This is a genomic window from Streptomyces sp. LS-MS-L19 (assembly GCF_058382285.1).
Map to the genome: position 1 here is coordinate 9,786,552 of NZ_JBYCLL010000001.1, position 56,323 is coordinate 9,842,874.

Here is a 56,323-nt window from a genome sequence, read left to right on the forward strand (position 1 = left end):
GCGTCAGGGAAAAGATGAAAGTCCAGCCACTGATCCGGTGGACGGCACGCCGTGAATGAGACGGGCTCGCGACTGATCACCGCAGCTCGGTAACGGTCCTCGTAGGTGGGATCGTCCAGCCAGCGCAACGACTGCCACGGCAGGGTGCCCAGCAGCCGGCCGGCCTCGCAGCCCAGCAGGTCACAGGCTCCGGAACTGAGGTAGGTGAACTGACCCTCGAGGTTCAGCGCGCAGCTTCCGCCGGGCAGACGCTCCGCGAAGTCGGCCGCGGCCGTCGCCGGGGCCCCGGGCCGGCGCTCGACGGGAACGACACGGGGCGGGCCGTCGCCGGAGAGGGATTTTCCGTGCGCGACGGCTTCCTCCAGTAGCCGGGCCAGACGCCGGCAACTCGCCGTGATGTGGCCTCGCTCCCGTCCGGTCATGTACGGCGGCCGAGTGGCCGGCCACATGAGCAGCAGTGCTCCCCAACGCCGGGCGCCGGTCACTGGGGCGGCGAGCAGGGCCAGCGGGTAGGGAAGCACCACCGCGGTGCGCGGATAGGCGCGGACCATCTCTTCCTGGCTGCCCACCCATACCAAACGGTCTTCACGCACCGCGACGGCCACCGGCGCTGGAGCGGCCATCGGTGTCCTGGCCCATGGTGCGGCGAATTCGGCCGGAGCCCCGCACAGCACATCCAGACGCAGCAGCCGTTCATCCGGTGTGAGCAGGTACAGAGCGCCGATGGACGCGCCGGTTCGGCGCACCGTCTCCGCGAACACGGCATCCAGATCGTCGTCGCCGACGGCGGCCAGATCACCCGCGCTGCTCACGAAGCACCTCCAGCACCCCGGGAGAATTCAGGAACGGCCAGCCGGTCCGGTGGGCCCCCGGATGTGCATCGCCCGTGCCGAGCTTGCCCTTAATAAGACGCTACGCTCCAGAAAAGCCCTAGGCCCAGCAGGTGCCCAAGCGGACCTCGATTCAACTGCGGGGGAGGGGCCCGCCGAGCCGCAAGCATCCAGTCCAACTCGGCCGCCGGATGACTTCGTGCCGACCGACCTTCGCAACAGGGCTTGGGGTGGTGCAGCGTCCGACGCCCTCGTCCAACCGGGTCACGGGCGGTACGCCTTGTCAGCCCGCACCCTGTCAGGTCTCCTGCGGGGCCGCCCGCGCCCCAGCCGGGGCACCGATCGCCTCCAGGACCGGCTTGAACTGCGGGGAATCCCCCCGCTGACCGGCTGTGACCACGATGGACAGCGACTTCTGCCCCTGATCGAGGACGAACCGTTGCTGACCATCGGTGGCTCGGGGAGCTCGGCGGCGTGACCGTCCCAGCTGTCGCCGAATCTTTCCCAGGCGCTTCTCACACCGGCCGGTGGCGGTACTGGCCTGTGTGAGGAGCTTCCGGTCAGGCGAGGTTCTTGGTGAAGAACTCGTCGAGCTTGCCGAAGGGGATGCGGTCCTTGCGGTCGAAGAGGTCGACGTGGTCCGCGCCGGGGACGACCAGGAGGTCGATGGTGTCGGACGACATCTTGTGGACGTCCTCGGAGTAGCAGGGGAAGCCGATCCCGGTATGCAGCACCCTGCAGGCACTGCCGATCCGGCACCGGTCGCGGACCGAGCGCCTTCATCCGGCCACGGCGGAAGCTACGGCTCGAGCAGCTCCCACGACTGTTCATTTAGCAGAGCGCGTGAGTAGCTCTTCAGCGTTCATCTCCGGTTCGCTCGGTAGGAAGTAGGCATGCGGAAAAGCGATGCAACCAGAAAGCGCAGGGCACCCGCACCACAAACCTCATAGAGTCGGCCGTCTCACTGGACTTGAAATCTTCCGGCAGCCCCTGGACTTCGGGCCCAGTTGCGACGGGCCTTGGTTCTCGTGCGGGTGTCGAACGGGGCTCCGGCGAATACTCCCGTCGGAGTAACGTCGCATCGCGTGTCTCCCGAGGGATGAAGACCGCAGTATGACGAAACGGAATGGAATCGGGCCTAGCGTTGGGGCTATGCCGGAACTTGATAGTCCACTGCGGAGGTTGGGGGTGGCCGCCAGGGCGCTGGCGGCGGCGTTCCCTGTCGCCGCATGCGGGGTCACACGCCGACAACAGTGCGGGGCCCCAGCGGCCGGCCCGCACAGCCCGCACGCGGACGGTCGGCAGCTCCACCACAGCCGCTGCGCACCGGCGAGCGGTTCCTCGACCTGAGCGCTGCCGCGGTGCGCGAGCAGGACGCGAAGACCGCCTAAAGCATTTCGCGTACGGATGCCGTACGGATACCTCACCACACAAACACCTGAAGAGAGGCACTAACATGAAGCCCATGGGACGCCGCGGCTTTCTCGCCGCCAGCACGGCACTTGGTATTGGTGCCGGCCTGTCCACGCACGCCATTCTCTCGGAAACGAGCGAGAACGAGACTCCGGACAAGACTTCGGACATTTTACGGCGGGACCAGGACCTGCCCTTCATCGGCACGGAGGAGACCTTTTCGACTCCCACGTTGTTGAAGCTGAACTCCATCAATGAGGATCACATAGCATTCCTGGAGGAAACTGGTCTTGCGGATCTAGGCCAACGCCGCATCGGTGATATGGATGCGGGGGGACTCAACGTTCAAATCCTCTCTGCTCATACACCCTCTGTGCAAAATGTCCCTGGACAGAGGGGCATCGACCTTGCCTATCGTCTTAACCGGCAACTTGTAGAGGGGCCAATCGCCAAATATCCGGACCGTTTCAAGGCTTTCGCCACCTTGCCCTTGCAGAGCCCGGAGGCGGCGGCGGACGAACTGGAGCGCTCGGTTCGGGAAGATGGCTTCTTGGGCGCACTGACCAACGGGCACATCGCGAAGAAGTATCTCGATCATCCCGATTTCGAGCCTGTGCTGGCACGTGCCGTTGATCTCGATGTGCCGATCTACCTGCATCCCGGCTATCCGGCTGACGAGGTCTTCAAGATCTACTACAGCACTACACGGTCCAAATACACGGAAGAGTACCAGGACTACATTTTCAGTGGGTCTGGATATGGCTGGCACCAGGAGGTGCTGATCCAATGCATTCGAATGATCACGTACGGGGTTTTCGACAGATTCCCCAAACTGAAAATCATCATCGGTCACATGGGTGAAGGTCTTCCCTTCTACTACGAGCGGATCGTCAATGACATGGGCGAGCCGACCAAAGACTCGCTCGAGAAGCCCATCGGGCAATACTTCCAGGACAACTTCTGGGTCACGACAAGCGCATTCCCCCAGACCGAACTGCTCGATCTCCTGCTGAAATACATAAGCGTGGATCGAGTGATGTTCGCAACCGACTACCCGTTCGCGGACATAAAGGAGCAGACCGACTGGTTCCGCGGAGTCGATTTGCCACGCGAAGACAAGGAAAAGATCGCATTCCGAAATGCAGAGAAACTGTTCAGAATGAAAGTGCCCGCGAAGTGATACGCCGGCGTCGGCCGGAGTGAAAGAATGCTTGCTGTAAGGCGAGCGTACGGCCGAAGTATGCGTTGCGCGGCTGCCCCATGACGCGGTCTCATACAGGCTGTTCTACCAACGGCTAACCCGGATCTTTCGCGCGGGTGAGGGCCTCGCCTCGCGCCGCGGCGTTGGCGGCTCGCTGACCTCCTTTTTTGTGTTCGGGGTAGGCGGGTTTGCCCCTTGTCGACTGGGGTGCCGCCGGGTTCCACGTGTCCGGTGGTGGTGCTTGTTGGTAGGGACGGTTTCGGGCTGGTCAGGTCGGTGCGGGCAGGGTGGTCAGGCGCTGGTGGGCGGTGAGGGCCAGGTTGGCCCAGGGGGCGTGTGCGGCCAGTCGTAGGTGGATGCGTCGGGCGTGGTGGGCGATGCGTCCGGCGATGGTGAACAGCCGTAGCCGCAGGCGTTTGGGTTCCCAGCGGCGAGCGGGATGGTCGTGCAGGGCGAGCATCTGCATCCACGCGGTCAGTTCGAGGGCGAGTGCGACGATCGCGACCCAGATCTGGTTGTGGGCGAATCCGTGTAGGGGCAGGTTCGACAGTCCGGTGGCTTTGGCGGCGCGGATACGATCCTCGGCGCGGGCGCGGCGGCGGTGCCGTAGTTCGAGGTCGGCCAGTTGGCCGCGGCCGGTGTTGGTGGCGAACGCAGTCAGGCGGTTGCCGTCGGCGTCGGTGAACCGCAGTTGCGCACCGGGATGCGGCCGTTCCTTGCGCACGATGACCCGCATGCCGGGTGGCCAGCCGGCGAGGTCCAGCACACCGGTGGCCTCGGCCACCCAATAGCCGAGTCGCGGGGTGTGCGCTCGTCGTCGTAAGCCGGGGTCCACGCCTGGTCGGGGATCTGGGCGATGCGCTGCACCGCGTCATCGGGCAGGGTGAACCCGAGCGAGTAGCCCAGTCTCCGTGCGTGCAGCCAATCCACGAACTCGTGGGTGCCGCCACCGGAGTCGGCGCGGATCAGCACCTTGCGGCCGATCCGGCCTCCCTTGCCGGTGAACGGCAATTGCCGCAACGCATCCCGCGCCACGCTGATGTGATCTGCCGCCGTGTTCGAGCCGGCGTTAACCCGGTCGCAGCAGGATGGATAGGGGTTCCCCGGTGCCCTCGGCACCGTGATCGACAAACGCGCACAGCGGGTGGAAGCCGTAGCCCCGCTTGAACGTCGGCGCCGCCTTCTCCTTGTCCGAATGCGCGGTCACCAACGTCGCGTCCACATCGACGATCACCGGATGATCGCCACTGATGCCACGGTCCAGGGCGTGCGCACCAGCCAGCTTCCACGCCCCGGCACGTGCCCTCGCACGGGCGGCGGCGATCGCGGCCAGCGCCTTGTCCGCGTCCCGGGCCAACGTGTCAATCAGCCGCGACACCGTCGGATCCGAGGCAACCAGGCCGAACACCGCCGGCTCCGCCCGCATGGTCGCGATGTCGGCCAGGCAATCGCCGCCCAGGGCCACCGCGATCGCCAGATCACCGACGATCTTCCCCGGGTCGTGGATCAGCCCGACCCTGGCCATCGTCGCCACCAGCAGCGTCGCGCCCTCATTCGACACCACACCCGTGCCCGCAGTGTCGACCTTCAACGACGGGTACAACCCGGTAGGATTCCTCACCAGAAAGATGCTCCGGATACGGCCCTCAGTAAGCCATATCCTCGCAGGTCAGAGCACCTTTCTGCTTGATCGACACCCGTCACACCAAACCGTCATGAATGCGGCGGGTTAGTGCACGCCACGGTGTGCACCCCTGGCAAAGTCAGGCGAGGCTGGCGATTTTCGGCACGAGGTCGGCGGGCCTCGGCAGCGTCGCGATCTCGTCGGCCACCTCGGAGGCGGCCCGGCCCAGCCCCGGGTCGGTGAGCAGGCGGTCGATCAGCTCCGCGTCCACCTGATCCGGCTCCGAACGCAGACCGAGTCCGCGCCGCGCCACGGCGTCCGCGTTCACGTACTGGTCGGCGCCGTGCGGCAGCACGAGCTGCGTGACTCCGGCGTCGATCGCGGTCAGCGTCGAGCCGGCCCCGCCGTGGTGCACCAGCGCCGCGCAGGTCGGCAGCAGCGCGGACAGCGGCACCCACCCGGCCGCCCGCACGTTGTCCGGCAGTTCTCCCAATGGCGACGGGTCCGCGTCGCCGAGGGCGAGTACGAACTCGGCGTCCAGATGCCGTGCCACGTCGACGAGTTTGGTCAACGACGTGAGCGCGCCGACCTGGGTCAGCACCGTGCCGAGTGTCACCGCGACACGCGGGCGCGCGGGCCGTTCGAGCACCCACTCGGGCAGCACGCCGCCTCCGTTGTACGGCACGTACCGCATCGGCCAGCCGCGCACCGGCCGGTCGACCATGCTCGGCGGCGCCACGTCGATCGACTCGCACACCTCGGGAAACCCTTGCACGCCATGCCGTTCGCGTTCCTCGACCATCTTCTTGAAGATCGCCTCGGTCATCGGCGCCTCGTCGGCGAACCCGAAGCCGTGCGACACGGCCGGCACGCCGAGCTTCGCGGCGACCAGCGGCCCGGTGCCCTCCATCGACGAGTACACGACCACGTCCGGCCGCCACGATTCGGCCGCCGACACGGTCAGGTCCACCGACACGCCGGACAACTTGGCGAAGATCGCGCCGACGAACTCCAACCCCTTCTCGGTGTCGACGTCCGTGCTGTAGTCGAACTCCTCGGGTTGCTCGCTGGCCGCCTGCTGGAACACCGCGCCGATGTCGACACCCGGCGCGGTGTCCACGACGTGCAGGCCGGCGTTCGCGGCCTCCTTGCCGCCCGCGGTCGCCACCAGCACCTCGTGGCCGGCGGCACGCAGCGCGTGTGCTAGGGAGATCGTCGGGAACACATGGCCAAGACCGGGGGAGGTTGCGAAGAGTGCGCGCACGATTCCCATTCAACACGCGATCGGGGATCTCGTCGATCGTGACGGAACGGCCAGTCGAGCGGCAGGTTCAGCAGCGCGTTCTCGATCAACTCCGGCATCGCCGGGTGAATCCAGTACTGGCCGCGCGCCATGCTTCACGCGTCGGTGGCAGTACTGCACGAAGTCGTGCGGGCCGCCGCCGGAATCGGTGCGCATCAAGACTTTCTGGCCGACCCGATATCCCCGGTTGGAACGGCAACTGCGTCAATGCCTGCGCCAAGAGCTGCTGGTGGTCGGCCGCGGTGTTGGAACCGGCGTTTCCCGGCCTCAACATGATCGCCAGCGGCTCGCCGGTGCCGTCGGCACCATGGTCGACCCAGGCGCCCAGCGGATGAAACCCGAAGCCCTGCTTGAAATTCGGTGCGGCGCGTTCCTTGTCCGAGTGCGCGGTCACCAACGTCGCGTCCAGATCGATGATCAGCGGATCGTCGGCGTCGACCCCGTGGTCGGGTCCATGATCACCGGCACATTCCCATGCCGCGGCACGGCACACCGGGATCCAGCGGGAGTACCTGCCGCAGGATCCCGGCTTCGGCTCGGGCATGAGTGCTGGCGCCGCCTGCGGGACTGGTACGAGGCCGGCGTCTGGCAGCGGCCGTACGAGGTTCTGCTCGCCGAGCTGAACGCGGCCTCGCGGTTGGACTGGTCCCGCTGCGTGGTCGACTCCTCCCACGTCAGGGCATTGAAAGGGGGAGCCAAACAAGCCCGTCGCCGGTCGACCGGGAGCGGGCAGCTCGAAGCACCACTTGATCACCGACGGGCACGGCACCCCGCTCGCAGTCCTGCTGACCGGCGGCAACCGCAACGACGTTACCCAGCTGCTTCCGCTGCTCGACTCGATCCCGCCGGTCCGCGGCCGGGGTGGGCCGGCCCCGCCGCAAGCCTGTCTCGCTCTTCGCCGACCGCGGTTGCGACCACGACGTCTACCGCGACCAGGTCCAGGCCCGCGGCATCTTGCCCGCGATCGCCCGCGGTGGCACGCTGCACGGCACCGGACTGGGCACCTACCGGTGGGTGGCCGAGCGGTCCTTCGCCTGGCTCCACGGGTTCCGACGTCTTCGGATCCGCTGGGAACGCAGGGGCGACATCCACGAAGCATTTCTCGAGCTCGCCCGCTGCCTCATCACCCACCGGCGGATTCAGTCCCTGTGCTAGCTGATCTCAGTACGCTACAGGCGTGACTGAAACGGTGGTCGGCAGGCCAGGGCCGCGGAGGCCGAGAGAGCTCAACGATGTCCTCGAGTTCCTCGACGAGGTGAGGCTCCGCCCGGGAATGTGGGTGCGCCGCAGCTCACTTCAGCATCTGGACTCCATGCTCATCGGCTACGCAGTCGCCTCCGAGATTCATGACATCGATGAGCGTTTCGACTTCTGGAACGGCGGCCCCTTCTCCCAGTGGCTGTGGAATCGACTGAGCATGGAGTATCCCAGCGCTCTGGGCTGGGCTGTCGAGATCGAACGAGCAGCCGAGGCGACCGGTACTCAACCGATGGAGATGTTCTTTTCCCTCTTGGACGAGTTCCGTGCTGAGCATGGCGGGGCGCGGAGCGTGGAAGAGGGATAGTGGTCCCCGACTGGCGTCTCGCTTCCAGCCGAACCCGCAACTCGTCCCGCAGGTGTGCCTACGAGGAGCCATCCGCGTCATTGTGTTAGCCGCTGCAAGAGGTCATTGTGCAAGACGGCGGTGAACTCGTAAGCCGACGACAGGTACTGCTCGCGCTCCTGCGCGAACGCCGTGTCCCTCCCAGGGACACGGCGTTCGCGGCCGGCGATCTCAGTCGCGGGTGGGAGGGGTGTAGAAGGAGCCGACGGACGTCCAGACACCGTTCTTGACGACCACCCGCTGCACGCTGCGCGTACCGAGGTGCTGGCTCGCGCTGAACTTCATGACCGGGGACACCCCGGGGTCCACCGAGGACGCCTTCTGGTACGCCTCGGTGAGGGACTGCGACGTGACGGGGCCCTTGACGGTCTTCGCGATGTCGGCGAACACCTTGGCGTTGCTCCAGCCCCACAGGGCGAGGAATCCGGCGTCCTGGCCGGGCTCGTACTTGGCCATCGCGGTGCGGAACTCCTTGACCGCCGGGTCCGGGTCGGAGGGCGCCTTCACCAGCTGTACGGCCTTGAGGCCCTCGGCGGCGTCCTTCGCCAGCGAGATCGTCGACTCGGCGGCGACGGGCGCGTAGGCGTAGGTGGGCAGGGACAGCCCCTGGAGCTTGGCCTCCTTGAGGAAGGCCGCCGCTTCGGGGGAGGTGAGGATCACGATCACGGCCTGGGCCTTCGCGGCCTTCACCTTGCTGATCACCGGGGTGTAGTCGGTGGTCTGGTACTTCACCGCCAACCGGTCCACCTCGACCGAGGGATCCACCTTCTTCGCGACCGGCTCCACCTGCTTGGCGACGTTCACGAACGCGGCCGGATCGCTGTGCACGACGAGGATCTTCTTCGCCCCGTCCTGCACCGCCCAGGCGGCGACCGCCGCGGCCTGGTCCTCGTAGAGGGTCTGCGTGCCGAACAGTCCGGTCCGCGGCGGCTTGTACCAGGCCTCGCTGCCGCCCACCTCGTTGAGGACCGGCACCTTGGACTGGTTGAGGACGAACGGGAAGGCGGCCTCGGCCTGGGAGGTGCCGTTCGCGTTGACGATGGCCACGACCTTGTCCTGGCCGACGAGTTCACGGGCGATCTGCACGGTCTGCTGCGGATCGGCCGCGTTGTCCTTGACCGTCCAGGTGACCTTGCGGCCGTTGATGCCGCCCTGGGCGTTGATCATTTTGAAGTAGGCGTCGGCGCCGGCCTTCTCCGGTACGCCGTAGGAGGCGGTGGCGCCGGTCAGGGGCAGCCACGCGCCGATGTGGATGCCCGACGAACTACCGCCGGCCCCCGTGGAGTCCTGCCCTGCGCACGCGTTGGCGGTCAGCGCCACCACGGCCAGGACGGCCGTTGTTCCCGCTGCGCGGCGAAATCTCTTCATTGTCCGGAACACGGTCCACCTCGTTCACTACGGGATTTCCACGGGAGAAGTGCGGGCGGAAGGCGCCGCGGGGGTGGCGGCCTCCGGGCCGCCGCTGAAGTACGCCGCCTCGGCCAGAGCCGCGAACGCGGGATCGCCGGGCCGCCCGTGGGCCGCCACCACGCCCTCGTGCAGCACGGCCACCTCGTGGCAGACGGACAGGGCACGGCTGAGCAGTTGTTCGAGCAGTACGACGGTGAGGCCGTCGTGGGCCAGCCTGGCGAGGCGGTCGTAGACCTCGTCGACCAGGGCGGGGGCGAGACCCAGCGCGGGTTCGTCCACGATCAGTACGTCCGGTCGGGCGATCAGGGCCCGCGCGATGGCGAGCATCTGCTGTTCCCCGCCGGACAGTCCGCCGGCGGCGGCGGACATCCGGTCGCGCAGCCGCACCGGCAGCCACTCGACGGTCTCCTCCAGGCGCTCCCGCAGCGGAGCGCCGGTGATGCCCGCCGCGTAGGCCGCGACTTCGAGGTTCTCGCGCAGGGACAGCGTCTTGAACAGGGCCCGTCCCTCCGGCGCCAGACTGGTGCGGACGGTGCCCCCCGACTCCCGTGAGCCACGGGCGGGTTGGAGGGAGCCGTGCAGGATGCCGGCGAGGGTGCTCTTGCCCGCGCCGTTGGCCCCGGCGATGCCCAGCACCACGCCCTGGCGGACATCGAGGTCGATGTCGCGCAGGGCGACCACACCGCCGTACGTGTGGCCGACGCCGTTCAGGCGGATCATGCTGCGGTCACCGATGTGTTCGGGCGCGCGGGTCCTGCCGTCGACCGTGCCCAGATACGACGACCGCACCTGCGGATCCTCCAGCACGGTGTCCGGGGTGCCCTCGCCGATCGTGCGGCCGAAGTCGAAGGCGAGCACCCGGTGGGCCACGGAGAACAGGTCGTCGAGGACGTGGTCGATGACCACCACGGCGGTCCCGTCGGCGTGCAGCCGCCTGATGTGCCGTGCCAGCAGGGCCCGTTCGTCCGCGTCGAGACCGCCGAACGGTTCGTCCAGCACCAGCAGCTTCGGCTTCTCGGCCATCGCACGGGCCAGGTCGAGACGCTTCTGGAGACCGAACGGCAGTTCCGCGGGACGGCGGTCCGCCACCTCCGCGAGCCCGACGGAGTGCAGGAGTCGAGCCACCTCGTCCCGGTCCTTGGCGGTGATCCGGCGCCGGGTGCACAACACGTTCTCCGCGACGGTGAGTTCGGAGAACACCTCCGCGTGCTGGAAGGTCCGGCCGATGCCCAGTCGCCGTCGCGCGGTCGCCCTGGCCTTCAGCAGCGGCCGCCCGTCGAAGTCGGCGGTGCCGCTCACCCGGCCGTTGCCCGTCAGTCCCGACAGGGCGTTCAACAGGGTTGTCTTCCCCGCCCCGTTGGGCCCGATGACCGCGAGGATCTCGTTCTGCCGCAGGGACAGGGAAGCGTCCTCTAGAGCCTTCAGCCCGCCGTACGACACCGACACGTGCTCCATGCGCAGCAGGACGGGACCGTCGCCGACGCTCCCGGACGGGACGGGGGCGAGGTCCGCCGAGTCCCCGGCGGGGGAGGGGAGTTCGGTGTCCGGCCGACGTCGTACCCGCCGTGCGAGCTTGGCCAGGAAGGGGACGACTCCGCCCGGCAGGAAGAGCAGTACCCCGATCAGCACCAGGCCCTGCACGACGGGCTGCGGCAGCCCGACGGCGGACGACAGGGAGGGGTTCCAGGTCAGATAGATCCCGCCCGCCACGGCACCGACGACGGTCCCGACCCCGCCGAGCACACACGCCCCGATCAGCGAGATGCCGAAGGCCAGCGAGAAGGGATCCGGGCTCACGAACCCGGTGAGCAGGCCGAGCAGCACGCCCGCGAAGCAGGTGCACGCCCCGCTCACCGCGAACGACAGCGCCGACTGCGCCTCGGGAGCGATACCGATCGTCCGGGCCGCCGGCGGATGCGACTTGGCGGCCACCAGCCGCATCCGCAGCCCCGAGGCGGCGGCGGGCACGGCCAGTGCGAGGACGACGGCGGCGGCACCGACCGCCAGGTACTGGGCCTCGGTCCCGCCACCCAGCAGGGTGCCGAATCCGAGGGCGCTGCGCAGCTGGACCACCGGCACGCCCTGGTCGCCACCGGTCACACCGCTCCAGCGGTTGACCAGTTCCAGCGTGACCATGGTGAAGGCGAGGGTGAGCAGGGCGATGTAGAGGACCGAGAACCTGGCACCGGCGTATCCGAGGAAGGCGCCCAGGGCGGCTCCGGTGGCGACGGCGCCGAGCACCACTGTCTCCAGGGGCCAGTCGTGGCCGCTGCCGTACGCCGCGAAGTAGGCGCCGATGGCGAAGAACGCGGGATGGCCCACCGACCAGATGCCGGACCAGCCGGCGAGCAGGCCGACCGACAGCACGACGATCGTGTACACGGCCGCGAGGCCCACCGAGTACATCTGGTACGCGGGGATCGCGCCGGAGGCCATGAGTGCCATGAGCACCGCGCCGGCGGCCGGGCCCAGTGCGGCCCTGGCCAGGAGGGAACGGTTGAAGACCATGGAGTGGACCCCTCAGACCCGTTGGAAGGTGCGGGTGCCGAACATGCCCTGGGGGCGGATCAGCAGGACCAGCACGGTGAACGAGAACACGAACGTGTCCCGGAAGCTGGCGGAGACGTAGTTCGCCGCCAGGTTGTCCAGGACGCCGATGGTCAGCCCGCCCAGGACGGCGCCGTACATGCTGGTCAGACCGCCGAGGAAGATGCCGGCGAAGGCCCGGAACAGCGGTGCGACGAGCGCGGTGGGCACCAGGCCCGAGCGCGGTGCGTACAGACAGGCGGCGAGTGCGGCCAGGCCCAGGCCGAGCGCCCAGGAGATCCTCGCCAGACGTTGTGCGCTCAGTCCGACCACGCGGGCGGTCTCCGCGTTCTCGGCGACGGCGCGCATGGCGGAGCCGAGCGTGGTGCGGGCGAACAGATAGCCCACGAGCGCCATGGCCACGGCGGCGACGGCGATCGTCAGCAGGCTCTGCACCGGCACCGCGGCACCCGACCAGCGCACCGTCCCGTCGACCAGGCTGGGAAAGGCCTTGGGCTGGTCGCCCCAGATCGATCCGGCGGCGCTCTCCGCGATCAGGGACACGCCCATCGTGACGACGAGCGCGGAGAACAACTGCCCCTGTCCCAGCGGGCGGATCACCGTCTCGCGCACCAGCAGACCGGCGGCCACGGTGATGGTGACGGCGGCGAGGACGCCGAGCAGCGTGGCCACCCCGCTGTCATGGAGCGAGACCGCCACGTACAGGCCCAGGGTCGCGAGCGACGCCATCGCGAAGTTCACGACGTCCGTGGCCCGGTAGATGATCACCAGCCCGAGACCCATGAGCCCGTACACGGCTCCACTGGCCACACCACTGACCAGGACAAGCAGGAACTGACTCACAGCCCCTCCCTCGGAGAAGAGCGCGTTCGCGCCACGCCTGCGGAAAGCATGATCACCTCACGGAACCCGGAGTTAAAGTGAACTCACTTCAGTAAGCTAGGCACTGTGTCGCCGGACGGGCAAGCCTCGTGCACGGGATTTGTGCGCAACGGCCGCAGGCCGGGACTCAGTGGGCGGGGGCGGTCGGTGACTCGCCGAGCGCGGTGCGTGCCGCCGCCAGCCCGAAGACCAGCGCAGGAGCGAGGCCGCCCGCGTAAGCGCGCCGGTACAGCCCGCCCGCGTCCGCGCCGGCCGCGAGCAGGCCGGGGACCGGGCTGTGGCCGTCCCCGTCCGCCGCAAGGGCGTGCGCTCCGGCGTCGATCAGCAGGCCGCCGAAGGTGAACGTGATCGCCGGTGCCGCCTCGACGACGTAGAACGGCGGCTCGTCGAGGGGGCGGCGGTCGAGGAGGCGACCCGGCGCGAGCGCGCCGTTCGCCCGCGCGGCGGCGTTGAACTCCTCGATGCGGTCGCGGATCGTGGCGCCGGGATAGCCCCACTCCTCGGGCATCGAGGCGAAGTCCTCCAGGCTGTCCGCCACCGCGCTGCGGGCACCGGCGCGATGGCACAGCTGGAACTTGTCCACACCGGGGATGCCCTCCACGTAGGAGGCGCTGATCCACTCCCGGTGCACCCGCGCGTCGGCGACCAGCAACCCGCGGGCCCCGGGCCGTTCGAGCAACGCCATGGTGGTCAGATGGTCCCCGACGGTCTCGTCGACGAACCGCTCGCCCGTCGTGTCGAACAGCAGGGCGTGCTCGCTGTAGTAGAGCGCCAGGTCGACGAAACGGGCCGGGTCGGCCAGCGACACACCGGCCGGCATCAGGTGCCCGTAGAACCCGGCGTCCTTCCTGCCGAACGCCGCGCCCGCGGAGCGCCCGAGCGTGAGGCCGTCGCCCCGGCTGTGCGGGTTGGCCCGCAGCCCGATGTCCGCCGCCTGCGGGTGGACGTGCTCGGCGCGCAGGCCCGGATCCCCCTGGAAACCGCCGGTCGCCAGCAACGTCCAGGTGGCCTCGATACGGCGCCCGGAACCGTCGGGCAACAGGCAGTCCGCGCCCTTGACCACGCCGTTCTCCGTCACGAGACCCTGGGTCCAGGTGGAGGTCAGCACCTCCTGGCCCCGCTCGCGGATCAGCCGTTCGCAGGTGTCGAGATAGTGGTTCGTGTCCACCTGGTGCCCCCGGCCGAAGCTGAGCACGGGCACCGGAGGCCGACACTCCACGCCGAGCGACCTGATCCAGGCCACACCGTCGGCGAACCCGTCCAGCAGGGCCGCGGCCAGCTCGGGATCCCCGTCCGGATTGACCCGGCGCATCTCCTCCACGGTCGGAGCGGTCCATACGAAACCGGCGAAGCGCGCGGAGCCGCCGGTGCGCTCCGCCTTCTCCACGAGGGCCACGGAGCCGCCCTCCGCCGCCACTTTGGCGGCCGCGGAGAGTCCGGCCATGCCGCCGCCGATCACCAGTAGATCCACTGTCTTCGTACCCATAGCGGGCCCCACCGCCTTCATGTCACCGAATGGAACAGGACGCTAATTGAACTCACTTCTGTAGTCGAGAGGTGAGGGGACCGTTGGTTTCGACGGACCGGTTTCGGCCGCGGCCGGGCGTCCGCCGTGTCAGTCGGGGGTGAGGACGGCGCGCCCGCGCACCCGCCCCTCGCGCAGCCTCGCGATGGCCTCCGGCGCCCGGGACAGCCCGAACGGCTCGACTCCGACGGTCAGGACACCGTCGCGTGCCAGGGAGACGACCGCCTCCAGTTCGGGCCGGGTCCCCCAGAAGGGCAGCGAGATCCGGGTGCCGGGAGGGAGTGCGCCCGGTTTGCGGACCGTCAGTTCGCCGCCGCCGCTGCCCACCACGACGAGCTCTCCGCCCGGCCGCAGCACGGCCACCGCGAGCTCGAGACTGGAACGGCTGCCGACGAAATCGAGCACGGCCACCGCCCCGGCTCCGCCCGTCCGGCCTCGGAGGACCGTGGCGGTGTCGGGCCGCAGGAGCGTGCCGAAGTGCGCGCCGCACGCGTTGGCGAGGGCGAGCGCCTCCTCCCGTACGTCCACGGCCAGCACCCGCGCGCTCGTCGTGGCGCGCAGGATCTGGACGGCCAGATGCCCCAGCCCGCCGACGCCGATCACGACCACGCCCTCGTCCTCGCCCAGCGCGGGGCGGATCATGGCCACGGAGTGGTAGGCGGTGAGGCCGGCGTCCGACAGGGGTGCCGCCTGCTCGGCGGCCAGGTCACCCACCGGCACCAGCACCCGCCCCGACGGCATGAGCATGGCGTCCGCCATCCCGCCGTCGCGTCCGAGACCCGCCCCGGTGCCGACCCGGTCCGCGTCCAGGGCCTTACGCCGGTCGCAGTAGTTCTCCGCCCCGGTTTCGCAGCGTGTGCAACTGCCGCACCCCCACGGGCCGTGGACCACGACCCGTTCGCCGACCGCCGGACCCACGGCGGACGGGCCCCGCTGTGCCACCCGACCCGCGACCTCGTGTCCGAGGGTGAACGGAAGCCGGTACGGAAGGGCTCCCGGTCCGGCGTCGATGACGTGGAGGTCCGAACGGCAGAGACCGGCTGCCTCCACCTCGATCAGGACCTCCTCGTCCCGGGGGACGGGCCGTGCCGTCTCGGTGAGGATCGGTGGGCCGCCCCAGCGGGTCAGCCGGACCGCTCTTGTCGCGCCTGTTGACATACGTGCGACGGTAACAAAAATGAAGTCAGTTCAGTAGATGGCTGCGAGGTGGTGACCGTGCATGGGCGGTGAACACACGAGGCGCTTCGACGGGCGGATCGCGCTCGTCACCGGAGCGGGATCCGGTATCGGCGCGGCGGTCGCCCGGCGACTGGCCGCGCAGGGTGCCGAGGTCTTCGCCGCGGACCTCGACGGCCCGGCCGTCGACGCCGTCGCGAAGGAGCTGCCGCGAGGGCACGCCCTGACCGTCGACGTCGCCGAACCGGCCCAGGTGGACCGGGCTTTCGAGGAGGTCGTACGGCGGCACGGGCGGCTCGACGTGGTGGTGCACGCCGCCGGAGTCGACGACCCCGTGGCCAAGGAGTGGATCGCCGAGGCGCTGGTCGCGGACCGGCCGCCGGAGGTGACGGGGCGGCTCGGTGACGATGCCTGGCGGCGGGTCATGCGGGTCAACCTGGACGGCACCTTCCACGTCCTGCGTGCCGCGCTACGGGTCATGGTGCCGCGGCGGGCCGGTGCCGTCGTCACCGTCGGATCGTCATCCGCCTTCGACGCTCAGGCGGGTTATCCGCACTACGCGGCCTCGAAAGCGGGGGCGCACGCGCTGAGCCAGTCCGTCGCCAAGGAGGCGATCGCGTACGGGGTCAGGGTCAACACGGTGGCGCCGGGGCCGACGGAGACGGGGATGGCGGCGCGGACGCCTGCGGCGCTTCGGCAGGGGTTTGCTGATCCTCGGGTTCGTGCTTATGCCACTCCGGAGGAGATCGCCGATGTTGCTCTGTTTCTGGCGAGTGAGGAGGCGGCGAATGTGGTGGGGGCGGTTCTGCTTGCCAATGGGGGGCGGTTCACCGTTTGAGGCTGCGGGGCCGTTGTGGCTGGTCGCGCCCACGCGGCGGAGCCGCATATAGATACAGCCCCGCGCCCCTGGCGGGGTGCAGTCGAGGGAGGTTTTGATGTTTCGGCTTGATGCTGATCCCGCTTTGCTGGTGGAGACCGAGGAACAGGGGCAACTGCGGGCGGTTCTACGGGACTTGCTTGCCGAGGATCCGCGGGGTGACGAGCAGGGGCTCTGGCAGCGGCTCGCCGGCGAGATCGGGGTGCATGGGCTTACCGTGCCCGAGAAGTACGGCGGCTCCGGGTACACCTTTGCCGAACTCGCCGTCGTGCTCCAGGAGATGGGGCGGGTGGTGTGTCCGGCACCGCTGCTGAGCACCGTCGTTCTCGCCGGGTACGCGCTGCTGGACAGTGGTGATCAGCGGGCCTGTGAGCGGTGGTTGCCCGGGATCGCCTCCGGCGGGCTCACCGCCACCGTTGCCGGCATGCTGCATCCGGCCGCTGTGACGGCCGAGCGCGGGCCGGACGGCTGGGTGCTGCGCGGCGAGGCCGACTTCGTGCCCGACGGGGAAGGCTCTGATCTGCTGCTGGTCATGGCCCGCGCGCCGGACGGTGAGCGGGTGTTCGCCTGCGAACCGGACGATGCGACCTGCGAGCGCACGGCCCGGCGGGTGCTCGATCCCACGCGCCCCCAGGCGCTCGTCCGCCTCCGGGGAGCGCCCGCCGAACCGATCACCGAGCCCGAGCGGACGTCGGAGGTCATCGACGGTGTCCTCGACGCGGGGCGGGTGGCGGTGGCCGCCGAGCACGTCGGCGGCAGTGCGCACGCCCTGGACGCCGTGCTCACTCATGTGACGCAGCGGACGCAGTTCGGGCGTGCCATCGGCTCGTTCCAGGCCGTCAAGCACCGGCTGGCCGACCTGCTCGTCGAGGTCGAGGGGGCGCGGTCGGCGTCGGCGTACGCGAGCGCCTGTCTCGCCGGACGGGCGGCGGAGCTTGCGGTGGCCGCGAGTGCGGCGGCGGTGGCCTGCACCGGTGCCCACCGGCTCGCCACCACCGAATACGTCCAGCTCCACGGGGGGATCGGCTTCACCTGGGAGCACTCCGCCCATCGCTATCTGCGCCGGGCCCGTGCCGACGAGGCGCTGTTCGGCACGGCCGACGACCACCGTCTGCGCCTGGCCGGCCTGCTCGGCCTCACGGGCCGCACCGACTGACCGCGGACAGGTCGTCCGGAGCGGATTCCGTTTCCCGGTCCATTGACAGGGGCATCCACTAGCCACAGAATCGAACTCAATTCAGTTCAGTTTGGAGGAGCTCATGGCAGTCGAGGACGAGATCCAGTTCGAGCGGGACGGGCATGTCGCGCGGGTCTGGCTGAACCGGCCGCACAAGAAGAACTGCGTGACCGTGCCGATCCTCAATCGGCTGGACGAGATCATCACCGAGGTCGACGCGGACCCCGAGCTGCGCGTGCTGGTGCTGCGCGGGCGGGGCAACACCTTCTGCTCCGGGTTCGACCTGGACAGCCTCAAGGCCGAGTTCGTCGGCAGGTCCAACGCGATCGACGTCGCCGTGCTCTCCGCGAAGGTCTGCGACCGGCTCTACTCGATGAAGACCCCGTCGATCGCCGTCCTGGAGGGGCATGTCACCGCGGGCGGCTTCGAGTTGATGATCTCCTGCGACTTCGCGATCGCCGCGGACGACGCACTGATCGGCGACTTCCACATCAGGCGCGCGCTGTTCGGCGGCGCGGGACCGATCTACCGGGTGCCCCGCATGATCGGCGTCCGCAAGACCAAGGAGCTGATGCTCACCGGCAAGCTGCTCACCGGCGTCGAGGCCGCCGAGTTCGACCTCATCAACGCCTCGGCCCCGGCCGACAAACTCGACGCCACGGTCGAGGAGTTCGCCGACCAGCTCATCGACAAGAGCCCGTTCACCATGTGGATCACCAAGATGACCATCGACCGCAGCCTCGACGCCGACATCCAGTCGCTGATGGTCATGGAGCACCTCGCGGTCGGCGTGATGCTCAACTCCGAGGACGCGGCGGAGGGTGTGTCGGCGTTCCTGGAGAAGCGGGAGCCGCAGTGGAAGGGCCGCTGACCGCGGTGCCGGGGACCGGGAGCCCGCTGCGCGGCTCCCGGTGCGCCGACTGCGCGGTGGCCGCCTACCCCGCCGACCCGGCGTGTCCGCGCTGCGGAGGTCCGGCCGAGCCGGTCGTGCTCTCCGGTACGGGCACGCTCTGGACCTGGACCGTGCAGCGGTACGCACCCAAGTCGCCGCCGTACGTCCCACCCGCCGCCGGATTCACGCCGTTCACCGTCGGATACGTCGAACTCCCCGAAGGAGTGCGTGTGTTGGCGGTCCTCGACGTCCGGCCCGAGGACGCGGAGATCGGCATGCCGGTCACCGTGACGGCCGGGGACGGCGTGCCCAGGGCCGCGGGGGCCGCCGTATGAGCAAGGAAGACGTGCTCGTCTGCGGGGCCGGGATCACCTCCTTCGCCCGGACGGAGGCGAGCGGCCGGCAACTGGCCGTCGAGGCCGTCCGGGCCGCACTCGCCGACGCCGGACTGCCGTGGTCCCGGGTGCGGGCCGCGTACGGCGGCAGCGACGCCGCCGGGAACGCCGACACGCTGGTCGCCGAACTCGGGCTGACGGGAGTGCCGTTCACCAATGTGCGCAACGGCTGCGCGACCGGCGGCAGCGCACTGGTCTCGGCGGTCAACGCGATCCGCTCCGGCGCCGCGGACGTGGCCATCGCCGTCGGGTTCGACAAGCATCCGCGCGGCGCCTTCGACCCGCGGCCCGCCGACTGGGGGCTGGATGAGGCCTACGGCCGCGACGGGCTGATGGTGACCACCCAGTTCTTCGCCATGAAGATCCAGCGGTACATGCACGACCACGGCATCAGCGACCGCACCCTCGCCCTGGTCGCCGAGAAGGCGTACGCGAACGGCGTGCTCAACCCGCACGCCTGGCGGCGCAAGTCGCTCGACGCGGACGAGATCCTGGCGTCCGGCATGGTCAACGACCCCCTGACGCGGTACATGTTCTGCTCGCCCGGGCAGGGTGCGGTCGCCCTGATCCTGTGCAGCCGCGCGGTGGCCCGCGAGCTGAGCGGGACCCCTGTCGCACTGCGGGCGGCCGTCGTACGGACCCGCCGCTTCGGCTCCTTCGAGGTGTTCAGCCCATGGGCGCCCACGGGATCGCCGACGAGTGTCAGCGCGGACGCCGCCCAAGGCGCCTTCGAGGAAGCCGGGTTGGGGCCGCGTGACATCGACGTGTGCCAGTTGCAGGACACCGAGAGCGGCGCCGAGGTGATGCACCTGGCCGAGTGCGGGTTCTGCGAGCACGGCGAGCAGGAGTCCCTCATCCCGTTCGGGGCGACCAGGATCGACGGCCTGCTGCCGGTCAACACCGACGGCGGATGCATCGCCAACGGGGAGCCCATCGGCGCCTCCGGACTGCGTCAGGTCCACGAGGTGGTCCAGCAGCTGCGGGGCCGGGCGGGCGAACGGCAGGTACCGGGCGATCCGTCGACGGGCTTCACCCATGTGTACGGGGCGCCGGGCGTCAGCGCCTGCACGGTGCTGACCCGCTGAGAGACCCGCTGAGAGGAGGAAGGGCCATGGACGCCATACCCGGACCGGACGAGTTCCGCTCCGGAGCCCGCCACTGGTTGGAAGGCGTGGCCCCGGCTCGCACCGCACACGAGGAGTGGGGCCGCGGCGACGACTCGGTGGCCGTCTTCGAGAACTGGACCGAGGCCGAGGAACGCACCCACACCGACCGGGCACGGGACTGGGAACGCACCCGCCACGACCAGGGCTGGGGCGCGCTCGCCTGGCCACCGGAGTACGGGGGCCGCGAACTCCCCGCCCACTACGAGCAGTTGTACCGGGCCGAGGAAGCCGCCTTCGACGTGCCCAGGCGCACCGAGATCTTCCCGGTCACCCAGCAGCTCGTCGCCCCCGCCATCCGCATCTGGGGCACGGAGGAGCAGAAGCGGCGCTGGCTTCGCCCCATGCTCCGCACCGACGAACTCGCCTGCCAGCTGTTCTCCGAGACGGAAGCGGGCTCCGACCTCGCCGCCGTCCGCACCCGGGCCGTACGCGAGGACGACGGCTGGCGGCTGCGCGGCCACAAGATCTGGACCTCGGGCGCCCGGGTGGCCACCTGGGGCGTGGCCGTCTGCCGCACCGACCCCGAAGTGCCCAAACACGCGGGCATCACGGTCTTCCTGGTCCGGATGGACGCCCCGGGCGTCACCGTACGGCCCATCCGGCAGATGACCGGCGGCGCCAGCTTCAACGAGGTCTACCTGGACGACGTCCACGTCCCCGACACCGACCGGCTGGGCCCCGTCGGCGAGGGCTGGCGCGTCACCCTCACCGTGCTCGCCGCCGAACGCCTCGACTCCGGCGGCCTCGGCCTGGACAACGCCGACCGCGCCCTCGACCTGGCCCGGCACCTGCCCCGCCCGCTCACCGGCGGCGAACGGCAGCAGGCCGCCGACCTCTACGTCCGCACCCTGGTCCAGCGGCTCACCGGGCTACGGGTCACGGCGGCCCTGGTCGCCGGTCGCGAGCCCGGCGCCGAGGCCTCGGTCGGCAAGCTCCACGCCACCGCGACCATGCGGGCCACCACCGACCTCGTCCAGCAGCTCCTCGGTCCGCGACTGGCTGCAGACACGGGGGAGTGGGGCACGTTCGCCTGGACCGAGCACCTCCTCGGCGCCCCCGGCTACCGGATCGCCGGCGGCAGCGACGAGATCCAGCACAACATCCTCGCCGAGCGCGTGCTGAAACTGCCCAAGGAGCCGAAGGGAGCGGTCAGTTGAGCACCACGACCGAAGTGGCCGAGCTCGGGCGGCGGGTCCGCGAACGGCTCGCCGAGCGACACCCGGGCGCGCCCGTCGGCGACCTGCGCACCCTTCCTGGCGGCCACTCCGGGCTCACCTACTCCATCGCCGCGGGCCCGGCCTCGTACGTCATCAAGGCGGTGCCGCCGGGCCGCCGTGCCGTCGGCCGCAACGACGTGCTGCGCCAGGCCCGGGTCCTGCGCGCGCTCGCCCGATCGGAGGTGCCCGTGCCGGGCGTCCTGGCCGTCGACGAACGCGAACCGGCTTGGTTCGCCATGGAGTTCGTGGACGGCGAGGCGATCGAGCCGGTCCTCGACGAGCACCGGCTCGACCCCGGCCTGTGCCGCACCCGGATGCTGGCCCTGGCCCCGGTGCTGCGCGAACTGCACGCGACGCCGACCCCGGAGACCTCCGAACCACTGGGCCCGGCGGGGGAGTTGGACCGATGGGGCCGCACCATGCGGGCGGTGCCGCCGGAACTCCGCCCCGGATCCGAGGACCTGCTGCACACCCTGGCCGCCCGCGTCCCTGACAGCGTGCCCGCCACCCTCACCCACGGCGACTTCCGCCTCGGCAACGTCCTGTGCCAGGGTGTACGACCGGCCGCCGTCGTCGACTGGGAGATCTGGGGATACGGCGATCCGCGCATCGACCTCGCCTGGTTCCTCCTCTTCGCCGACCACCGCAACTTCCCCGAGCTCGGCCGCGACATTCCCGGCCTGCCCGGCGAGGCGGAACTGCTCGCCGCCTATCTGGACGGCCGCTCCGCGCCCACGGACCTCGACTGGTTCCGGGCCCTGGCCCGCACCAAGATGGCCGCGATCATGGGCCACAACCTGCGCCGGCACCGAGAGGGCACCCACCACGACCCGGACCAGGAGCGGCTGCCGCCGACCATCGCGGCGATGATCCGCACGGCCCGCGACCTCCTCGCCCGACGGCCCTGAAGGAGCACGACCATGGATTTCGCACTCTCCCCGAGGGCTGAGGAACTCCGCTCGCGGATGGCCGCGTTCATGGAGGAGTACGTCCTGCCCGCCGAGCCCGTCTACGACCGACAGCTCGCAGCAGCCGACGACCCCCACGAACTACCGCCCATCATGAGCGAGTTGCAGGAGAAGGCACGCGCCGAAGGCCTGTGGAACCTCTTCCTCGCACACGGCGACCGGGGCGCGGGCCTCAGCAACCTCGAATACGCTCCCCTCGCCGAGCTGGCGGGACGCTCGATCATCGGCCCCGAGGTCTTCAACTGCTCCGCCCCCGACACCGGCAACATGGAACTGCTCTCCCTCTTCGGCACCCCCGAGCAGCAGGACCGCTGGCTGCGCCCCCTACTCACCGCCGACATCCGGTCCTGCTTCGCCATGACCGAACCCGAGGTCGCCAGCTCCGACGCCCGCAACATCCGCACCCGGATCACGCGCGACGGCGACGAGTACGTCGTCAACGGGCACAAGTGGTACACGTCCGGCATCCTCGACCCCGACTGCAAGCTGATCATCCTGATGGGTGTCACCGACCCGGACGCACCCACCTACCGGCAGCAGAGCATGCTGCTGATTCCCCGCGACACACCCGGCATCACCGTGCTGCGCGACCTGCCGATGTTCGGCTACACCGACCGCTGCGGCCACGGCGACGTGCTCTTCGAGGACGTGCGCGTGCCCGCCTCGGCGCTGCTCGGCGGTGAGGGCGAGGGATTCGCCCTGGCGCAGGGGCGGTTGGGACCCGGGCGCATGCACTACGCCATGCGGGCGGTCGGATTCGCCGAACGGGCCATGGAGTTGATGTGCCGGCGCACCCTGACCCGCACCGCCTTCGGCGGCAGGCTCGCCGAGCGGGGCGTCGTGCGGGAGTGGATCGCCCGCAGCCGGATCGAGATCGAGCAACTGCGGCTGCTGGTCCTCAAGTCGGCCTGGCTGATGGACACCCAGGGCAACGCGGCCGCCCGCACCGACGTCGCCGCGATCAAGGTGGCCGCCCTGGAGGTGGCCCACAAGGTGGTCGACCGGGCGGTGCAGGCGCACGGGGCCGCGGGGGTCAGCGACGACACCGTACTGGCGCGGCTGTACGCGATCACCCGGGCGCTGCGGATCGCGGACGGTCCCGACGAGGTGCATCTGCGGACGGTCGCCCGGCGTGAACTGGCCAAGTACCCGGAGGAGTCGGCGTGAACGGGCAGCAACTGGAGGGCCGGGTGGCCCTGATCACGGGTGGCTCCCGGGGCATCGGACTCGGTATCGCCCAGGCATACCGGGAGGCCGGCGCCCATGTCGTCATTGCCTCCCGCAAGGCGGACGGACTGGCCGCGGCACGCGAGGAACTGCTGCGGATCAAGGGCGACGGCGAGGTCCACGAGGTGGTCGCCAACGTCGGGGAGCCCGAGGACGCCGAGCGCTGCGTCGAGGAGACCGTGGCCCGCCTCGGCCGACTCGACGTCCTGGTCAACAACGCGGCCACCAACCCGTACATGGGCGACCTCCTCGACCTCGACCTGCCGCGCGCGGAGAAGACCGTACGGGTCAACCAGTACGGCATGGTCGCCTGGACCCGGTGCGCCTGGCGGGCGTGGATGAGGGAGCACGGGGGAGCGGTCGTCAACATCGCCTCCGTCGGAGGACTCGTCGTCGACCCCCACATCGGCTGGTACAACGCCACCAAGGCGGCCATGCTGCACATGACCCGCCAACTCGCCTACGAACTCGGGCCGATGGCACGCGTGAACGCCATCGCACCGGGCCTGATCAAGACCGAGCTGGCCCGGGCCGTCTGGGAGCCGAGGGAGCCGATCCTGACCGCGAGGCTGCCGCTGCGCAGACTCGGCACGGTGGAGGACGTGGCGCACGCGGCGGTCTTCCTGGCGTCCGAGGCCTCGTCCTGGATGACCGGGCAGACGCTGGTCCTGGACGGCGGGGCGACCGTACTGCCGATCGGGGTGGAGGCGTGACGGCGGCCGCTGAGCTGTTCTCCCTGCACGGGCGGACCGCCGTGGTCACCGGGGCGTCGTCCGGGCTCGGGGCCCGCTTCGCCCTGGTGCTCGCGTCGGCAGGGGCCACCGTCCTCGCCGCGGCGCGGAGACTGGAGAAGCTCAAGGAACTCGCCGACGACAACCCTCGTATCCATCCCGTCGTCTGCGATGTCTCACGGGACGAGGACCGGGTGCGGCTGATGGAGACGGCGCTCGACGAGACCGGCCGGATCGACGTCCTCGTCAACAACGCCGGCGCACCCGGTGCCGTACGGGCCGAGGACGAGAGCGCCGAGGACTTCGCAGGAGTGCTGGACGTGAACCTGGTGGCAGCCTTCCGACTCGCGCGGCTGCTCGCGGAGGCGCCGGTGCCCGGGGGCGGTCGTACGCGATCCGTCGTGAACGTCTCGTCCGTCCTCGGACTCGTCTCCGGCGCCCCGCTGGGCGGCGCGGCCTACGCGGCGTCGAAGGCCGGGCTCCTCGGGCTGACCCGGGAACTGGCGGGACAGTGGGGGCGGTCCGGGGTGCGGGTCAACGCGCTCGCGCCCGGCTGGTTCCGCTCGGAGATGACGGACGGACTGTTCCGCGACGAGCGCTCGCGGCGCTGGGTCGAACGCGGCACCATGCTGGGGCGCGGCGGCGAGCCCGGGGAACTCGACGGGGCACTGCTGTATCTGGCCTCGGACGCTTCGTCGTACTGCACCGGGCAGGTGCTCACCGTGGACGGTGGGTGGACGGCGCGATGAGGGTCACGGTGGAGGTCGACGGCGACGGGCTGGCGCGGGTCGAGTTGTGCCGCGGCGGGGGCAACGCGATCGATCTCGCGATGGCACGGGCGCTGCGGGAGGCGGCGTGGGAGTGCGAGAAGGCACGGGCCCGTGCGGTGCTGCTCACCGCGCGGGGGCGGTCGTTCTGTGTCGGCGGGGACCTGAAGGAGTTCGCCACGCTGTCGGGGGAACACCTGGCAGGGCACCTCACCGAGGTGACGGACGCGCTCCATGGCGCACTGCGGATCCTCGCCGGTCTGGACGCGCCGCTGGTGGTCGCCGCTCAGGGGGCTGTCGCCGGGGCGGGGCTCGGGCTCGTGGCGGCGGCGGACGTGAGTCTCGCGGCGACCGACGCCGGTTTCTCGGCCGCGTACACCGCGATCGGGTACACACCGGACGCCGGGGTCAGCTGGTCGTTGCCCCGGCTGGTCGGGCCGCGGCGGGCGGTGGACCTGCTGCTGACCAACCGGCGCGTCACGGCGGTCGAGGCGTTGCGGATCGGGCTGGTGAGCCGGCTCGTCCCGCCCGAGGAACTGGCCGAGGAGGCCGTACGCACGGCCGGCGCGCTGGCGCGCGGAGCCACGGCGGCGTACGGCGTGACCCGCCGGCTGGTCGGTCGGGCGCTCTCGTCCGACCTGGACGAGCACCTCGACACCGAGGCTCGCCACCTGGCCGCGGCCGCGGCGTCGGCGGAGGGGAGAGAGGGCGTGGCGGCGTTCCTGGCGGGCCGCAGGGCGGACTTCGGCGGGCTCGAGGTGGGGACGGGTGCCACGGTTTCCGCAGGCTCGCCGGGCGATCAGCCAGGTGCCCCGACGCGACCCACAGCCCCGTGAGCGACCCGCCCGATCTCCGATTCGTACCCGACTTGAACTTGGGTCTACTCTCGGACGACCGTACGGTGATCGGTACCGTCCGTGGAGAAGAGGGAGACAGACCATGGCAAGGGCACGGATCGTGGATCCGGAGGAGGGGCCCAGGTCGAAGCGCGGCGCGATCCTCGTGGCCGCCGTGGAGCGGTTCGGGGAGGACGGCTACGAGAACACCAAGTGGTCGGAGGTGGCCGACCGGGTGGGCATCGGGCAGACCGCGCTGTACCACTACTTCGAGTCCAAGGCCCACTGCCTGCTCACCATCATGCGCCTCGAACTGCAGCGCTCGCACGACCAGTTCGTCGAGGCAACGGAGAACGCGACGGAACCCGTGGACGAACTGCGGGCGGCGGTCCGGGCCGCCTTCGCGGTCACCGAGCAGGAGATCCGCCAGATGCGCATCCTGCAGGCCAACATGTCCCTGCTCGCCACCCCGCGGAAGTCCAAGCGCGAGGAGACCGAGCGCGTCGCGGCCCGCCAGCTGGTCCAGATGGTCGAGCGGGACTGGACGAGCCTGCTGATGCGCGGCATGTCCAAGGGCGGCTTCCCGGTACGGGACGCACACACCCTCGGCCTCGCCGTCCTCGGCATGATCGTCAGCGTCTGGCGCTGGTACCGGCCGTCCGGCGCGATCCCGCTGTCCGAGATCAGCGAGATGATCGAGGGGTGTGTGGTGCGGATGGTCGCGGAGTAGCCCCGCTCCACCAGGTCAGGCCCTGCCTCTTGTCGGCGGCAGGGCAGTGGCCTTACAGTCAAACTGAACTGAACTCAGGTTGTTTGATGCTATGAGAACTCATGGCGCCGAGGGAGAGCGATCGGCAATGGTGCTGCGCGAATACATGGCCCGAATGGACGGCCAGGACCCGGAAAAGGCCCTCGAACTCCTGGAACCCGACTTCCGGTTCCTGATCGCCCTGCCGAGCGGGCAGCGGACCGGCACGTCCCGCGAAGACTTCGCCGGCTATATCGCCGGACGGCACGCGGTGGACCGTAGGCATGAGATCGTGCGCTACTCGGTCGACGGCGACGTCGAGACGGCGTACGGCTTCGTCGTCGACCAGGGGGTGACCACGGGGGCCTTCCTCTCCGCCGTACGGATCTCGCCCGCCGGGCTGATGGCCGGCTACCAGTCGTTCTTCACCCCGGACTTCGACCTCGTGGACCGGCCGTGAGCGCCCCCGCCGCGTCCGCGGCGCCGTTCCTGACCACCTGGTTCGGAATCCTGGACAGCGCCGAAGCCGACCGGATCCTTGACCTGATCAGCGACGACTTCTCCTTCTCCATCCTCTTCTCCACCGGGGGCGACACCGGCACCGACTTCCACGGCGGCCGCGCCGAGATGGAGGGCTACCTCGCCCAGCGCGAGGTGGGCACCCGCACCCACCACCTGCTCACCGGGTCCACCGTCGGCCGGGACGAGCTGTACCTCGGCGAGGTGCGCAGGGCGGGCGTACCGGAGGCCACGTTCGTGGCCTCGGCCCGGCTCGACGGGGAGGGCCGGGTACGGCGGCTGATGATCGGGCGCTCGCCCGCGGTCCTGTTCACCTGAGCCCGAGGAGGAGCTGTGTACAACCTGATCCTGCTGGCCGCCCGGCCGCCCGAGTGGACCCACGAACGGTTCATCGACTGGTGGCGGGGCGAACACGCCGAGCTCACCCGGCAGCTGCCGGGGCTGAGGGCCTGGCGGCACACCGACATCGACGGGGCCCTCGAACCGCGCTCGGAGGGCTGGGACGGCGTCTCCGTCCTGAGCTTCGACACCCCTGAGGACCTGCGCAAGGCGCTGAAGAGCCCGGAATGGGCGGCGGCCGTCGCCCAGGTCGGCGACATGCGGGGACGCCGGATCGCCGTCATGGGCGGCGAGGCGGAGATGTACGCGGGCTGAGCACACCGGGGTGTCGGGCCGGGCCCCGCCCCTCACTTGGAGGCCCCCTCGACCGGGCCCCACTCGAAGGCCCCTTCGCAACGAGGCGAGGAAGCGGATGCGACAGACAGTGCGGGAGTTCTACGACCGCTGCGAACGAGCCGACTTCACGGCTGTGGTCGACGACCACGGACAGCACAGGGCTCGCGAACTCCTGAGGCAGGCAGCCGAGTTGGCGGACACGATGACAGCGGACGGCACACCGGGCGGCACCGTGCTGCTCCAGGCCGACAACTCCTGGCGCACCGTGGCCGCGACCCTGGCCGTGGGACTGACCGGCGGCGTGCTGGCCCTGGTCAACCGGCACACGACCGCCGCCGAGTTCGCCGCCGCCATGGAGGACATCCGACCGGACGTCCTGATCGCCGAACCCTCCGCGATCGAGGAATGGGACGGCGCCGCGGCTCTGCCGGACGCGCTGACGGGCGATGCCCTGGACGGCTGGACCCTCCGCGTCGGCCGCGGTCCGCGCGATGTCTCCCGCTGGAACGGCGGCACCCTCATCGGACTTACCTCCGGCTCCACCGGGCGGCCCAAGGGGGTCGTGCAGTCCGAGAGCGCCCTGCGCTACGCCTGCTCGTGCACGATCGACGTCAACGGCCTGCGCCAGGGGGACGCGGTGGCCGCCGTCGTCCCGCTCTCCTCGACCGCCGCCTACTGCTTCGGCGTCTGCCTCTCCCTCATGCTGGGCGGACCGCTCGTCCTGTCCGGCCGCTGGGACCGCGAGGAGGCGCTCTCGCGGATGGCCGCGCACGACGTCCGGTGGACCATGTGCGTGCCGACCATGGCCCTCCAGATGGGCTCCGCGGCGGCCGGGTCGAGGGTCCTCGACGGGGTCCGCTCGATCACCGTCGGCGGCGGCCCCATGGACCGCGGTGCCCTCGCCCGCGCCGAACGCTCCCTGGGGACGAGGATCCTGCGCGTCTTCGGCATGTCCGAGTGCCTCGGACACACCTCGCCCCGGCCGGAAGACACCGAGGAGATCCGGCTCGGCCGCGACGGGCGCCCCTTCCCGGGCACCGACCTGCGGGCCGTGGCCGCCGACGGAACCGTACTGGAGCCCGGAGTGACCGGCCGTGCCCAGGTCCGCGGTCCCTCCCTCTTCCTCGGCTACGCCCGCGACGGCAAGGTCGAGCCGCCGGCGCTCACCCCGGACGGCTTCTTCCCCACCGGTGACCTGCTGGTGACCGGCGAGGACGGCACGGTCACCGTCATGGGCCGGGAGAAGGACGTCATCATCCGCGGCGGCCGCAACCTCGACATCACCGAGATCGAGCGCGCCGTCGCCGCCCATCCGGCGGTGGCCCGCGCCTGCGTGACCCCCGTCCCGGATCCGCTCCTCGGCGAACGGGCCGCCGTGCTCGTCGTGGTCGAGGACGGCTCCGGCGACCTCGGCCTCGAGGAGATCACCGCGCACCTCGCCCGCACCGGCCTGTCCAAGGCCAAGTGGCCCGAGTTCGCCTTCACCGTCGGTGAGCTGCCCCAGACGACCGTGGGCAAGCTCGACCGCTCCAGAGCCCGCAGGCTCGCCCACGACCTGCACGCGCGGCTCGCCGCACACCCCGAACAGCACCGGCAAGGAGATGCATGACCACCCCCACGACCCGCACCCCCCGTTTCGACCGCGGCCGTTGGGCGCAGCCCGGACCCGAGACCGTACGGCCCGGCGTCCACCGCATCCCGCTCCCGCTCCCGGACGACGGACTGCGGGCCGTCAACGTCTACGCGCTGGAGGGACTCACGGAAGGCCTGGTGCTGATCGACGGAGGCTGGTCGATTCCCGAGTCCCGCAAGGCACTCGAGGACGCCCTCGCCGAACTCGGCCACGACCTGGGCGAGATCAGCCACATCCTCGTCACCCACATCCACCGCGACCACTACACCCAGGCCGTCGAACTGCGCAGGCTGCTGGGCTCCCGGGTCTACCTGGGCGCGGGCGAACGGCGCGGCCTGGAGCTCCTCGGCGAGCTGCGCACGGACGAACCGGTGGGCTCGCTGGAGACCCTGCGCCGGGCCGGCGCCCACGAACTCGCCGAGCGGGTCGGCGCGATGTACGACGGCGACTTCGACGCCGGCGTCTGGCAGGCGCCGGACCGCTGGCTCCAGGCCGAGGAACTCCGCTTCGGGGACGCGCGGTTGACGGTGATCCCGACCCCGGGCCACACCCAGGGACACGTCGTCTACCTCGATCAGGCCCGGGGACTGCTGTTCTCCGGGGACCACGTCCTGCCGCACATCACGCCGTCCATCGGCTTCGAACTCGGCGGCCCCACCCTGCCGTTGGGCGACTACCTCGACTCACTGCAACTGATGACCACCCTCGCCGACGCCCGGCTGCTGCCCGCGCACGGCCCGGTCGGCGACAGCATGCACGCCCGGGTCGGCGAGCTGCTCACCCACCACGACGACCGCCTCGCCGACACGTTGGCCGCCCTCTTCGACCGTACGCGCACCGCGTACGAGGTGGCGGCCGAGCTGGGCTGGACCCGCCGCAAGGTGCCCTTCACGGACCTCGGCCCCTTCGACCAGATGCTCGCCGTCAACGAGACGGCGGCCCATCTGGACGTCCTGGTGGCCCGCGGACGGGCGCGGTGTGTGCGGGCTGAGGACGTCAACCGGTATACGGCCAAGGCTGCTTGAGAGGACCGTGCAGCACCGGCCCGCTCCGGCCGGTGCACGGTCCTCTCACCCTTCAACGCGCCGTCCAGCCCCCGTCGACATACAGCTCGGACCCGGTCATGAAGCTCGCGTCGTCGGAGGCCAGGAAGGCCACGGCGGCCGCCACCTCCTCGGGAGTACCGAGCCGGCCCAGCGGGGTCCCCTCGACCATCGCGTCCAACCGCGGTGTCCCGCGCCACAGTTCACGCGACCGGGGCGTCTCGATGAACCCGGGGTGCAGGGAGTTCACCCGGACCCCGTGCTTCGCCCAGTGCAGGGCGGCGTTCTTGGTCATCAGGCGTACGGCGCCCTTGGCCGCGTGGTAGGAGAACTGGGCACCGAAGCCGCCGACCGTGCCGAAGATCGAGGCGACGTTGACGATCGAGCCGCCACCGGAGCGCTCGATGGAGGGGCCGCCGTACTTCATGCCGAGCCAGACACCGGTCTGGGTCACCCCGAGGACCCGCTCCCAGGAGTCCATGGTCTCTGTCTCGACCGTCTTCATCGTGGCGATGCCGGCGTTGTTGACCAGCACCGACAGCTCGCCCAGCGCGGCGGTCGCCGTGGCGACGACCTCGCGCCAGGCGGACTCGTCCGACACGTCCAGGGCCAGCCCCAGAGCACCGCCCCCGACCTCCTCGGCGAGCTTCTCGCAGCGATCAGCGTCGAGGTCGGTCACCACAACCGCTGCGCCCTCGGCCGCGAGCCGCCGCACGACGGCGTCGCCGATACCTCCCGTCGCGCCCGTCACCAGCGCCGTTTTCCCGGCCAGCCTCGCATGCATGGGATCCCCTGGCTTCTCGAAGGTGCTGGTTCTCAGTCCCGTACGCCGAGCCAGGCAAGTGCCCCGCCGTCGATCACGTACGACGATCCGGTGATGAACGCGGCGTCGTCGGAGGCCAGGAAGCACGCCAGCTTGGCGACCTCCTCGGGGCGTCCGAGCCGCTCGACCAACTGCGGTGCGGTCAACTCGTGTTCCATGGCCGCAGGGTCCCCGGCGGCCTCGACGTAGGCCCGGGCCAGCGGTGTCTCGATGACACCGGGGCAGAAGCAGTTGCAGCGCACCGGGGCGAGATCCACGGCCGTGACCTTGGTCAGGTGGATGACGCCGGCCTTGGTGACGCCGTACGCGGGGGCGTTGGGGAAGCCGGTCAGACCGGAGACGGAGGCCGTGTTGACGATGGCGGGCCCGCGCCGCGAGCGACGCAGATGAGGTGCGGCGAACTTGGTCGTCAGCCACACCGCCTTGAGGTTGACCTCGTAGACCGCGTCCCAGACCTCCTCGGCGAGGGTGTCCACACCACGGTCCGGGTCGGCCGTGAACGCGGTCTCGATCACCCCGGCGTTGTTGACCAGCACGTCGAGTCCCTCGAAGCGCCGGACGGTACGGGAGACCATGTCGGCGATGCTGTCCCGCACGCGCAGATCGCAGACGATCACCTCGGCCCGCGCCCCGGCGTCCCGCACCAGCTCCGCGGTCCTGCCGGCCGTCTCCTCGTCGCGGTCGGCGACGCCCACCGCGGACGCGCCCTGCCGGGCCATCTCCACGGCGATCGCTCGTCCGATGCCCTGTCCGGCGCCGGTGACCAGCGCGGTCCTGCCGTCCAAGGAAGCCACTTGGCCACCCCTCCCGAGCTGTGTGCCCGCCCCGACCTAAACTCATGAACTGAACTAGCTTCAGCTTGTCTGAGTTTACGGTGGGCTGATCGGGGGCGACAAGCCTCTGGCTGACTGAAGCTGGTTCCGGCCGCTGGAGGCGACTCCCGCACGACGGCTGGGGTGGCGTCGGATCCACGCCAGCGAGCGCGTCCGCGACCACCGCCGGGCCCGTGGCCGCGTCGAGCCGTGACCCGCCGTCGACGTACGCAGACGGTCCTTCTCGCCGCTTCACACCAGCGAGCTGTGCGCGCCCGGCGGTGCGGACCGGTCGCGCGGCGGATCCGTGTTGCGGATCAGGAGGTCGGGCACCAGGCTGCGCAGTTCGGGTGTGGGCTCCAGGGAGATCTCCTGCAGGAGGATGCGACGGCACTGCTCGTACTGCCGTGCCGCCTCCCACCGGTTACCCGCGGCGACGTGTGCCCTTATCAACGTGGCGTGCGCGCTCTCGCGCAGCGGTTCGGCATGGACGGCGGCGAGTCCGGCCTCGATCGATTCGCCGTAGCGGCCAGCGTGCGAGAGGCGTTCGCACAGCGCCTCCAGGGCGTGCAGCCGCAGATGGTGGTGGCGTTCGCGATCCGCGATCAGCCAGTCGTCGTACCAGTCGGGAAGCAGATCGACCGACAACTCGGCGCAGGTCTGCGCAGAGAGTAGGTCGTCGCACGGCGTACCCCGGTCGAGCAGCCGGTGGGCCCGCTCCTGCACCGCGACGAGGTCGACGCTCACCTCGGGAGCCAGCAGCAGTTGTGGTGACGACCCGTTGAGGGTGCACCGGCACGACTTCTGCACCCGCCACAGCGCCGAGCGCAGATTGGCCGCGGCCTTCTCCGGCGAGGTGTCGGGCCACAGGGACTCCGCGACGTGAGTACGGGTCAGAGGGCGCCGCTGAACTGCCAGGAAGGCGACCAGACGTTGGGCGCTGCTGATCATGGACACCCAGTTGCCGTCGACGGTGACGGTGAACCCTCGCAGCAGCTGAACGCTCACACCGCCGACCAGTTGTGTGTGCATCGTGCCTCCCCCCGGAGCTGCCGTGCATGTCCGTAATATTCCGCAATATAGAGAGGCGACCGTGTACCGGCCATCAAGCACGCGTCACCGCTCTGTCACCGGGAAGCCGGGGGAGCCGCGGGCGTGGGGGGAGCAGGGGGGTCGGGGCCGGCGGGCCCCGGCGGCTGGAGGCGGCCGAGCCAGGCGCGCACCGCCGCGCACGCCTCGTCGGCGTCGGCCGCCGTGGCCAGCGGAGTCTCGCCCTGGCCGCTGACCTCGATGACCCTGACGCGTACGCCGCGCGGATGCGCGCCCTCCCGCCAGGCGCGCAGGATAAGGACGTGGATGCGCCCGCTCGGGGATGGGTTCACGGCGGCTGCCTCCAGTCGTAGGTCACGAGGGGTGCGGTCCCCGGGGTGAAGGTGCCCCGGCCCGAGGGGACTTCTGCGCGGGATCAGGGCAGTCGTCGCGGACGAGACCGGGGAAGAGTCTGTTGCGGAAGAGGTCGATGAGCAGCCTGTTCCGGGCGATAAGGCCCACGTATCGGTGGCAGCGGGTCACCGCGAGATACTCCGCTTCGCTGTCGAAGACCGTCCGCAGCCACTGCTCCTGGGGCAGGGCGTCGTCGAGGACCTCCTGGTGCAGGAAGGCTTGGAAGAGGTCGTGCAGCCTGACGATCCCGATCACCTTCGGGCTGCCTTCTGTCTCCAGCTTGCGCACCTCGTGGAGAAGGATCTGCTCCGGTGCATCCGGCCTGCGCGCGGTGCCGGTGAAGGCGAGCTGCTCGTGCGCGGGCAGCAGGTCCGCCGGGCCCTGCGCACTGCCCGCGGCGGCGCTCGGCGGCAGCGCAAGATCCCATCGGGCCGAGATCACCGCGGCGCGGTCGAGCGCCGCGCGCAGCGAACGGTCCGACAGGGCAAGAGCCTTGAGCATGCGATCCGGCTCGGCCCAGCCCTGGTAGACGCGGGGCCGGCCCGCGTCCGTGGCGACGAAGGCGATCGCGCGTGGGCTGCCCAGGCGCCGGGCGCCCGCGCAGACGACCGCCAGCCGCGTCTCCCACCATGCGGTGCCGTCCTGCAGGTCGATGACGGCGACCTCGCTCCGGGCGAACTCGTTGATGGCCTCCAGGACTTGAGGCCCTGCGCTGTCCTGGATATCCAGGCCCTCCGAGGCGCCCATGTTGCGGGGCACGTCGCTCGGCGGTGTCTGCGCGGTGGCCGCTTCGGCGACCGCGCCGAAGGTGAGGTTGAACCCGAACCCGCCGAAGGAGCCGCCCCCGGCCGCGACCGCCTCGAGCAGCATCAGCAGGACGGGCACGGACGAGATGACGACGATGGCGATCAGGACGCCGGGCTCCAGGTCCTCACCGGGCCAGTCGGCGAACTCCCTGAGCAGGAAGAACCCCGTGACCAGTACCACGATCGCCATGGCGCTGGTCAGCAGGGACCAGCCCGGTCCGAAGGGCCAGAATCGCCAAGTTCCCTGTGTGCGCTGCTCCATGGCGACACCTCCAGGGGGTGCGGAGAACGGAGAACGTAGCCGGTGACCGTCAGCCAGGCGTCAACGGGGTGTGAATGTACCCGCGGCCCCCTCATGGCAGAGGAGCACCGAGGACCAGCAGGAGCTCCAGCGCCTCGTTATCGCCGAGACCGTCCAGAAGCAGCGCTTCGTGCAGCTCGGCGGCGAGCTCAAGATCGTGGAGATCCCAAGGGCCCGGGACCTGGGCACGCAGGGCGTCAGCGCGGTCACCGACCGCGGGACTGCCGGTCGACCGCCAGGCTGCGAGCAGTGCGACGGCCAGCTTCCGCACCGGTGCACCGACCGGCGGCGCACCCGTTCCGATGGCGACGGGGAAGGTCAGGTACTCGGTCTTCTGGAGATCGAGCAGGACCATCTTGGCGGAGCCGTACCGCGTCTGCGTCGGTACGGGAGTTTCGCTGATCGTCACGGTGGGGTCTTCCGCGGCAAGGAACCCCCGCACCATCGCCGGCTCCCCGATGGGGTCCACCACGTGCACCGATTCCTGGAACAGGAGCGGGACTTGAACGTTCGCGTAGAGCGATGCGTGCGGGTGGCCGCGGTGCAGGCTCCTGATCGTGTCGGCCTGTGCCCCGATGAGTGCTTGGATTTCGGGCATACGGCGCTCCACCGCCTCCTGGATCTGCCGACCCTCCCTGCGCCCCTGCAGATAGCTGCCCAGCAGGGAGAACGCGCCCATCGCCAGGCCGGGACCATACGCGCGTCCCCAGCCGCCGAGTCGGCTGCCGGCTCGTGCCAATACGCCACCACCACCGGTCCTGGTGCGCGGCGTTGCCGTCGGGGCGGTGCGGGCGGTGCTCTTCCCCCCGGGCGCGCCGGGCTCCGGCTCGGCGACCGAGAGCGCACCGGACCGGCCGGGACCGCCGGAAACCGGGCCGCCGCCCGAAGGGTCCGGATCGGGGAAGAAGGTCGGCAGGTGGGTGCGGAGGATTTCAGGGAGCGGCGCCCCGCTCACGGTGCGCGCCCCCGCGCGGATGACCGAAAGGCCTCCGTCGTGTTCGAGATAGATGTCGACCTTGTTCAGGCCGGAGGCGATGGCCGCGATCAATCCCCGGTACTCGGCGGACGTCTGGGCTCCCGACCAGGCCAGGTGCCCGGGAGAAGCGCGATCGTACAGCGGGCCGCCACGGTAGAAGTCGACCCCGGCGGTGTTGAGGTAGATCGCCTTGATGTTCTCTTTGCCACCGCCTTGCAGCGCGCCCTGGAGAACCGTGCCCGACGCCAGGCCCGAGGGTGCGAGGTCGTCGAACGTACCGGCAAAACCTTCGACTTGGCCGAGGAGCACGGGTCGCAGGCCCGTCGCACGCCTGCCCTCGTCCCACAGAAGTTCGACCACCGGGAGCTCGCGCCCGGCGATGCTCCGTTCGTAGCGGCCGAGGATGAGTACGGAGGGCTCGGCGGGCGCGGTGTCCTGCTGGAACGCCGGGCCGACGGGGGTCGATGCCCGTACCTCGTAACCGTGGGCGAACGAACGCGCCGCCCTGGCGGCTTCGGCCTCGGCCTCGCCCGATCCGGACGATCCTCGCCCGTCCGACTGCTGCACCACGTGCGCGAGTTCATGCGCGAGGCAGGCTTCTCCGGCGGGGCTGTCCGGCATGTATGCGCCGGCGCCGAAGGCGATGTGGTCGCCGAGCGTCACTCCGCGGGCGCCGAGCGCGCGTGTCGCCGACGCGGCCTGCGGCCCGGTATGGACGCGTACGGCGGTGAAATCCCAGTCGAACGCGGCTTCCATGCGATGGCGGGCGCCGTCGGGCAGTTGCTGCCCGGGTCCCCACGCGGAGACCGTCTGCGCGACCGCCGACGGGGGTGCGGCGGATCGGCGCACCTGATGGCGGGGCACGTGAGACGACATGACGCCTCCCTTCCGGGTCACAGCCCCGTTGTCAGCGGCATCGTGAATGAGTTCCGCAGCCCCGCCACCGCCCCGCCCCGCGAAACCACCGCCAGCGGCGCCAGGTGGTAGTCCACTCCGTGCGGTGAACTGCCGTCGGGATACGGCCAGATGACGGTGCCGAGCGTACGGCGGGCCGCGAACGTCCAGTAGTCGCCCGAGCGGTAGTCGCGGGCGGGCTCGGAGTCGTCCGGGGGACGGAAGCGGATCTCGATGCCCTGTTCCAGGGGGATCCACGAGCCCTCCCTGACCGGCAGTGCTCCGCCCGACCGGTCGTCGCGCGGCGTGTGGTCCCAGCGGCGCAGGTACGGGTGGCGGTCGGGGGAAGGGGGCGGGTCGGGGGCGGTGGCCAGGGTGAGTGTCAGGGATTCGGGGTCGATGTCGTCGATCCGGTGGAGCGGTGGCGCCGCTGCGGGCAGGCCCAGTTCGCGGCGGAGCGAGACCGCGTCGTAGACCACTTCCACCCAGTGGCCGGGCTCCAGCACGGTGTGCCGGTCGCGGGCAGGCGCCGAGAGCCAGACCTTCGTACCGTCGATACGGCGTACGGGATGGATCACCGAGCCGTTGTCGCGCGACCACACGAACGTGGCTCCGTCGGAGGCCGGGCCGCCGTTGCGGATCTCCACGCGGTAGAGCTGGTTCTCGCCGGTGTACGAGGCTTCGGGGGAGGCGGTGCAGGGATCGTCGGCCGACCCGGCATCGCGCTGCGTACGGACCTCGAGGACGCCCGTACCCCGGGCGGGGGCTTGCAGGGCCAGGCGGTCGAGGGCGTTCTCGCGGCCCTTGAGCGGCACCGCCCGCACCTGCCAGACGACTTGGGCGCGGCTCGACGTGTCGGGCTGGTGCAGGCCGAGCGCGGGCTCGTGCAGAGAGGGGTCCTCGATCTCCGTGACATGGCGTTCCCACACCTTCAGGTAGACGGTGTAGGCGCCCGGGGGGAGTTTGTCGGCGCCTTCGAGGTCGAGGAAGGCGTGCGGTTGCTCGGCGTAGGTCACCCCGGCCGGGTTGGACACGAGGATGCCGTCGACGTAGTAGTGGCCGGGGCCGATGGAGAAGCCGCCGGGGCCGACGTCGGCGATGGCGAAGCCCAGGTTCTCGGCGGGGCCCGCGTGCGGCCCCACCAGGTCGGCCGTCAACGAGCGCAGGCAGTGCAGCAGGATCGCCGCCCGCTCGTTGTGGTTGGCGTCGAGGCCCACCCGTCCTTGCAGGTCGAACACGGTGGAGTAGGCGCGGTCGGGCGAGAACGTGATGTTCGAGAAGTCACCGTGCACGGCGTCCCCCTAGGTGGCGGTGATGACGGCCGGCTCGATGCCGAGAGGTACGAACTCGGCGAGCCGGTCGATGAGGTTGTGCAGCCGCTGGGGCTGGTAGAGGTCGTGGAAGGCGCCCATCTCCGCGCCGTCCTCGGCTCCGGCGGAGATCAACGAGGTGCAGGAGTGGTGGAGTTGGCCATAGGCGGGGTGGCCGTAGCGCGTGCTGGTGAACACAGGGCGCGGGGTGGTGGACCCCGGCGCGGGCACGCAGCGGTGGCGCGGTGGTCCCGCGGGGCTCGGCGGTGCGTAGGAGTACCGCAGGCAGCCGCTGTCGCGGCGCCAGGTGTGCAGACAGCCGGTGACGATGCTGTCCTCGCCGAGCGCTAGGAACTGGACGCGTACGTCGCCGAACACCGTGCAGCGGCGCATGGTCAGCGCGGCATGGGCGAAGCGGTCCTCGGGGGCGGTGAGCGCGGGCAGGTCATGGGACGTGGCGTCGACGATCGAGTCGAGGAACTCGATGTCCAAGGGCTCGCCCTTCGGCTCGTCCTGGTCCACCACGATCGTGCCGATCACCGAATGCTCCACCCGCAACCGTGCCGTTGTGCGCCGCAGTTCTACGGACGGTTCGGCGCCCCAGCGTGGCCGGCAGTCGCGGTCCAGTTCCCAGCCGGGCACCAAGGTGCAGTGCCGGATGGTCAGTTGGCCGATCTGCCCGACCACGTCCACGCTGCGTCCTGTGACCACCAGGCCGTCGAGCGTCAGATGCGGGCGATGGGCGGCCGTGGGCGGGCAGTCGGCGACCGAGCCGGCCGGCGGCGCCTTGGCGGTGGCCCGTACGATCAGTGCGTCGAAGCGGTTGGTCTTCTGGTTGAGCAGGCGGATGACCGGTCGGGCGCCCGGTGCGGCACGGATCTCCAGACGGTCGTCCTCGTCGAGGTCGATGCGCAGGGACTCCGTGTAGTCGGCCGAGTCCTGGATCTCGATCACGGCTTCGTGCAGGGAGGGATCGCTCTTCTTGTCCGTACGCCATTGCCGCAGTGCGGCCGTGATCGAGCCCGCGCCGTCCGGGCCGCCTACCGCGTAGCGCCGCCGTTTGCCGAGGGCGGGGAGCGCGCGGCGATAGGCGCCGCCGCCGATGGCGGCGGCGAAGCCGTAGTGCCATGTGACCCACACCCCGTGCTCTGGCGGCTCGTCGGCCGCGAAGGCGATCCGGCCGAGCTCGGGGTCGACCGCCACTTGCCCGGGCCCTGGCCGGTAGCGCCAGTCGGTGAGATCGGCGACGACGATCTGCCCGGCCGGTACGGCGGTGTCGAGCCCGTCGCGCCAGATCTGCAGGCTCCTGCCGGGGCCGTAGTACTCGGTGACCGCGTCGGCGAACTCCGCACGGCTCAGCGGATGCGGGACTTCACCCGGCCCCGGCGCGTGCGCCGTGCTCGCCCCTGGCGTGAACAACTGCGTATCGGTACCAAGCACGTTGACCAGATACCGGCTGTAGCGCTGATCGATGCAGAAGGCCGGTGCCCGGTGAAGGGCGAAGGCCCGCAGCCGCCACACGAACAGCGTCAGGCTCGCCACGCCGTGCAGACCCCGGGTGAACACGCTGTCGGGCCGTCGTACGTCGACGAGGTGCGGTGCCTCGTCGAAGGGGCCGCCCAGGCGCGAGCAGGCCAGGGCGTCGCGCAGGCCGAGGGTCGCGGGACGGTCGAGGCGCGGATGCCGTACGTGCTGGGCCCGGATCAGCTGCCGGTAGTGCTCCACGGCCCGCGCGGGCCAGCCGGCACTGTCCTCGGCGACCGCTTCGAGCGCCGCCGCGGTGCCCTTGCGGCGGCGGTTCGCCACCGCGTCCGCGACCGCCCGGCGCGGGGACAGCGCGCGCAGCGCCCCGGGTGAACTGCCGGGCGGCGGAGGAGACGCGCCGACCAGTGCGCCGATGTAGGGCACCACCCAGTCCTCGCAGGTCTCCACGAACCGGTTGGCGTAGGCGCGGTCGAGATCATCCTCGATGACCCGGACCTGTTCTTCGATGATCCGCAGCAACGCCCGCAGAGCGAAGCCCCGTTGCTCGTCGCGGATGCGGTGGACTTCGGGCAGTAGCTGGTATAGACGGTCGGGGAAGGGGGCGTTCGCGTCGTGGGAAGAGCTGGTCACGGGGACACCACCTCCATGGCCAGGACGACGAACTCCGCGAGACCGGGCGCGAGGGCGATCAGGTCCGCGGCCGTCACCACCTCCTGGCCCGGCGCCCCTTCGAGGCGTGCGGGCCGCGCGTACACCTGCTGGGAGACACCACTGACCTTGTTCGCGTCGGCCGCGGTGGTCCCGCGTGTCGCGCCGAAGCGGCGTAAGTCCACGAAGACCACGCCCGGCACCGCCTGGAGCGCCGCGACGGCCTCCGCCGCGTACACGCTGCGGCCCAACTCCCGTGCCCCGAAGCCGAAGACTCGCCCGAGGCGGTCCCGCAGGCGCGGCTCCACCAGAGCGGGCGAGTGGTCGCCGGCGATGCCGATCCGGGCGTCGACGACGAGGTTCCACCGGGTGCGCGGCTCGACGGCGGCTGTCACCCCCGGCTCGCCGTAGCGGCGAAAGGCGGTGAGCAGGGAGGTGATGAGGCCTGAGTCCGGCGGCAGGGCGGCGTCCTCGACACCGGCCACGGTGACGTGCACGATCTCCCGGCCGCCGACGGTGAGCCGGGCGGCGGCCGCCTTGCCGACGCCGGCCCGGGAGAGCGTGAAGTCGGCGTAGTCGCGCAGGGCGACCAGGCGTTCCATGGCCAGCGTCGGCAGCGGGGCCCGCACGCGCAGCGCCTCGTCCGAGTCGGCGTCCGTGCCGCCACTGGTGGGCAGCGGGTTGGTGACGGCGCTGATGCCGAGCGGCTTCGTGCGCAGCTGACTCACCTGGCCCGCCCGCAGGTTGCCGCCGCGGCCGAGACCGACCCGGTAGCGAGCCGCGATGTTCGCGCTGCCCGTGGGTGGCCGTGCGCCGTGACTGCCGTCTCCGAAGGTGACGGTGGTGACGCCGGTGGCGTCCGTGCGCAGTGCGTAGGCGCGCTCGGCGGGTCCGGCGCGCGCGATCTCGTCCGTCTCCTGCCACGCCGACTCGTCGACCCTGATGACCAGTTCGGCCTCGCCGCCGTCCGCGTCGGGCGCCGTCACGTAGGTGAGCGGATGGGCGGAGAGCGGGATGCTCAGGTGCGGCAGGGAGGCGTCGCCGCTCCAGCAGGCGGGTTCCTCCTTGGTCTCGCCGTGCGTGGCGCGCACGACATTGCCCCACACGGTGACCGTCTCGCGGCGGTACGTGCGGCGCAGTGGGGCGGCCAGGTCGAGCAAGGTGTACGGGGTGACGCCCGGGCGGTTCGGGTCGGTGACCGTGCGCGTGGCCGCCACATGGGCGAGCTCGCCTGTGACCTCTGCGGCCTCTGTGACCTCTGTGGCTTCCGTGGCGTCGGCAGGGACGCCGGTCACGAGGACGGTGCGGTGCGGGGGCAGCCCGGTGATCACCCTGTCCAAGTCGATCGTGCGGTGCGTGACGGGATCGATGACGGGTTCGTCGGCGAGCTGCAGGGCCTCCGCCTGGACATGGACCGTGTAGCCACGGTGACCGCCCAACTCGGTGACGGCGACCGGGAACCATGCGTCGTCGAGGGCGAGGAGCGTCGACCGCGCGGAGATTCCGTACAGCGGCAGACCGCTGCCGCGCGCCCAGTCGACGCGGCGTACGACGTCCGGGCCGTCCGGAGGGTCGACCACGATCCAGCTCCCGGGCAGAATCCGCGGATGCTCCCCGTCGAGCGGCAGCACCCGGCGTTTCTGGCCTGGGTCCGGACCCAGGTCGTACAGATCCGGATCCAGCGTCCACTCCCGGAACTTCGGCTGCGGAGGGCCTTCCGGTATGCCCTCGGGCAGGCGCTCCTTCGGCGCGGCCGCACCGAAGGGTGCTGCCCTGACCCGCAGCACTTCCAGTCGTACGAAGGGGGCCAGATCCGTCCGGCCGACGGACTCGGCGCACTGCTGCGCGTACTTGACGGAGATTTCCGCCAGGCCGACGGCGGTCGTGCCGCCCATGAGGTCTGTGTGCACGCTCTCCACACGCCGCGCCGTGGGCGGATCCTGGTCGTCGAAGTGGAACAGCAGCCGGTCGTTGGGCATGAGCCCCGTGCTCACGCCGTCGACGTGGATCACTCGCAGTCCCCGCGCGCAGTCGCGCGTCATCGCCGTCGGGCGGTGGGTGCGCGGCCGCAGCGCCCCCCAGGAAGGACGGGTCGACAGGTCCTGCGAGGTCTCGAAGACCGCGGGCGCCTGACCCGGGTCGGGCACGCCCTGCACCTGGGCGCCTGCGGGGACCGTGACCTCCACGTCCGCCGGATCGGGGTCCAGGGTGTAGGCGAGCCAGCAGTCCGCCGCCAGGCCGGGCCGTGGCCGGTAGCCGACGAGGCGGCCGAGCTCCGTCAGCGAACGGCGCTCGGTGGCCGTACCCAGGTAGCCCTCGTCGGCGATGCGCTCCTGGTAGAAGGTCAGGACGTCGCCGACGCAGGCCCACGCGTCGAGCAGGGCGAGTGCCGGATCGGGGGCGTCGCGGGTGGTGAGAGAGGCGAGTTCGGGGTGGGCGGAACCGGCGAGGGCCCGCGTCATCGCCGTGAGGAACGCGGCGTGCGTGCCGACCCGCGTGCGCAGCGCCGACGCGCCGGGTGGATTGCCCGTCGGTAGGGGAGTCGCGGCCGATGTGGCGCAGCAGCCCGCGCAGGTTGCGCCGGCCTCATGTCCCGGAGCGCACATGGGCGTTCACCGTCCCCCCGACAGATCGATCCACAACACTCCGGCGCCGGGCCCCGAGGGATCGGCACCGCCCGTGGGGATCTCCAACGGTCCGAAGGCGAGCACACTGTGGTCCGGGACCTGCCCGACCCGCGAGGCGCGGGCCGACTCCTCGGCCCCGCCCACCCCGCCCTCCACGCCTTCCGCCCGCCCGAGCCCCAGCACCATCGCCGCCACCACTCCGGGCACCGCCATCGCCTCCGCCACAAGACGCCCCGTGTACACATCGCTGCCGAAGCTGAGCCGATCAGGGTGGAACAGCCCCCCGGGCCCGTTGCCGAGCCGGGCCCGCACCGCCCGTTCCACTGCTGCGCGCCGTGCGTCGGGTGCAAGGCACAAGCGCATCCGCACGTCCACCGGGACCATCCGCGGTGCGTCCACGCGCAGATCGTGGCCGATGCGGCGGACGCCTTCGAGGTGGTCGCGCACCGAGTCGAGGAGTGTGTCGGGCACCTGGGTGCTGCCGAGCGGGTCCACTGCCACATCGGCCTCGTACCAACTGCCGTTCCACGCAAGCTCGGTGGCGGCCTGCTGCACGCCGGACACCTGCCCTGCCAAGGTGCTGTAGTCCTCGGCGGTGACCGCACGGACCAGCCGGTGGCGGAACTCTGTGGGCCCGAACTGCCGTGCCTCGGCGAGCGGTTCGGGTGCGGTCGCGCCCACGGCCGGCAGCGGATTGCGCGCGCGGATCACGCGGATGTCGGTCGGCGCGGAGACGACCAGGTGCACCACGGTGTCCGCGCCAGCATTGCCCGCTAGCCCGTTGCCCACGCGAAGGCCCGCGAGGAACTCCTGTCCGGCGGTCGGCGCCCGTCCAAGCAGGCCGTCACCGAACCGCAGCCGCGCGGTGCCGTCCTCGTCCGTCTCGACCACGACATGCGGATCGTCCGAGCCGCTGTCGAGCAGATCGGCCCGCACCTCCCAGCGCTCGCCGGCCGAGGTCAGGGTCAGCTGGGGGAGTGCGGCGCGGGTGTCCTGGACGAGCGCGAGCGATGCGGGTCCGGCGCCCCGTGGATCATCCGGGTCGAGACCCGCCGCGAGCACCGGACCCCAGCCCGCGGCGACCTCGGCGGCCGTGTTCGCATCCAGCGGGGTGCCGGTGCGTGCACGGGCCGCCAGCCGGGCCAGCCGTGCAGTACGCCGCGCGAGCAAGGCGGCCGACCGGGAACGTAACAGGGCGAGCGCCGCCCGCCGTCCCGCGGCATCGCCGGCGGCTTCCCATCCCGCCTCGACGACGGACCGCTCGCCCCACAGGGTCCGGGCCAGGGCCAGATCCTCCGCGGTGGGCTCGCCGCCCGCCTCCACCCGCCGGTACAGATCGGCGACGGCCTCCGCGGCCCGCGCCGGGATCGACTCGAGGATCCGGGCCTGCGCGCCGGCTGTCAGGGCCGGGTCCGGGTGGGGTGCGCGCCGGGTGAGCGGCCGCGCGTCCAGACGCGGCAACCACCGTATGACCTCGGCATGTCGGGCCGCGGGATGGCCCGGACCCTCGCAGGGCGCCGCAGCCGCAGCCGCAGCCGCAGCCGGTACGGGAGCGGTGAGCCGGACCGGTGCGCCGAGGGTGCTGCCGTGGTCGACCAGGACGACATTGCCGCGCGCCACACTCACGTCCTCGAACAGACAGCACTGCTCTCCGCCGACCGCGGCCAGGCAGAGCGGGAACGTCAACGCGTCCTGTCCGCCCCACGTCACGCGCAGCAGCGGCTGCCCCCTCACCGGATCCGCGCACGGCTCCACGGCGGTGAGCCGTACCGCCTGCCGGTGGCGCGGGTCGGCGTCGCCTGGCACGCCGGTGGCCGGTCCGCGTACCTCCTCCAGGATCAGGACGTCACCCGGACCGAGACCCAGCCGGCGCTCCTCGTCCGTGCCCGGGTCGACCAGCGTCGCCGCGGTGGCGCCTGCCGGCAGACAGCACTCCTCGCCGTCCCAGGTCCACAGGCGGATCCGGTTGTGCGCCGGATCCAGTGCCAGGTCGGTGTCGGTCATGGGTTCGTAGCGGGCGAAATTGCCTGTGGAATCGGTGAGTTCGGCCTGCGAAACGAGCGGTCCCGCGGCCTCGCCGGCAGGCAGGGCGGTCGCGAACCAGTACGTCCCGGCGCGCAGCACCGCAGGCTCCTCGACCTCCACCTGCACCCAAGTACGGGCGTTGCAGCCGTCGTGCATCCGGTAGTCGACGAGCCGCAGATGACGGCGGACCGAGGTGCGCAGGCGTGCGGTGTGCAGATAGGCCTCGGTGGCGACGGCGTCCTGGCGCCAGGAGAGCTGATCGCCCACGTACGCGAGGAGTTCGACGAGGGTGATGCCGAGGTCGGGGATCTGCCGGTCGGTCCAGGAGGGAGAGATCAGGGCGAGCCGGTCGAGGATCAGGCGGCGGAAGCTCGCGTAGTCCTTGGCCAGGTAGTCGATGGCCACCGGCGGACCCGCCGCGGCCGGAGCGTTGTCTGCGGCCGGCACGTCGTCCGCGCCTGGCGCGCAGTCGGTCTCCGCGCTGCAGGCGGCGGTGAAGGTGAACTCGGCACTGCTGTGCCGAGGATCGAACCCGGGGAACGGCGCGCCGGGCCGGTCGGGGTCCACCAGTCTCAGGGTGTAGGGGGAGCGGTCACCGAGGCGATCGACGGTGATCAGCAACGTGGCCTGCCGGGTGGGCGGCGGCGTGCCCTCCACCCGTACGTCGAGAGCGCAAACCGCACGCCCCGGCCCCTCGATCCGTATGTGCGCGGCGGTCAGGGTGCGAGCGGACCCGGTGGGGGCGGCCGCGAGCAGCAGGACGCGCAGGGTTCGCGCCGGCCCGTCGACGTCCACGGTGACGATCGCGTCGAGGCCCGCGTCACGGGCCCGGCTCGCGCGCTCACCGGGCAGACAGCGGTACTTGTCGGATGCGCCCCTCATGGTCCCGTGCTCCGATCGACGACGGCCGTGCCCGGCTCGCCCGTCGCGAGGAGCACATAGCCGACGGTGATCCGCAGCATCGCGTCCTCGGTGGCCACCTCCACCCGTTCGACGAGCAGGACGTCGGCCAGCCACTGCTGCAGCGCGGACCGCAGGGAGTACTCGACCGCGCCGGCCAGTTCCTGGCTCGCCGGTGCGAACACCAGCTGCAGTACGCCGGTGCCGAACTCGGGCCGGTTCACGCGCTCGCCCGGCACGGTGAACAGCAACTGCTCGATCAGATCCCGTACATGATCTTCGTCCGTGGTGGTCGCCGACCGGCCCTGTGCGTCGGCGTGGAAGGGGAAGTCCAGATGGCTTCCGGGCAGTGCGCTCATACGGCTGTCACCTGCTGTTGCACGGTGGAGACGACCGGCGGCCCCTGCGGCACCTGAGCGGCCGAAAGACACGAGCCGCTGCCCGGACCCGCCGGCTGCACGACCAGCGGGCGGCCCTGCACGAGCACCCGTGCGGCCGCCGCCGGAGCACAGTCGACCTGCACGCAGGGGCTCGCTGGTTGCGCGGACGTCAGGGCGCAGGACGGGGTGACCGCGTACACGTCGGCCGTGGTCAATACGGGCGCCCCACCCGCAAGGACCTGCTGCTGGCCGGGCGCGAGGGTGATCTGCCCCTGGTGTGCACAGGTCAGGACGGCCGCGGTGGTGAGGGCGAATCCCGGCATGGTGGCCTCCTCAGGCGGTCTTCACGACGAGCGCACCGTTGTTGATGTCGACCAGGCCGATGAGGTTGATCTTCGCCGCGTTGATGGTGACGCCCGCGCTGTCCACGGTGATCGACGCCGACGGGCACTGGAGGAGCACCCCGCCGCCCTTCATGGGCGCGAGGGGTGTATCGCTGACGGCGACCTTGCTCCTGCCCGTGCTCTCCACGAGGAAGGACGCGGCACCGGGGGCGAGCGAGCCGGCAGTCGCCGGGGCTTCGGCGCCACTGCCCCAGAAGAAGCCGGTCCAGATCGGGTAGTCGGGGTTGCCGCCCTCGAACTCCACCCACACACCCGCCCGTTGGGGCGGAGCGACGAACACCCCCGACTGCATCCCGGCCAGCGGAACACACGGCATCGCCCAGGTGCTGGGGAACAGTCCGAGGACGTCCGGCACGCTGACGAGCAGCCGGCCCATGCCGTGCGGATCGGCGTTGTCCACCACCGAGCCGCGGTACTTGCCGTAGAAGCGGCGCGCGCCCGGCGGCTCGCCGTCGCCGCGCTCCGCCGGGCCGAGCAGTCCGGGCGACTCCACGTAACCGATGTCCTTCATGTTCTTCATGGGTCTGGTCTCCTCGTGCCGGTCTGCGGGGCGGACGGATCACAGCGCTCGAAGGCGTTGGCGGACGGATCCCAGCGGCCCGAAGGCGTTGCGGGTCAGCGTGAACTGCTGGGTGTAGGCGCCGCGGCTGATCGAGTGCGTGACGCTCTTGACGTAGTACGTGCCGTCGTACGCCTCGCCCGCACCGTGCACCGGCACCGGCCGCCGCGGTCGCAGGGGACGGCCGTAGCGCAGGACGTCGAGGCTGCCCTGCCCGGAGATCACGTCGAAGCCGTCCGCAGCACGGGCCAGGGACACACCCGCGGCCTGGGGCGGGGTCAACTTGGCCATGCCGCGGATCGGCTCGACCTTGAGCGGGAGCGGTGTGCGCCGGCCCATGGGCGGCGAGAGCGCGGTGATCTCGGGAACAGGCACAGGGATGGGGAACTTGGTCTGCGGATTCTGGATCAGGACGACGTACCGGGTCGCGGAGAAGCCGTCGAAGGAGAAGGACAGGCTCTCGACGTTGCTCGCGGCATCGCAGTTCACCAGCAGGGGTTGTTGCGGCAGCCCGAGCTTGTCCGGCGGTGCCCAGTGGGCGATGTTGACGCCGGGCCGTGGGCCCGGTTCCACGAAGAAGTGGTAGCCGGCCTGGGCCGCGAGCTGCCGTACGTAGGCGAGATCGGTGCCCTGCTGGCTGGGCACCTGCTCCAGCGGGTTGGGCACCACCATGAAGACGCTCGGCACGATCGCCGGTACGAGGCCGTACATCGTGTACTTGGCGCAGATCACCCCGACCCGCGCCTCCGGCGCGAGCCCCGGGTACTTGATGCCGCTCATGTCGACCACGTCCATCATCCGCGAGACGTCCTCGCCGGTGAGCGTGAGGGTGGACTGACCCGGCTCACCGGACGGGGCGACCTCGTGGCGGGTGATGACCCCGTCCATCAGGACGGTCGTCCGCCCGCGCACAGTGAGCACGATCTGCGCCCTAGTGGGCGGGTCCAGGGCGCCGCGCGGCAGCCACTCGGTGAGCAGCACGCCGCGTTTGGCGGCGGTGAACCGCAGCTGAAAGCCGCCGGAGCGGCCCAGCCCTTCGGTGACCTGGACCGACTGCAGTGCCTCGGCCACCTCACGCGGCACCGGCTCGGCCCGCACGGTGCCTAGGCGGAGGGCCAGGAGGAGTTCAGAAGCCATGGATGCTCCCGGCGGCCTCGGCGGACAGGGCGATCAGCAGCCGGCGCCCGGCCGCCGAGGTCAACTCGGCCGGATCCAGAACGGGGTTGGCGTCCGCGATCCGCCAGAACAGCTCCGGATCCCCGTACACGGCTGCCGCGATCCGGTCGAGGCGGTCGCCGTCCGCCACCGTGTGGAATCCCATGGGGGTGAGGTCGGCCGGGTCGGGCAGCAACCGGCGCCGTACGTACGCGATGGGGTCGCCGCCACCCGGTGGCTCGTGACGCGCGGTGTCCAGTCCGTGATAGCGGCTCGCGGCGGTGAACATCAGCTGCCTCCCAGGGACGTGCCGAGGAACGCGGCGCTGGCACGCTCCGGTCGGTACAGGGCGGCGAGCTGTTCACGGCGCCGCTGATGGGCGAGGAACAGGGCGCCGCCGCGGTGCGTGAAGCCGAGGTCGTCGACGGTGAGGACACGTAGAGAGAGCGAGACCTTGGCCCGGATCGGCCGCAGCCGGGAGTCGAAGGCCTCCTCCGTGACGGCGAAGTCGGTGATCCGCACCGGCATCACCCGCTCCCGGCTCCAGACGAAGACGGTCAGCGGCGATTCGGCGGGCGCGATCTCGAAGGCCCCGGACCGGGCCGCGGCGTCCTGGTCGAGCAGGGCCCGTACAGAAGGGTTGACCAGCAGATCGAGGGCCGCGAGCACGGGCAGCAGCCCGTGCAGGGCCACGACGTCCGCGTCCGGGCCGAACGGGTTCTCCAGTTGGTCGGTGGCGTTGAGCTCCACGTCCACCTTCAAGGTTTCCTGTGCGGGGCCTTTCAGCCGCAGGGCCTCACTGACGTCCCCGCCCTGCGCGCCGACCCCCTGGGGCTGGAGGGTGCGGTTCACGGTGTCCGGGTTGTACTGCAGGGTGATCACCCGGCGCACCACCCCCGTGTCGGGGTCGAGCAGCACGATCGCTCCGTGGGGGACGGCCGGAGTGTTGGGCGGGTAAGAGGAAGGCATCACAGACCACCATCGCTCACGCCGGGCGATTCCCGCCTGGTGCGGGCGGGCAGGGCCGCCGCGCGGCCGACCGCGTCCGAGGCGGCCAGGGCGACGGCATCGAGTCCGGGACCCTCGCAGGACGCGGAGAGCCGGTCCACGCTCGTGGGTGCCCACTGGTGCGCCGAGGGCCGTTCCCGCAACTGGTGCGCAGGCGACCGCTGTTGCATCTGGTGCACCTCGGGTTGGTCCCTCCGCGCGTTCTCCGGCCGGTGCCTCCACGCTTCCTCCGGACCGTCCCTCCACGCGTCTTCCAGTCGGTCCCTCAACGCGTCCTTCAGCAGCTCGGCCAGCTCGGCCGGAGTGCGTCCCTCCGCCACCGCCGCGTCAAGGACCACCCGCTCGATCCGCACCACGATCCGCCTCAGCGCCATGGCATCTCCCCGGCGAGCACGGGCAGCGGCAGGTCCAGCTTGCGGAACTCCGCACGGGCGGCCGACAGGACCATCGCCGTGTCCACCGGCCGCCCGGAAGCCGCCGCCGAGAACGCGGCACCGAGCGCGATCGCCTGGATCGCCGCGCCGGTCGCGGGGAGTTCGACGAACCGGTCGAGATCCAGATCGGCGGCGAGCGGGACCGCGTCGGGGAAGGCCGCCCCCCAGAGCCTGCGCCGCTCCTCTTCACCGGGCACGGGGAACTCCACCGTGAACCGCAGCCGCCGCAGGAACGCGGGGTCCAGGGCCGCGCGCAGGTTGGTGGCGAGCACCGCGACACCCCCGTACGCCTCCATGCGCTGCAGCAGGTAGCTCACCTCGATGTTGGCGTACCGGTCGTGGCTGTCCCGCACTTCGCTGCGCCGCCCGAACAGCGCGTCGGCCTCGTCGAACAGCAGCAGGGACCCGCCGCGCTCGGCCGCGTCGAACACCCGGCGGAGGTTCTTCTCGGTCTCGCCGATGTACTTGTTCACCACGGCGGACAGGTCTACGCGGTAGAGATCCAGGCCGAGTTCGTAGGCGAGCACCTCGGAGGCGAAGGTCTTGCCGGTGCCGCTCCCCCCGGAGAAGAGCGCGGTGACGCCCTGCCCTCGATGCGTGCGCCCGGCGAATCCCCACTCCGCGAACACCGTCGCGCCGTGGCGCACATGGTCGGCCATCCGCCGCAGCACCTCCATCTGCGTCTCGGGCAGGACCAGGTCCGCCCATCGCGCGCGTGGCACGATGCGCTGCGCCAGCGACTCGAGACGGGGCCGGGTGGTGTCCCGGCACGAAGTCCACAGTCCGTCGCGTACGGATGGGTCGGGGCTGCGGGGTGCGGACCGGTGCGCGAGGGCGAGGCGGTGCAGCGCGGGCAGGGAGAGCCGGAAGTGCGCCGCGAGTTCGGCCGGTACCCCGTCGGGTGCGAGACCGGTGGCCTCGGCCCACAGGGCGCGCTGTTCGTCGGGCGGCGGCACGGGCACATCGACGACGGCGGTGGAGCGCCCGTTCAGTGGCCAGACTTCGCGCGCGGCGAGCACGACGGGGCCGCCGGTACGGGACAGGAGTCGGCGCACAGCGGCGGTCAGCACCGGATCGTTCGGGTCGGCGTCGAAACCGTCGAGCAGCAGCGCCACCGGGAGCAACAGGCTCTCCCGGTGCCACAGCAGCGCCAGCAGGTCCGGGTCCGGGCCTCCGCGGGTCAGCAGCCCTACGGGCAGCCGGAAGACGTCGCGCCGCAACCGGGCGAAGGCCCGCACGGCCACCAGCGCCGCGCTGTCGCCGTCGCTCCCGGTCAGGTGGACGACGGGGAACCGGCCGTCGGGCGTGTCCGCGAGCACGGCTGCCACCAGTGCCTCTTCGGCGCGCCGCAGCGAGGTGGGGGAGTGGAGGCCGACGGCGGGATCTGGTACGGGTTCCAGGACCGCAGTGAGGCGTTCGTCGAGGTGGTTGAGGCCGCGCAGCACGTGCGCGATCCGGTCGTCCGGACGCAGGGGCGCCGTGAGCAGGAGGCGGTCCGGGGCGGGGTCCGTCTCGACCAGGTGCCGGCGGCGCAGTGGCCGCAGCGGGGAGAGCACATCCCAGCGGGCGTCGTCGAACAGGCGCAGCGCCAGCGCGAAGGTGGGAGCGGTCGCCTGTGGATCGCCTTGCGCGGCGGCTATCACCGCGGCGATCCCCGGGTCGATGGCCGGAGCCGCGACCAACAGGAGCACATCGCGCTCGAAGGGGGTCAGCGCGAACCGCCGCGCGAGTTGCACCAGCGCCGGAGGGGCGGTGCCGGCGGGGGCGGCGGCGTCCCGGCGCGCGTCGGCGAGCCGGTCCAGGGCGGCGGACGGTGTCGCACACGCGGGCGACAGTTCGGGCGTACGGTTGCACCGCCTGCGGCGCTTGGCCTCGTCGGGGCGCGAGGGCGTGGGTGTGTCGGCAGTGACTGTCTGTAGACGGGCCCGCAGCCACGCCAACGAGGCTTTGAGGTAACGGTTGTTGGCTTCCTCCCAGGGGAGGTCGGCCTTCCTCGGGAGGTCGGTTTGCCACGGTGGGCTGTCGCTTCCAGGCAGACCGTCGTTCCCGGGCAGGCCGGATGCCGCGCTGCCGCTCATGAGATTGTCACCTCCACTGTCGGCCCGGTACGGAAAGTGCCCCGCGCCCGGTCGGCGATCTCGCTGTCCACGCCGTCCACCCGCAACCGCACCCGGGCCGTCCCGGGCGGCAGCACCCCGGTCACTGAGACCGACGTGGTGGGTGCGGCCACCGGACCGACCGCCAACTGCCGTGTCCCGACCAGGACCGCGGCCTGCTGTCCGGACAGGACCGCCTGCGCCGCCGTCACTGTCACCTTCGTACGCGCCGGTGTGCCGCCCGCCGCCACGGCCGACAACGCGGCGACCTGCGGTGCGATGCCCAGAGTCAGTTCGTTGGTGCGCGGCGAACTGCCGTCCGCGGGACCGAGATCCACTGCCCATGGACCGGCAGGCAGCCCGGCGGGCAGGTTGAGCGCTACCTCCTGCGTCCCGGCGGCGGGCGCAGGCAGTGCCACGTTCGCGCTGCGCGGTACCCGCAGATGCATGAGAGCGGCGGTCAGTGCAACGGCCGGGAGGTGTGCGGCGAGCAGGGTGACCTGCTCTCCGGGCAGAGCGGCGACCTGCCCGGCCGCGGCATAGCGGATCCCGGTCAGTGCGGGCGAGGCGGTGCCGGGCCGGGCGTGCGGGCCCCGGTCCTCCGGACCGCGGCGCAGCACGGGCAGCGGAGCGGAACCGGGCGAGGCACTGTCGATGAGGACGGCCGTCACCTGGTACGCGGACGACATCCGGAACGGTGTGCCGAACGCGGTCCACATCTTGGCGATGTCGTCCTGGCTCAGCGTTTCCTGACTGATCTTCACCTGCTCGGCCTGCAGATGCAGATCACTGCCCGGCAGAGTGGCCCCGGTGGCCGAGCGGATCTCGTTCCCGGACAGCACCGGGTTGTCGTGCAGGGCCAGCATCGCGGCGCCGAGCAGCTCGTGGGCCGTGCCCTCGTCCTCGCTGTAGGCGGCGAGCAGGTAGTGCAGCACCAGCGGCAGCATGGGTGGGGGCGACTCTCCGCGCTGCCAGCCGGGTGGGGCGGCGTTGCGGAAGGCCGGGTTGAGGTCCGCCCGGTACAGGAACAGATTGACGTGATCACCCGAGGAGGCGGCGGGCGCCTTGTCGGGCGGAGCCACGGTGACCTGCGGACCGCCGAGCCGGGCGAACAGCCGCGCGCGCAAGGTGGCGGTCACGGCCGCGACGGCGAGGGAGTTGCTCATCCCAGCTCCCCCTCGAAACGCCGGCGCAGATACGTCTCGAGGGCGGCGGCGTGCTCGGCGTGCACGGCGACGGCGGGAGGACGCGGCGCAGGGGCGGGCGGGGGCGGAGTGCGTACGTCGAGGCGGCCGATGGAGACCTCGACCACGAGCGGTTGCTCGTCCGGTGGCGGTGTGGAGACGACCGGCGCGACGGTGTTCGCATAGAGCGCCGGGCGTATAGGCGGCAGGGCCGCCGTGGGGCGCAGGAGCGCAAGCGAGCGTGGCTCGGGATCGACGTCCGGTGTCTCAGGGGATGCCTCAGGGACGGCAGTGCGCGGGGACTGGGAAGCCGCACTGCGGCGCTGCGGGGACGGCAGGGCGGCTCGTCCGGCTGCTTCGGCGCGTCCGGGGCGCGCGGTGGTGTGCTCTCGCCCCGGCGTATCGGGCACGTCATCGCGTACGTCTCCGGGAGACGGAGAGCCGAACGCGCCGCGCATGGACGGCTGTTGAGGACGTGCACCGCGTACGGAGGGCTGTTGATCGCGCGTGCCGTCCTCGACGTCAGGGGCGCGCCCGAAGCCGTCGTCCGCGGTGCTCCCGTCCACGCCGGCCGGTATGTCGACCAGCCGTTCCGCACCACGGGCTCGGCCCGTACGCCCCACCGCCTCATCGGCTACCGGCACCTCGAAGGCCTCGGTTTCCAGGGGCTGTTCACCCATCGGATGCGGCTGCTCGTACCGTGAAACCGGCCGTGGCCGCAGCCCCGCCACGGGCGCGCGGCTGCGTTCCACGAGCCGGTACAGCATGCCGCTCATGCGCCCACCAGCCCCAGGTAGCACTGCCGGCGCCACGGACTCAGCTCGAGGATCTGCGTCTGCGTCCAGCCATACGCGCGGGCCAGTTCGTGGACTTCGAGAAGGACCCGGCGCCCCCAGGCGTCCAACTCCGTCCACAGGAAACCGATGATGTCGAAGGGCTCCTGCCAGCCCAGCGCGCACCCGGGGCAGACGACCGCGATCCGTAGCTCAAGGAGAGGATCGGCCGACATCCACGCCTCCGCGACCGCCTCGCCGCACGGGACCGGCTCCCCGGCGGGCACGCAGCGGCGCACGAGCCCGGCCGCGGGATCAGGGAGGTCCGCGTCGAGGACGGCGGCGAGATCGGCGCTGGTGGGCATCCGTACCCGGATCTCGCGTCCGTTCTCGCGGACGACCACCGCGTGGTCGCTCTCCAAGGGGCCGGTGTGCGCGAGCAAGTCCCGCTGGTCGAAGGCGAGTTCCACCTCGGTGCCGCACCCGGGACAGCACGACACCGCCTCGACCGACGTGCCGAACAGCGCCGCACGGAAGGCGAACAGGGCGCGGTCGCGCTGCCCCACGGACAATTCCGCGGCAGCTTCCGGCGAGGTCCCGTACGCGGTGGACAGGAGAGCCAGACCGCGCCGCAGCGGACCGTGCTGCCCCCCGGCCTCCCAAGTGTCCAGGAGCTCGGCGGCATTCACCGTACTCATCGCGGATCCCCCCATCGGCTGTCAGAAGCTGGGCTCGGTGGGTGCGACGACGCTCGTGTCGCGTTCCCACCCCTCGGTCTCCAGCCGCAAGTGCTCGATGGCGACCGCGTTGGCGTTGGCGTCGAGGTCGGGCAGTGCCTGGTACTCCGACACCCAGCAGCGGTACACCTTGTAGGCGATCGCGGGCTGGCCTGCCTCGTTGTGGACGACGATCACCAGGTCCTTGCGGAAGTCGGCGAGCGAGACCTCACGGGTGCGCTGCTCGGGCGGACCCTGGGCGTTGGCGTAGTTCCAGACTTTGTTGGCCCACGCCTCGAACTCGAGGTCGTGGGTGACCCCACGCTCCAGGGTGATCGCCTCGAACTCGGTGCGTCCCGGGGACTTGCGGGTGGTGGAGTTGCTGCCGCCGTGGCGGTGCTTGACTACCTCGGTGGTGCGCTTGAGCGGGCTGACCTTGCTGACCCCGGCGACGCACCGGGCGTCCCACCACACGTGGAACTTGAAGTTCTTGTACGGGTCCAGGCGGTTGGCGTTGACCCTTAGATCTGCCATCTCAGCTCCCCTGCGCCGTGGCCTCGTCGCGCTTCTGCTGGATCCTGATGAGCACGAACTCGGCGGGTGACAGCGGCTGGAAGCCCACGTCGATGGTGACGATGCCGCGGTCGATGTTGTCCTGCGGGTTGTTGCCGACGTCGCAGCGCACGAAGTACGCCTCCTTCGCGGTCCGACCCTCGAAGGCGCCCTGGCGGAAGAGCCGGTCCATGAAGGTGCCGACGTTGAGCCGGATCGACGACCACAGCGGCTCGTCATTGGGCTTGAACACCACCCACTTGGTGCCGATGAACAACGACTCCTCGATGAACAGCGCCACCCGCCGGGCCGGTATGTACTTCCACGGGTCGCCCATGGCGTCGGCGCCGCGACAGGTGCGCGTGCCCCACACCACGTTCCCGTACAGCGGGAAAGTCCGCAGACAGTTCACGCCGAGCTTGTTGAGGGAGCCGTTCTGATCGTCGGAGAGCCGGTGTTCGAGGGAGCGTACGCCGACGAGCGCGCCGTCCTCCGTCCCGGCGGCGGCGATCCACACACCGACCTTGGCGTCGGTACGCGCCATGATCCCGGCGACCGTGCCCGCGGGGCCGGCCAGACGCTTGCCGCCCTGCGGGTCGGAGATCCGCACCCTGGGAAAGAACACCGCCGCGTTGCGCCCGGCGAGACCGGTCACCGGCAGCCCGGCCGTGGCCCCGCCTTCGGCGTTGCGCGGGCTGTTCCAGGCGAACGGCGGATCCAGGAGCAGCAGCGCACGCCGCTCCTCGCACAGCAGGACGGCGGCGTCGATCACGGGTGCCCACTGGGCGTCACGGGCGTCCTGCGCGCCGTCGGCCGGCGCCGTCAACTGCGCCGGAATCACCAGCAGGTTGAAGCCGTCGAGGTCGGCCAGCGCGGCCAGTCCCGTATGCGGCTCGACCGAGGGGTCGCCAATGACGTCGGCCGGTGTGAGGCCGCCGTCGACGCCGCCCTTGAACGGCTTCTCGTCTGCGGCATCCGGCAGCACATCGAACGTTTCCGTGTCGGGTTTCACCAACTGCGAGGTGGCCAGAGCGCGGTCGAGCCGGCTGTTGGGCAGCGCCGGGTCGATCGACACGTGGTACGACTCCTCGGTCTGCCCGCTCTTGACCAGCAACGTGTAGCCCTTGACCGCGTTGCTGTCGCTGTCGCTGTCGCTGTCGCTGTCGCTGTCGCTGTCGCTGTCGTCGGCGGCGGCAGCGGAGTCGAGCGTCACCGTCGCGGTGAGGGCGTTGCCCTCCGCCCCCGGTGCCTTCGCTTTGAGGCTGACGCCGTGCAGGAGGTCGACGCCCGCGTACTCGGCCTTCTTCCCCACTCGGGCCACGATCGCCTTGCTGCCACCGTTGAGGAAGAACTGGTACACCGCGTAGCTCAGCTCGCTGCCCGTCCACAGACCGCCGAACAGCTCGTCGTACTCACCCCAGCTCCCCACCCGAGTCGGCTCGTCCGGACCGCTCAGCGTCGTTCCGACGAACGCCGTCACCGAGGTCTCCGCGTCGGCGATCGGCCGCACCGGGCTCTCGGCCTCTTCGACGTACACACCGGGATAGGAGAATTGCCTCGCCATGGCGCCCTCGCCCTCCCTCACCCGACGGCATCGGACCGTCGGACGCAGGTCCGCATCCTGGCG

Annotated in this window: 51 protein-coding genes and 4 pseudogenes (1 of these 55 running past the window's edge); 21 read left to right on the top strand and 34 right to left on the bottom strand. The window is 70.9% G+C overall.

Annotation, left to right across the window (positions count from 1 at the left end; genetic code table 11):
- The 3 genes and pseudogenes from AC2XR2_RS43735 to AC2XR2_RS43745 all read right to left on the bottom strand — a co-directional run.
- A protein-coding gene (locus AC2XR2_RS43735; RefSeq protein ID WP_491518284.1) for a SpoIIE family protein phosphatase crosses the window boundary here: on the bottom strand, positions 1-812 show its start. It extends 1,300 nt beyond the left edge of the window; 812 of the gene's 2,112 nt are visible here — the first part of the coding sequence; its start codon is at positions 810-812; its stop codon lies beyond the left edge, outside the window.
- Positions 813-1,103: 291 nt separating this feature from the next.
- Positions 1,104-1,257: pseudogene (locus tag AC2XR2_RS43740) on the bottom strand (IS5 family transposase); the annotation flags it as partial.
- A 133-nt stretch (positions 1,258-1,390) separates the two neighbouring features.
- Complete coding sequence (locus AC2XR2_RS43745) at positions 1,391-1,513, bottom strand: hypothetical protein (protein WP_491518616.1); 123 nt, start codon at positions 1,511-1,513, stop codon at positions 1,391-1,393.
- Positions 1,514-2,295: 782 nt separating this feature from the next.
- On the opposite strand from AC2XR2_RS43745, the gene AC2XR2_RS43750 reads away from it, so the two are divergent.
- Positions 2,296-3,423 (top strand): amidohydrolase family protein, encoded by a 1,128-nt coding sequence (locus tag AC2XR2_RS43750; protein WP_491518285.1) that lies wholly within the window; start codon positions 2,296-2,298, stop codon positions 3,421-3,423.
- Between the two features lie 289 nt (positions 3,424-3,712).
- Here AC2XR2_RS43750 and AC2XR2_RS43755 read toward each other — a convergent pair.
- The 3 genes and pseudogenes from AC2XR2_RS43755 to AC2XR2_RS43765 all read right to left on the bottom strand — a co-directional run.
- Positions 3,713-5,065 (bottom strand): annotated as a pseudogene (locus AC2XR2_RS43755) (IS1380 family transposase).
- Positions 5,066-5,207: 142 nt separating this feature from the next.
- Complete coding sequence (locus tag AC2XR2_RS43760) at positions 5,208-6,332, bottom strand: nucleotide disphospho-sugar-binding domain-containing protein (protein WP_491518286.1); 1,125 nt, start codon at positions 6,330-6,332, stop codon at positions 5,208-5,210.
- A gap of 138 nt (positions 6,333-6,470) precedes the next feature.
- A pseudogene (locus AC2XR2_RS43765) lies at positions 6,471-6,858 on the bottom strand (transposase); the annotation flags it as partial.
- Between the two features lie 51 nt (positions 6,859-6,909).
- Here AC2XR2_RS43765 and AC2XR2_RS43770 point away from each other — a divergent pair.
- Positions 6,910-7,526 (top strand): annotated as a pseudogene (locus AC2XR2_RS43770) (IS5 family transposase); the annotation flags it as partial.
- A gap of 22 nt (positions 7,527-7,548) precedes the next feature.
- Entirely contained in the window at positions 7,549-7,935 is a 387-nt protein-coding gene (locus AC2XR2_RS43775; protein ID WP_381301761.1) for a hypothetical protein, read from the top strand.
- A 210-nt stretch (positions 7,936-8,145) separates the two neighbouring features.
- Here AC2XR2_RS43775 and AC2XR2_RS43780 read toward each other — a convergent pair whose 3' ends face one another.
- The 5 genes from AC2XR2_RS43780 to AC2XR2_RS43800 form a co-directional block, all read right to left on the bottom strand.
- Positions 8,146-9,342, bottom strand: coding sequence for an ABC transporter substrate-binding protein (locus AC2XR2_RS43780; RefSeq protein WP_491518287.1), 1,197 nt, complete (start codon positions 9,340-9,342; stop codon positions 8,146-8,148).
- 27 nt (positions 9,343-9,369) lie between these two features.
- Positions 9,370-11,892, bottom strand: a complete 2,523-nt coding sequence (locus AC2XR2_RS43785; protein WP_491518288.1) for a branched-chain amino acid ABC transporter ATP-binding protein/permease — start codon at positions 11,890-11,892, stop codon at positions 9,370-9,372.
- Between the two features lie 12 nt (positions 11,893-11,904).
- Positions 11,905-12,774: a branched-chain amino acid ABC transporter permease gene (locus AC2XR2_RS43790; RefSeq protein ID WP_381308152.1), complete on the bottom strand. Its 870-nt coding sequence runs from the start codon at positions 12,772-12,774 to the stop codon at positions 11,905-11,907.
- Between the two features lie 166 nt (positions 12,775-12,940).
- A complete protein-coding gene (locus tag AC2XR2_RS43795; protein WP_491518289.1) occupies positions 12,941-14,299 on the bottom strand; it encodes an FAD-dependent oxidoreductase in 1,359 nt (452 codons plus the stop codon).
- Positions 14,300-14,428: 129 nt separating this feature from the next.
- Positions 14,429-15,496 (bottom strand): NAD(P)-dependent alcohol dehydrogenase, encoded by a 1,068-nt coding sequence (locus AC2XR2_RS43800; protein WP_491518290.1) that lies wholly within the window; start codon positions 15,494-15,496, stop codon positions 14,429-14,431.
- 61 nt (positions 15,497-15,557) lie between these two features.
- Here AC2XR2_RS43800 and AC2XR2_RS43805 point away from each other — a divergent pair, with 61 nt between their 5' ends.
- The 17 genes from AC2XR2_RS43805 to AC2XR2_RS43885 all read left to right on the top strand — a co-directional run bounded on the left by AC2XR2_RS43805 (position 15,558) and on the right by AC2XR2_RS43885 (position 30,367).
- Positions 15,558-16,352: an SDR family NAD(P)-dependent oxidoreductase gene (locus tag AC2XR2_RS43805; protein WP_491518291.1), complete on the top strand. Its 795-nt coding sequence runs from the start codon at positions 15,558-15,560 to the stop codon at positions 16,350-16,352.
- A 97-nt stretch (positions 16,353-16,449) separates the two neighbouring features.
- Entirely contained in the window at positions 16,450-17,547 is a 1,098-nt protein-coding gene (locus AC2XR2_RS43810; protein ID WP_491518292.1) for an acyl-CoA dehydrogenase family protein, read from the top strand.
- A 103-nt stretch (positions 17,548-17,650) separates the two neighbouring features.
- Positions 17,651-18,439, top strand: a complete 789-nt coding sequence (locus tag AC2XR2_RS43815) for an enoyl-CoA hydratase/isomerase family protein (protein ID WP_383538830.1) — start codon at positions 17,651-17,653, stop codon at positions 18,437-18,439.
- Positions 18,424-18,795, top strand: a complete 372-nt coding sequence (locus AC2XR2_RS43820; RefSeq protein WP_491518293.1) for a Zn-ribbon domain-containing OB-fold protein — start codon at positions 18,424-18,426, stop codon at positions 18,793-18,795. The genes AC2XR2_RS43815 and AC2XR2_RS43820 overlap by 16 nt, the downstream gene beginning before the upstream one ends.
- Complete coding sequence (locus AC2XR2_RS43825) at positions 18,792-19,940, top strand: thiolase family protein (protein ID WP_491518294.1); 1,149 nt, start codon at positions 18,792-18,794, stop codon at positions 19,938-19,940. Before AC2XR2_RS43820 ends, AC2XR2_RS43825 begins: the two co-directional genes overlap by 4 nt.
- A gap of 26 nt (positions 19,941-19,966) precedes the next feature.
- Positions 19,967-21,178, top strand: a complete 1,212-nt coding sequence (locus AC2XR2_RS43830) for an acyl-CoA dehydrogenase family protein (protein ID WP_491518295.1) — start codon at positions 19,967-19,969, stop codon at positions 21,176-21,178.
- On the top strand, positions 21,175-22,146 hold the full coding sequence (locus tag AC2XR2_RS43835) for a phosphotransferase family protein (protein ID WP_491518296.1): 972 nt from the start codon (positions 21,175-21,177) through the stop codon (positions 22,144-22,146). Before AC2XR2_RS43830 ends, AC2XR2_RS43835 begins: the two co-directional genes overlap by 4 nt.
- Before the next feature lie 12 nt (positions 22,147-22,158).
- A complete protein-coding gene (locus AC2XR2_RS43840; RefSeq protein WP_491518297.1) occupies positions 22,159-23,373 on the top strand; it encodes an acyl-CoA dehydrogenase family protein in 1,215 nt (404 codons plus the stop codon).
- A complete protein-coding gene (locus AC2XR2_RS43845) occupies positions 23,370-24,146 on the top strand; it encodes an SDR family oxidoreductase (RefSeq protein WP_491518298.1) in 777 nt (258 codons plus the stop codon). Before AC2XR2_RS43840 ends, AC2XR2_RS43845 begins: the two co-directional genes overlap by 4 nt.
- Entirely contained in the window at positions 24,143-24,913 is a 771-nt protein-coding gene (locus AC2XR2_RS43850) for an SDR family NAD(P)-dependent oxidoreductase (protein ID WP_491518299.1), read from the top strand. The genes AC2XR2_RS43845 and AC2XR2_RS43850 overlap by 4 nt, the downstream gene beginning before the upstream one ends.
- On the top strand, positions 24,910-25,767 hold the full coding sequence (locus tag AC2XR2_RS43855) for an enoyl-CoA hydratase/isomerase family protein (RefSeq protein WP_491518300.1): 858 nt from the start codon (positions 24,910-24,912) through the stop codon (positions 25,765-25,767). Before AC2XR2_RS43850 ends, AC2XR2_RS43855 begins: the two co-directional genes overlap by 4 nt.
- Positions 25,768-25,870: 103 nt before the next feature.
- Positions 25,871-26,497, top strand: coding sequence for a TetR/AcrR family transcriptional regulator (locus AC2XR2_RS43860; RefSeq protein WP_491518301.1), 627 nt, complete (start codon positions 25,871-25,873; stop codon positions 26,495-26,497).
- A gap of 127 nt (positions 26,498-26,624) precedes the next feature.
- Positions 26,625-26,975 (top strand): nuclear transport factor 2 family protein, encoded by a 351-nt coding sequence (locus AC2XR2_RS43865; RefSeq protein ID WP_491518302.1) that lies wholly within the window; start codon positions 26,625-26,627, stop codon positions 26,973-26,975.
- Positions 26,972-27,352 (top strand): hypothetical protein, encoded by a 381-nt coding sequence (locus AC2XR2_RS43870; protein ID WP_491518303.1) that lies wholly within the window; start codon positions 26,972-26,974, stop codon positions 27,350-27,352. Before AC2XR2_RS43865 ends, AC2XR2_RS43870 begins: the two co-directional genes overlap by 4 nt.
- Before the next feature lie 15 nt (positions 27,353-27,367).
- On the top strand, positions 27,368-27,688 hold the full coding sequence (locus AC2XR2_RS43875) for an EthD family reductase (protein ID WP_391198807.1): 321 nt from the start codon (positions 27,368-27,370) through the stop codon (positions 27,686-27,688).
- 97 nt (positions 27,689-27,785) lie between these two features.
- Positions 27,786-29,318 carry a class I adenylate-forming enzyme family protein gene (locus tag AC2XR2_RS43880; RefSeq protein ID WP_491518304.1) on the top strand — a complete coding sequence of 511 codons (1,533 nt, stop codon included), beginning with the start codon at positions 27,786-27,788 and terminating at the stop codon, positions 29,316-29,318.
- Positions 29,315-30,367, top strand: a complete 1,053-nt coding sequence (locus tag AC2XR2_RS43885; protein WP_491518305.1) for an MBL fold metallo-hydrolase — start codon at positions 29,315-29,317, stop codon at positions 30,365-30,367. Before AC2XR2_RS43880 ends, AC2XR2_RS43885 begins: the two co-directional genes overlap by 4 nt.
- A 52-nt stretch (positions 30,368-30,419) precedes the next feature.
- On the opposite strand, the gene AC2XR2_RS43890 is transcribed toward AC2XR2_RS43885, so the two are convergent.
- The 20 genes from AC2XR2_RS43890 to AC2XR2_RS43985 form a co-directional block, all read right to left on the bottom strand.
- Positions 30,420-31,169 carry an SDR family NAD(P)-dependent oxidoreductase gene (locus tag AC2XR2_RS43890; protein WP_491518306.1) on the bottom strand — a complete coding sequence of 250 codons (750 nt, stop codon included), beginning with the start codon at positions 31,167-31,169 and terminating at the stop codon, positions 30,420-30,422.
- Between the two features lie 32 nt (positions 31,170-31,201).
- Positions 31,202-32,002: an SDR family NAD(P)-dependent oxidoreductase gene (locus AC2XR2_RS43895; RefSeq protein ID WP_491518307.1), complete on the bottom strand. Its 801-nt coding sequence runs from the start codon at positions 32,000-32,002 to the stop codon at positions 31,202-31,204.
- 270 nt (positions 32,003-32,272) lie between these two features.
- The gene (locus tag AC2XR2_RS43900) at positions 32,273-33,052 is read right to left on the bottom strand and encodes an AfsR/SARP family transcriptional regulator (RefSeq protein ID WP_491518308.1); all 780 of its coding nucleotides are present in this window, start codon (positions 33,050-33,052) and stop codon (positions 32,273-32,275) included.
- A 95-nt stretch (positions 33,053-33,147) separates the two neighbouring features.
- Positions 33,148-33,402 (bottom strand): hypothetical protein, encoded by a 255-nt coding sequence (locus tag AC2XR2_RS43905; RefSeq protein ID WP_491518309.1) that lies wholly within the window; start codon positions 33,400-33,402, stop codon positions 33,148-33,150.
- A gap of 22 nt (positions 33,403-33,424) precedes the next feature.
- A complete protein-coding gene (locus tag AC2XR2_RS43910) occupies positions 33,425-34,531 on the bottom strand; it encodes a hypothetical protein (RefSeq protein ID WP_491518310.1) in 1,107 nt (368 codons plus the stop codon).
- Positions 34,532-34,622: 91 nt separating this feature from the next.
- Complete coding sequence (locus AC2XR2_RS43915) at positions 34,623-36,422, bottom strand: eCIS core domain-containing protein (protein ID WP_491518311.1); 1,800 nt, start codon at positions 36,420-36,422, stop codon at positions 34,623-34,625.
- Positions 36,423-36,439: 17 nt separating this feature from the next.
- Positions 36,440-37,732 carry a DUF6519 domain-containing protein gene (locus AC2XR2_RS43920; RefSeq protein WP_491518312.1) on the bottom strand — a complete coding sequence of 431 codons (1,293 nt, stop codon included), beginning with the start codon at positions 37,730-37,732 and terminating at the stop codon, positions 36,440-36,442.
- A gap of 9 nt (positions 37,733-37,741) precedes the next feature.
- Positions 37,742-39,865, bottom strand: coding sequence for a hypothetical protein (locus AC2XR2_RS43925; protein WP_491518313.1), 2,124 nt, complete (start codon positions 39,863-39,865; stop codon positions 37,742-37,744).
- Entirely contained in the window at positions 39,862-42,489 is a 2,628-nt protein-coding gene (locus tag AC2XR2_RS43930; protein ID WP_491518314.1) for a putative baseplate assembly protein, read from the bottom strand. Before AC2XR2_RS43930 ends, AC2XR2_RS43925 begins: the two co-directional genes overlap by 4 nt.
- Before the next feature lie 6 nt (positions 42,490-42,495).
- Positions 42,496-45,417, bottom strand: a complete 2,922-nt coding sequence (locus AC2XR2_RS43935) for a putative baseplate assembly protein (RefSeq protein WP_491518315.1) — start codon at positions 45,415-45,417, stop codon at positions 42,496-42,498.
- A complete protein-coding gene (locus AC2XR2_RS43940) occupies positions 45,414-45,794 on the bottom strand; it encodes a GPW/gp25 family protein (protein WP_491518316.1) in 381 nt (126 codons plus the stop codon). The genes AC2XR2_RS43935 and AC2XR2_RS43940 overlap by 4 nt, the downstream gene beginning before the upstream one ends.
- Positions 45,791-46,138, bottom strand: a complete 348-nt coding sequence (locus AC2XR2_RS43945; RefSeq protein ID WP_491518317.1) for a hypothetical protein — start codon at positions 46,136-46,138, stop codon at positions 45,791-45,793. The genes AC2XR2_RS43940 and AC2XR2_RS43945 overlap by 4 nt, the downstream gene beginning before the upstream one ends.
- A 10-nt stretch (positions 46,139-46,148) precedes the next feature.
- Positions 46,149-46,739, bottom strand: coding sequence for a phage baseplate assembly protein V (locus AC2XR2_RS43950; RefSeq protein ID WP_491518318.1), 591 nt, complete (start codon positions 46,737-46,739; stop codon positions 46,149-46,151).
- A gap of 39 nt (positions 46,740-46,778) precedes the next feature.
- Complete coding sequence (locus AC2XR2_RS43955; RefSeq protein ID WP_491518319.1) at positions 46,779-47,915, bottom strand: hypothetical protein; 1,137 nt, start codon at positions 47,913-47,915, stop codon at positions 46,779-46,781.
- Complete coding sequence (locus AC2XR2_RS43960; RefSeq protein ID WP_491518320.1) at positions 47,905-48,222, bottom strand: hypothetical protein; 318 nt, start codon at positions 48,220-48,222, stop codon at positions 47,905-47,907. The genes AC2XR2_RS43955 and AC2XR2_RS43960 overlap by 11 nt, the downstream gene beginning before the upstream one ends.
- On the bottom strand, positions 48,222-48,902 hold the full coding sequence (locus AC2XR2_RS43965; RefSeq protein WP_491518321.1) for a hypothetical protein: 681 nt from the start codon (positions 48,900-48,902) through the stop codon (positions 48,222-48,224). The genes AC2XR2_RS43960 and AC2XR2_RS43965 overlap by 1 nt, the downstream gene beginning before the upstream one ends.
- The gene (locus tag AC2XR2_RS43970) at positions 48,902-49,315 is read right to left on the bottom strand and encodes a hypothetical protein (RefSeq protein ID WP_491518322.1); all 414 of its coding nucleotides are present in this window, start codon (positions 49,313-49,315) and stop codon (positions 48,902-48,904) included. The genes AC2XR2_RS43965 and AC2XR2_RS43970 overlap by 1 nt, the downstream gene beginning before the upstream one ends.
- Positions 49,306-51,453: an ATP-binding protein gene (locus AC2XR2_RS43975; RefSeq protein WP_491518323.1), complete on the bottom strand. Its 2,148-nt coding sequence runs from the start codon at positions 51,451-51,453 to the stop codon at positions 49,306-49,308. The genes AC2XR2_RS43970 and AC2XR2_RS43975 overlap by 10 nt, the downstream gene beginning before the upstream one ends.
- Positions 51,450-52,637, bottom strand: coding sequence for a Pvc16 family protein (locus tag AC2XR2_RS43980; RefSeq protein WP_491518324.1), 1,188 nt, complete (start codon positions 52,635-52,637; stop codon positions 51,450-51,452). Before AC2XR2_RS43980 ends, AC2XR2_RS43975 begins: the two co-directional genes overlap by 4 nt.
- Entirely contained in the window at positions 52,634-52,783 is a 150-nt protein-coding gene (locus tag AC2XR2_RS43985; protein ID WP_491518325.1) for a hypothetical protein, read from the bottom strand. The genes AC2XR2_RS43980 and AC2XR2_RS43985 overlap by 4 nt, the downstream gene beginning before the upstream one ends.
- A gap of 369 nt (positions 52,784-53,152) precedes the next feature.
- Between AC2XR2_RS43985 and AC2XR2_RS43990 the strand changes: the two genes are divergently transcribed.
- On the top strand, positions 53,153-53,359 hold the full coding sequence (locus AC2XR2_RS43990; RefSeq protein WP_491518326.1) for a hypothetical protein: 207 nt from the start codon (positions 53,153-53,155) through the stop codon (positions 53,357-53,359).
- A 68-nt stretch (positions 53,360-53,427) separates the two neighbouring features.
- On the opposite strand, the gene AC2XR2_RS43995 is transcribed toward AC2XR2_RS43990, so the two are convergent.
- The 3 genes from AC2XR2_RS43995 to AC2XR2_RS44005 are packed head-to-tail and all read right to left on the bottom strand — an operon-like array spanning position 53,428 to position 56,260.
- Positions 53,428-54,126 (bottom strand): hypothetical protein, encoded by a 699-nt coding sequence (locus AC2XR2_RS43995; RefSeq protein ID WP_491518327.1) that lies wholly within the window; start codon positions 54,124-54,126, stop codon positions 53,428-53,430.
- A 21-nt stretch (positions 54,127-54,147) separates the two neighbouring features.
- Complete coding sequence (locus AC2XR2_RS44000; RefSeq protein ID WP_491518328.1) at positions 54,148-54,678, bottom strand: phage tail protein; 531 nt, start codon at positions 54,676-54,678, stop codon at positions 54,148-54,150.
- Between the two features lies 1 nt (position 54,679).
- Complete coding sequence (locus AC2XR2_RS44005) at positions 54,680-56,260, bottom strand: phage tail sheath family protein (protein ID WP_491518329.1); 1,581 nt, start codon at positions 56,258-56,260, stop codon at positions 54,680-54,682.
- Positions 56,261-56,323 lie beyond the last annotated feature (63 nt).

Excerpts from the sequence above, each read along its gene's own strand:
- AC2XR2_RS43745 (WP_491518616.1), bottom strand. The coding sequence starts at position 1,513 with ATGTCGTCCGACACCATCGACCTCCTGGTCGTCCCCGGCGCGGACCAC.
- AC2XR2_RS43750 (WP_491518285.1), top strand. The coding sequence starts at position 2,296 with ATGGGACGCCGCGGCTTTCTCGCCGCCAGCACGGCACTTGGTATTGGT.
- AC2XR2_RS43780 (WP_491518287.1), bottom strand. The coding sequence starts at position 9,342 with ATGAAGAGATTTCGCCGCGCAGCGGGAACAACGGCCGTCCTGGCCGTG.
- AC2XR2_RS43785 (WP_491518288.1), bottom strand. The coding sequence starts at position 11,892 with ATGGTCTTCAACCGTTCCCTCCTGGCCAGGGCCGCACTGGGCCCGGCC.
- AC2XR2_RS43795 (WP_491518289.1), bottom strand. The coding sequence starts at position 14,299 with ATGGGTACGAAGACAGTGGATCTACTGGTGATCGGCGGCGGCATGGCC.
- AC2XR2_RS43800 (WP_491518290.1), bottom strand. The coding sequence starts at position 15,496 with ATGTCAACAGGCGCGACAAGAGCGGTCCGGCTGACCCGCTGGGGCGGC.
- AC2XR2_RS43805 (WP_491518291.1), top strand. The coding sequence starts at position 15,558 with ATGGGCGGTGAACACACGAGGCGCTTCGACGGGCGGATCGCGCTCGTC.
- AC2XR2_RS43810 (WP_491518292.1), top strand. The coding sequence starts at position 16,450 with ATGTTTCGGCTTGATGCTGATCCCGCTTTGCTGGTGGAGACCGAGGAA.
- AC2XR2_RS43815 (WP_383538830.1), top strand. The coding sequence starts at position 17,651 with ATGGCAGTCGAGGACGAGATCCAGTTCGAGCGGGACGGGCATGTCGCG.
- AC2XR2_RS43825 (WP_491518294.1), top strand. The coding sequence starts at position 18,792 with ATGAGCAAGGAAGACGTGCTCGTCTGCGGGGCCGGGATCACCTCCTTC.
- AC2XR2_RS43830 (WP_491518295.1), top strand. The coding sequence starts at position 19,967 with ATGGACGCCATACCCGGACCGGACGAGTTCCGCTCCGGAGCCCGCCAC.
- AC2XR2_RS43840 (WP_491518297.1), top strand. The coding sequence starts at position 22,159 with ATGGATTTCGCACTCTCCCCGAGGGCTGAGGAACTCCGCTCGCGGATG.
- AC2XR2_RS43855 (WP_491518300.1), top strand. The coding sequence starts at position 24,910 with ATGAGGGTCACGGTGGAGGTCGACGGCGACGGGCTGGCGCGGGTCGAG.
- AC2XR2_RS43860 (WP_491518301.1), top strand. The coding sequence starts at position 25,871 with ATGGCAAGGGCACGGATCGTGGATCCGGAGGAGGGGCCCAGGTCGAAG.
- AC2XR2_RS43865 (WP_491518302.1), top strand. The coding sequence starts at position 26,625 with ATGGTGCTGCGCGAATACATGGCCCGAATGGACGGCCAGGACCCGGAA.
- AC2XR2_RS43880 (WP_491518304.1), top strand. The coding sequence starts at position 27,786 with ATGCGACAGACAGTGCGGGAGTTCTACGACCGCTGCGAACGAGCCGAC.
- AC2XR2_RS43885 (WP_491518305.1), top strand. The coding sequence starts at position 29,315 with ATGACCACCCCCACGACCCGCACCCCCCGTTTCGACCGCGGCCGTTGG.
- AC2XR2_RS43890 (WP_491518306.1), bottom strand. The coding sequence starts at position 31,169 with ATGCATGCGAGGCTGGCCGGGAAAACGGCGCTGGTGACGGGCGCGACG.
- AC2XR2_RS43900 (WP_491518308.1), bottom strand. The coding sequence starts at position 33,052 with ATGCACACACAACTGGTCGGCGGTGTGAGCGTTCAGCTGCTGCGAGGG.
- AC2XR2_RS43910 (WP_491518310.1), bottom strand. The coding sequence starts at position 34,531 with ATGGAGCAGCGCACACAGGGAACTTGGCGATTCTGGCCCTTCGGACCG.
- AC2XR2_RS43915 (WP_491518311.1), bottom strand. The coding sequence starts at position 36,422 with ATGTCGTCTCACGTGCCCCGCCATCAGGTGCGCCGATCCGCCGCACCC.
- AC2XR2_RS43930 (WP_491518314.1), bottom strand. The coding sequence starts at position 42,489 with ATGTGCGCTCCGGGACATGAGGCCGGCGCAACCTGCGCGGGCTGCTGC.
- AC2XR2_RS43935 (WP_491518315.1), bottom strand. The coding sequence starts at position 45,417 with ATGAGGGGCGCATCCGACAAGTACCGCTGTCTGCCCGGTGAGCGCGCG.
- AC2XR2_RS43940 (WP_491518316.1), bottom strand. The coding sequence starts at position 45,794 with ATGAGCGCACTGCCCGGAAGCCATCTGGACTTCCCCTTCCACGCCGAC.
- AC2XR2_RS43945 (WP_491518317.1), bottom strand. The coding sequence starts at position 46,138 with ATGCCGGGATTCGCCCTCACCACCGCGGCCGTCCTGACCTGTGCACAC.
- AC2XR2_RS43950 (WP_491518318.1), bottom strand. The coding sequence starts at position 46,739 with ATGAAGAACATGAAGGACATCGGTTACGTGGAGTCGCCCGGACTGCTC.
- AC2XR2_RS43955 (WP_491518319.1), bottom strand. The coding sequence starts at position 47,915 with ATGGCTTCTGAACTCCTCCTGGCCCTCCGCCTAGGCACCGTGCGGGCC.
- AC2XR2_RS43960 (WP_491518320.1), bottom strand. The coding sequence starts at position 48,222 with ATGTTCACCGCCGCGAGCCGCTATCACGGACTGGACACCGCGCGTCAC.
- AC2XR2_RS43965 (WP_491518321.1), bottom strand. The coding sequence starts at position 48,902 with ATGCCTTCCTCTTACCCGCCCAACACTCCGGCCGTCCCCCACGGAGCG.
- AC2XR2_RS43970 (WP_491518322.1), bottom strand. The coding sequence starts at position 49,315 with ATGGCGCTGAGGCGGATCGTGGTGCGGATCGAGCGGGTGGTCCTTGAC.
- AC2XR2_RS43975 (WP_491518323.1), bottom strand. The coding sequence starts at position 51,453 with ATGAGCGGCAGCGCGGCATCCGGCCTGCCCGGGAACGACGGTCTGCCT.
- AC2XR2_RS43980 (WP_491518324.1), bottom strand. The coding sequence starts at position 52,637 with ATGAGCAACTCCCTCGCCGTCGCGGCCGTGACCGCCACCTTGCGCGCG.
- AC2XR2_RS43995 (WP_491518327.1), bottom strand. The coding sequence starts at position 54,126 with ATGAGTACGGTGAATGCCGCCGAGCTCCTGGACACTTGGGAGGCCGGG.
- AC2XR2_RS44000 (WP_491518328.1), bottom strand. The coding sequence starts at position 54,678 with ATGGCAGATCTAAGGGTCAACGCCAACCGCCTGGACCCGTACAAGAAC.
- AC2XR2_RS44005 (WP_491518329.1), bottom strand. The coding sequence starts at position 56,260 with ATGGCGAGGCAATTCTCCTATCCCGGTGTGTACGTCGAAGAGGCCGAG.